Source organism: Curtobacterium sp. BRB10, assembly GCF_031844325.1.
Lineage (GTDB): Bacteria > Actinomycetota > Actinomycetes > Actinomycetales > Microbacteriaceae > Curtobacterium > Curtobacterium poinsettiae_A.
In genome coordinates, this window is the sequence record NZ_JAUZVA010000008.1 from 1 (window position 1) to 55470 (window position 55470).

Consider the following 55470-nt stretch of genomic DNA (forward strand, 5'->3'; position numbering starts at 1 on the left):
AACCGTGCCGTTCGCGGGGTCCGGCGCCCGGACCCACGCCGCGATCGCGGGTTCCGAGCTGCACGTCGTCGCCGGCGGCCCGCACGGCGTCAACGTCAGCCACCCGGACGAGTGGAACCGCGTCGTCCTGCAGTTCCTGGCGAAGTAGCCACGCGACGACGGTGCCGCCGACCCCGGAGTCGGCGGCACCGCCGCGCCGCTACGACGTCGCCTGCCCCTCCGGCACGAACGCCTGCACGGACAGCAGCGAGGCATCGGCCGACGCGCACGCCTGGTAGTCCGTGTCCTTCACGAACAGGGACTCCTTCGAACCGGGCGGGTACACGCGGAAGCCGTCCGGGGTCTGCGGCGAGCAGTCGCCCGCGGAGTAGTTCTCGGCCCGGACGATCTTGAGCGGGGCGACGGCGGTCTTGCCGGGAGCGAGTGTGACGGTCGGGTGCGGGGAACTCTTCTCCGCCACGGCCGCCGCTCCGATCTGCTTGCCGGTGCCACCCCCGACGAACGAGACCCCCGGCCACCCCTGCACCGTGCAGGTCGTCGACCCGGTGTTCTCGAGCACCAGGTGCACGATGACGCTGCCGGCGGCACCACCGCTGCCGGCCTCGATGCGTCCGGCGAGCGACGACGCCGCGCACCGGTCACCAGCAGACGAACCGGTGGCACCGGAACCGGTGGACGAGCCGGACCCGGAGGACGGTGCCGCCGAGGCGGACTCCTCGGACGACTGCGGCGTGGACGCCGACGCGGACGGCGACGGCGCGGGCGCCGTGACGGTCTCGGTGGCGGCGGGCTGCCCGTCCGAGGCGCACCCCGCCAGGGTCCCGACGGCGACGAGCCCGGTCACGACGAGCAGGAACTTCGATCGGCTGCTGCGTTGCATGGTGCACAGGCAACCACCGAACGCCGCATCCGGTTCGGTCGGCGTCCAGGGACCACGGGCACACTCCGAGGCAAGCAACCCGAGCAGCGGAGGTCGGACATGACGGGCAAGCACGAACAGGCACGAGGCGACGAGGGTCGCGCGGACGGGGTCGAACCCCGCGCCGGAGCCTTCACGGACAGCGAGATCCCGGGCGAGGAGCACGTCGAGTCGACGGAGCCCGTCGGCGAGTTCGTCTCGAGCGACATCCCCGGCGAGACGCGACCGACCGGAACCGGACCCGACGGCGAGTACGTCGACTCGGACATCCCCGGCGAGGCCGAGCCGGCCCAGAACGGCGAGGTCGGGGAGTACACCGACACCGACAAGGCCTGACGGTCAGTCGATCAGCTCCGCCGCCACCAGGCGGCGGAGCGTCTCCACGCCCGCGGGCGGACAACGACCCGCGTCGGCGGAGGTGACCCACTCGACCTCGTCCACCTCGGCCGAGGCGACGGGCGTGGCGGAGTCCAGCGGGCCTCCCGGCCGGACCAGGAACAGCGTCATCGCGACCATGGTCCCAGGAGCCTGCCCGTGGGCGGGCTCGAGCACGACGCCGAACTCGTCGACGTCGGCGGCGGTGAGCCGCAGGCCGGTCTCCTCGTACGCCTCGCGCACGGCGGCCTCGACGTCGGTCTCGTGCGGCTCCGCCTTGCCACCGGGCAGGTAGAGCACGTCGCGCGCCCTGGCGCGCACCATCAGGACGCGTCGGTCACCCACCAGCAGCAGCGCACTCACGCGCAGCGTGGGTGGTTGGGCCGTGTCTGCCGGGGGGCCCACGCGCCCCGGTTCCGCCGCGCCGCGGAGCTTGCGGAGCGGCGTGGCGGCCGTGGGCGTGGGGCGGCTCAGCTCGCGTCCGCCTGGTCGTCGCGATCCGACGCGGTCGGATCCAGTGCCGTGCGGTCGGCCAGCGGGACGACGGGCGACGGCAGCTCCGGCTCGGCCTCCGGCCGGACGCCGTACAGGGAGTCGATCGCCCCGACGAACTCCTCACCGCGACCGGCGCGACCGAGCTCGCGAGCGCGGACCGAGGGACGGTGCAGCAGGACGCCGACCAGGTGCCGGAGCGCCCGCTCGGTGTGCTCGACGGACTCGCCGTCGGCGTCCGCGCGGCGCTTGGCCCGCTCGATCTCGTCGTCGAGGATGTCGAACACGTGCTTGCGGAACGCCACGAGCGCCGGGGTCGTCGACTGCTCCATCGCCTGGGCTCGGAACCGGGACACGGCGTCGTCGACCATCGCGCGGGCCTCGGACTCGGCGTTCAGCTCGGAGATCGGGGCGTGGATGCTGATCGTCTCGAGGTCGAGCAGTTCGACGCCGTCGACGCCGGCGGCTGCGGGGTCGACGTTGCGGGGGAGCCCGAGGTCGATGACGATGCGGCGCACCCCGTCGTCGAGGTCGGCCGGTGCGACGACCGGGACCTCGCTCGAGGTGCAGGTGATCAGGACGTCGCTCTCGCCGATGGCCTGGCGCAGGTCACGGGCGGCGACGAGGTCGTGCTTGGCGGCGAACCAGGGAGCGCGGCCCGAGGGTGAGAACACCTGGATGTTCGTGGCGCCACGGTCACGCAGGGCGGCGATGGTGGTGGCCGCGTAGCTGCCGGTACCGACGAGCAGCACGCGGGTGCGGGCCCAGTCGGTGACCCGCGACGAGGCGAGCTCGAGGCCCAGGCGCACGAGCGACCGGCCGGCGGCGCCGATGCGGGTGCGGGTCTTGACGCCGCGCGAGGTGTGCGCAGCCTCTTGGAAGAGGCGCTCGAGGTCCGAGGTGGTGGTGCCGTTCGACCGGGCGTCCTCGAGCGAGCGCCGGACCTGGCCGGAGATCTCGGTCTCGCCGACGACGACGGACTCGAGTCCGCTCGACACGGCGAACAGGTGCTGCACGACGTCCTTGCCGCCCAGCACGTTGACGGAGTCCAGGACCTCGGTGGCGTCCAGGTCGCTCGCGGCAGCCACGGCCTGCACGGTGGCGGAGACGGCGGAGTCGCTCTCGTCGCCCGCGATGTCGAGGTACGCCTCGAAGCGGTTGCAGGTCGCGAGGACCACTGCACCGTCCAGGACGCCGGCATCCGTGACGAGTCGGCTGGCTGCCGCGGGTGCACCGATGCTCAGTCGCTCCAGGAGATCGAAGCTGGCGTTGCGATGCGACGCCGTGAGACAGATGAGCACGTAGTCAATGGTAACGCGCTCGATGGGAGAATCATCCGGTGACCGAAGCGACGACCACATCCCTCCCCGACTCCCACCCCCTGGCATCAGGGCGGACGAGTGGTTCCCGCCTGGTGCGGGCCCTGCGGGGTGACCGTCCGGAGACGCTCCCGGTCTGGTTCATGCGGCAGGCCGGACGGTCCCTGCCGGAGTACCGGGAGCTCCGGGTCGGCACAGCCATGCTCGACGCCTGTCTCGACCCGGAGATGGCGTCGGAGATCACCCTGCAGCCGGTCCGCCGGCACGGGGTCGACGCGGGCATCTTCTTCAGCGACATCGTCGTGCCGATCAAGCTCGCCGGTGTGGACGTCGAGATCGTCCCCGGTCGTGGCCCGGTGCTCTCGTCGCCGATCCGCACCCCCGCCGACGTCGACGCCCTCGAGCAGCTCGACCCCGCGGCCCTCGCCCCGATCGAGCAGGCCGTCCGGCGCACGGTCGAGCAGCTCGGCGACACCCCGCTGATCGGTTTCGCGGGGGCGCCGTTCACCCTCGCCGCCTACCTGGTCGAGGGCGGCCCGTCCAAGGACCACATCCGCGCCCGCACGCTCATGCACGCCGACCCCGAGACGTGGGCGCGGCTGCTCGCCTGGGCCGCCGAGGTGTCCGGGATGTTCCTCCGGGCACAGGTGCTCGCCGGGGCCTCGGCCGCGCAGCTCTTCGACTCGTGGGTCGGGTCGCTCTCCCGCGCCGACTACGTCCGCTCCGTCGCACCGCACTCCGCGCAGGCGATGTCGCACGTCGCCGAGCTCGGGGTGCCGCGCATCCACTTCGGTGTCGGCAGTGGCGAGGTCCTGGCCGACATGACGACCTTCGGCACGGACACCGTCGGCGTCGACGCGGTCGGGGTCGACTGGCGCCTGCCGCTCGACCAGGCGGTCCAGCGCGTCGGCACCGGTGTCAGCGTGCAGGGCAACATCGACCCGGCGATGCTCTCGGCGCCGTGGGGCGTCCTCGAAGCGCACGTCCGCGACGTCGTCCGTCGGGGCGGTGCCGCACGGGCCCACGTCGTGAACCTCGGCCATGGGGTCCCGCCCGAGACCGACCCGGACGTCCTGACCCGCGTGGTCGAGCTGGTCCACTCGCTCGGCGACGGCCGCGCGGACGACGGTGCAGCGCAGGACGGAGCCGGCGCGTGACCGACGTCGTCGTGGTCGGCGGCGGGATCGCCGGGCTCGTCACCGCCCGTGACCTCGCCAAGGGCGGCGCCCACGTGGTGCTCGTCGAGTCCTCGGGCGAGCTCGGGGGCATGATCCGGCGGCACACCGTCGGCGGGATCGACCTGGACATGGCGGCGGACTCGTTCGCCACCCGCACGGACGCCGTCGGCCGCCTGGCGATCGAGCTCGGGCTCGGCAACGACGTCGTCGCCCCCGACCCGCGCGGCGCCTGGCTCATGACCCGCGACGGCCGGACCTCCCCGATCCCCGCGACCGGGCTCCTCGGCATCCCGAGCACCCCGATGGCCGCCGACGTGCTGGCCGTGGTCGGGCAGAAGGGCGGCCTGCGCGCCCAGATGGACTCGCTGCTGCCGGCACCGGTGGGTGCCAAGGCCTCCTCGCTCGGCGAACTCGTCCGCCGGCGCATGGGGGAGCGGGTGCTCGACGACCTCGTGGTGCCGATCGCCGGTGGCGTGCACTCCACCCACCCCGACCAGCTCGACCCCGACCGGGTGGCTCCGGGCCTGCGTGCCGCGCTGCTCCGCGAGGGGTCGCTCGCCCGGGCGGTCCTGTCACTCCGCGCACGCGCGGCCGCCGGCACCCCGGTGCAGGGGATCCGCGGTGGGACGGTGCGTCTGGTGGACGAGCTCGTCGCCGACATGGAGACCTACGGGGTGGACGTCCGGCTGCGCACCCGGGCGACCCGCATCGAGGCGCACGCGGTCGAGATCGTCTGCGCCGACGGCACGACCGAACGGCTGCCGGCCCAGCACACCCTGTCCTCCGTCGCCGATCCGGAGCGCACCGCCGCCCCCGACCGGACGGGCATCCAGCTCGTCACGCTCGTCGTCGACCAGCCGGACCTCGACGCCGCCCCGCGTGGCACCGGGATGCTCGTGCACCCGGACGCGCAGGCGGTGTCGGCGAAGGCCCTCACACACGCGACGGTGAAGTGGCCGTGGCTGGCCGACGTTGCGGACGGACGCCACGTCCTGCGGCTGAGCTACGCGACCGCCGCGACGGACCCTGCGGGCGTCGCCACGAGCCTCCCGGTCGACCCGGCCGACCCCGTCGGCAACCGCGCCCTGCAGGACGCGTCCACGCTGCTCGGCGTGCCGATCACGGCGGACCGCGTCAGCGGCGCCGCCCGTGTCGGCTGGTACGGACCGGACCTCGCCGCGGCCGGTCTGGCCGAGGGTGTCGTCGGCATCGGCGAGGCCTCGACCGGACGCGGCCTGGCGGGCATCATCGCCGCCGCTCGGAAGGCGGCCGACGAGATCCTCGCTTCCTGAGCGGACCCCGCAGCCCCTGAGGGCTACTGTTGGTGAGACCGCCGGACGTATTCCGTTCGGTGCATGACCACCGCACAACCAATGCACGGAGGAATCGCACATGCGCGGAAAGCTCCTGTTCGTCGCCGGCGCCGCACTCGGGTACGTCCTGGGATCGCGAGCCGGACGGGCGCGGTACGAGCAGATCAAGACCGTCAGCGGCAAGGTCTGGAACAGCAACGGCGTCCAGAAGGGCGTGCACGTCGCCGAGGACTTCATCGCCGACAAGACCCCGGACGTCGCCGAGTTCATCGGTGAGACGACCAAGAAGGCCGTTCGCAAGGTCGGCCAGAAGAAGGACACCACCACCTCATGACCGACACCCGCGATCGCAAGTCGCGTTCGCTGTTCGGCCTGGTCGGTGACGTCCCGAATCTCGTCAAGGGCCTGGTCAAGGGCGAGATCGACCTGCTCAAGGCCGAGATGCTCGCGAAGGCGAAGATCTTCGGCCTCGCAGCCGGTCTGCTGGTCGGCGCGCTCGTCGTCGTGCTCTACGCGATCGGCGTCCTGCTGACAGCAGCCGTGATGGGCCTCGCGACCGTGATGCCGGCGTGGCTGGCCGCGCTGGTGGTGGCCGTGGTGATGCTGATCATCGCCGCGATCCTCGGTCTCGTCGGCTGGAAGCGGCTGAAGAAGGGCCTGCCGATCACGCCGAAGCGCACCATCGCCAGCGTCAAGGACGACATCAACGCGGTCAAGGGCCTCGGCAAGAAGCCGACCCCGCCGACGCAGTACGGCAGCCGCAAGCCGGACGTCGACGGCCGCTCCTGAGCGCCGACAGCCCTGACAGCCGCACCACCGACGGAGGAACCGTGACCGACCCGCACGACGATCTCGCTGCTCGCGTCGCCGCGACCCGCGCCCAGTTGTTCGACACCCTCGACGCGATCGAGGACAAGCTCAACGTCCCGAAGCAGATCGGGATCGCGGCGTCGAAGTTCAAGCGCGGCCTCGACGAGAAGCCGGTGCCCTACCTGGCCGGTCTCGCAGCCGGCGTGGCGGTGGTCGGGGGTATCGTCGTGATGGTGCTCCGACGGCGGTAGACCGCCCGAGCGCGGTCCACCGGGTGCGGGGCGGCCAACACCCTGGCAACCGATAGGACAATGGATCCATGAGCTCCGACGCGCCCGCGCACGCGAACGACCACCCCCACACCGAACCCGCTGAGACCGTTCACCCGGACTCCGGGATCGACCCGAACCTGCTGACGGCCTACGCCCTCTGGGCAGTGTTCCGCCGGCCCCTCGGTCCGGTCCACCGCGTCGGCGACGACGCCGTGGCCGAACTCGACACCGTGATCGCCGGCGCCGCCGAGCGCGGGGTCACGATCCGCGGCTTCTACGACGTCTCGGCCTTCCGTGCCGATGCCGACGTCATGGTCTGGCTGCACGGCGACGACGCGCGGGCCATCCAGGCCGTGCTGCGCGAGATCCGTCGCACCGGCCTGTTCCAGGACGCCGAGCCGGTCTGGCACGTGATGGCGATGCACCGCGAGGCCGAGTTCAACAAGCGGCACACCCCCGCGTTCCTGCGCGGCAAGGACCCCGAGGCGTGGATCACGGTGTACCCGTTCGTCCGCTCCTACGAGTGGTACCTGCTGCCCGAGGAAGAGCGCTCGAAGATGCTCCGCGACCACGGCATCGCCGGCGCGAAGTACCGCCGCGTGCTCACGAACACCATCGCGACCTTCGCCCTGAGCGACTACGAGTGGATCCTGCCGCTCGAGAGCCCGGACCTCGTCGACCTCGTCGACCTGATGCGCGATCTCCGCTACACCGAAGCGCGCATGCACGTGCGCGAAGAGGTCCCCTTCTTCACGGGTCGTCGCGTGACGACCGCCGAACTCCCGGAGGTGCTGTCATGACCGACACCAGCATGATCACGAACGGCCAGGTCCTCGCCGCCACCCCCGCGGCGGCGTCCGGTCCCGAGCACGTCGAGACCCCGACCGCGTACGACGCGATCCTGCTCGCCGGCTTCGGTGGCCCCGAGGGCCAGGACGACGTCATCCCCTTCCTGCGCAACGTCACCCGCGGCCGCGGGATCCCGGACGAGCGTCTGGAAGAGGTGGCGCACCACTACCGCCACTTCGGCGGCGTGAGCCCGATCAACGCGCAGAACCGTGCGCTCAAGGCCGCACTCGAGGCCGAGTTGGCGTCGCGCGGCATCGACATGCCGGTCCTCTGGGGCAACCGCAACTGGGAGCCCTACCTGGAAGAAGCCTTCACCGAGGCGGCGGACAAGGGCTACACGAAGCTCGTCGCCATCGCCACGAGCGCGTACTCGTCGTTCTCGAGCTGCCGGCAGTACCGCGAGGACTACGCCCGCGTGCTCACCGAGACCGGTCTGATCGACACGATCCAGATCGACAAGGTCCGCCAGTTCTTCGACCACCCGGGCTTCGTCCGCCCGTTCATCGACGGCGTCCGCGACGGCATGGCCCGCGCGATCGCCGAGAACGAGGGCCTCGACGTCGCGACCGAGCTGCAGGTGCTCTTCTCGACGCACTCGATCCCGTCGTCCGACGCCGCCCGCTCCGGCCCCGACTACCGCGGGTTCGACGAGCACGGCGCGTACGAGGCGCAGCACCTGGCCGTCGGCGAGGTCGTCCTCGACCAGGCCTGGGCCGAGCTCCTCGAGCAGCCCGAGCACGCCCACCTGCAGGGCACGTCGAAGCCCGCCTGGAAGCTCGTCTACCAGTCGCGCTCCGGCCCCCCGACGCAGCCGTGGCTCGAGCCCGACATCAACGACTACATGAACGAGGACCTCAAGGGCGGCCCGACGCGTGCCGTGCTGATCGTCCCGCTCGGCTTCGTCAGCGACCACATGGAGGTCATGTGGGACCTCGACGAGGAAGCCACCGAGACCGCCGGTGAGCTCGGCTTCTGGTCGCTCCGCACGCAGACCCCCGGCATCGACCCGGCCTACGTGTCCGGTCTCGTCGACCTGGTGCTCGAGCGCGTCAACGGCACGCCCAAGGCCGAGCGCCCGCACATGACCGACATCGGCCCCTGGTACGACGTGTGCCGTCCGGGCTGCTGCGAGAACGTGCGAGCGGGGTTCAAGCCCGCCGCCGCGGGCGTCGCTCCGTGACCGACACGACCGCGGACGACCCCAGCACCACCGGGCCCGACGGGCCGACCCCGATCCGGCTCGGCACCCGTGCCAGCCGGCTCGCGGTCGCGCAGTCGCAGGACGTCGCCGACCGCCTGGCGAAGGCGGCCGGTCGCCCCGTCGAACTCGTCACCGTCACGAGCGAGGGCGACACGAACCGTGCCTCGCTGGCGTCGCTCGGCGGCACCGGCGTCTTCGCCAGCGCGCTGCGTGAAGCCCTGGTCGCGGGCGAGGTCGACGTCCTCGTGCACTCGCTCAAGGACCTGCCGACCGCGCCGTACCCGGGCCTGACGATCGGTGCCGTGCCGAAGCGCGCCGACGCCCGTGACGTCCTCGTCGCCCGGAACGGCGCCACCGTCGACACCCTGCCCGAGGGCGCGAAGGTCGGCACCGGTTCGCCGCGCCGTGCCGCGCAGCTCCGTGCGCAGCGCCCGGACCTCGACGTCGTCGACATCCGCGGCAACATCGACACCCGCCTCGGTCGGGTGGACGACGACCTCGACGCCGTGGTGCTCGCCGCCGCGGGCCTCGGCCGCATCGACCGCCTGTCGGCCGCCACGGAACTGCTCGACCTCGGCTTCTGGCCGAGTGCTCCCGGGCAGGGCGCGCTCGCGGTGGAGATCCGCTCGGACGAGACCGACCGGGGGCTGCTCGCCGCACTCCGCAAGATCGAGCACGCCCCCACCCGCTTGACGGTGACGGCCGAGCGCGAGGTCCTCGCCAAGCTCGAGGCCGGCTGCTCCGCCCCGATCGGTGCGACGGCCGTCGTGGACGCCGAGCTGCTGCTCGTGTCCGCGACCGTCTACCGTCCCGACGGCACCGAGTACCGCACCGCGTCGCACGCGGCCGTGCTCGACGGGTCGGCGCAGGACCGCCTCGACGAGGCGCTCGCGGTGGGCGGTCGCGTGGCGACCGAGCTGCTCGAGAACGGCGCTGCAGACCTCGCCGACCTGGCGACCACCGTCGCCGAGGACACCACGGACGGGCCGTACACCGCGGGTCCCGGACTCGCGACGCCGGCCGAGTAGGCGGTCACCACGGAACCCTCCACCACCGCGACGGACGAGGCGCGACCCCCGGTCGTCCTCGTCCCGCGTGGCGGTGCGTGGGGGGACCGGGTCGCCACGGCGGCGCGGGCCCGTGGGCTCGCCCCCGTCGTCGTCCCGCTCATCACGGACGCTCCGCCGTCCGACCCCGCCGCGCTCGACGCTGCGGTCCGTCGACTGGTCGCCCAGGACACGGCCGGGAGGAATGGATCACCGACGCACGTCGGTGACCGAACCCCTGTGGCTGGTTACGCCTGGGTGGTGGTGACCAGTGCGACGGCCGTGACGGTCTTGTCGGAACGCCTGGCGGGCCTCCCGGCCGGGGTCCGCGTCGCCGCGGTCGGCGAGCCGACCGCCCGTGCCGCGCGCGCTGCGGGCTGGATCGTCGACCTCGTGCCGGACGAGACGTCCGCCGCCGGCCTGGTGCAGGAGCTGCCGGACACCGACGGCACCGTGCTGTTCCCCCGCTCCGAGATCGCGGCACCCACGCTCGTCGACGGCCTGCGTGCCCGCGGCATCGACGTGGACGACGTGGTCGCGTACCGTACCGTGGGGACCGGCGACGAGCCGATCACCCTCGAGACGGCGCCGGCTGCGGTGCTCGTGACGAGCGGCAGCGTCGCCCGTGAGATCGCCCGCCGGATGACCCCGCTCGACCCCCGCACCATGGTGGCCTGCATCGGCCCCGGGACCGCGACCGACGCCCGTGCGGCCGGACTCCCCGTGCACGCGGTCGGACGAACCCGGTCCGCAGAAGCCCTGCTCGACGCCGTCGTCGAGGCACTGAACCCAACCACCCCCCACCAGGAAGGTCACCCGTGACTGGACGCTTCCCCCAGGTCCGACCCCGTCGGCTCCGCGCCACCCCCGCGATGCGACGACTCGTGGCCGAGACCCGGCTCCACCCCGCCGAGCTCGTGCTGCCGATGTTCATCCGCGAAGGTGCGACCGACGCCGTGGACATCTCGAGCATGCCGGGCGTGCAGCAGCACTCCCTCGACTCGTTCCGCCGCGCGCTGGTCGACGCCGCGTCGGTCGGTGTGGGTGGCGTGAACCTGTTCGGCGTCCCGACCACGAAGGACGCCACCGGCTCCGGCGCGACCGACCCGGACGGCATCCTCAACGTGGCGATCCGCGTCGCTCGGCAGGAGGTGGGGGATGCCCTCGTGGTGCAGTCCGACCTGTGCCTCGACGAGTTCACCGACCACGGACACTGCGGCGTGCTGGCGGCCGACGGCTCCGTCGACAACGACGCCACGCTGCTGCGCTACCGCGACATGGCGGTCGCCCAGGCCGAGGCCGGCGCCGAGCTCGTGTGCATGAGCGGGATGATGGACGGCCAGATCGCCGCCGCACGTGACGCCCTCGACGGTGCCGGGCACAGCGGCACCGCGCTGCTCGCCTACGCCGCCAAGTACGCCTCGGCGTTCTACGGTCCCTTCCGCGAGGCCGTGTCGTCCTCGCTCGTCGGTGACCGCCGGACGTACCAGATCGACGCCGCGAACGGTCGGCAGGGGCTCCGCGAGGTCGCGCTCGACGTCGACGAGGGCGCCGACATCGTGATGGTGAAGCCCGCGATGAGCTACCTCGACGTGCTCGCCGAGACCGCGGCGACCTCGCCGGTCCCGGTCTGGGCGTACCAGATCTCCGGCGAGTACGCGATGATCACCGCAGCAGCGCAGAACGGGTGGATCGACCGCGACGCCGCCGCGATGGAGTCGCTCGTCGGCATCAAGCGCGCCGGAGCCGACGCGATCCTGACCTACTTCGCCGTCGACATCGCACGGAAGCTCAACGAGGAAGCGGGCCTCCGCACCTCGGGCAGCACCGCGGACGTCGCCGGCATCGCCTCGACCGGGAAGGCCCCCGAATGACCACGAACGACCAGCTCTTCGGCCGTGCCAAGAACGCGATCCCCGGTGGCGTGAACTCCCCGGTCCGCGCCTACGGGTCGGTCGGCGGTACCCCGCGCTTCCTGGTGTCCGCGAAGGGCGCCTACGTCACCGACGCCGAGGGCCGCGAGTACGTCGACCTCGTCGCGTCGTGGGGCCCCGCGATCCTCGGGCACGCCCACCCGGGCACGGTCGAGGCCGTGCAGCAGGCCGCCGCACGTGGACTGTCGTTCGGGGCGTCGACCCCGGGCGAGACCGAGCTGGCCGAACTCGTGAAGCAGCGGGTGTCGGTGGACGGCGACGGCCCCATCGAGAAGCTCCGCATGGTGTCGACGGGCACCGAGGCCACGATGACCGCGATCCGGCTGGCCCGCGGCTACACCGGTCGCGACCTGCTCGTGAAGTTCGCCGGGCACTACCACGGGCACTCGGACTCCCTGCTGGCCGAGGCCGGCTCGGGTGTCGCGACGCTGGCCATGCCGGGCAGCGCGGGCATCACCGCCGAGACCGCCGCGCAGACCCTCGTGCTGCCGTACAACGACCTCGACGCCGTCCGACGCGCGTTCGACGAGCACTCCGAGCGCATCGCCGCCGTCATCGTCGAGTCCACCGCCGCGAACATGGGTGTCCTGGCACCCGAGCGCGGCTTCAACCGTGCCCTGGCGCAGATCACGCAGTCGCACGGCGCGCTCCTCATCGTCGACGAGGTCCTCACCGGGTTCCGTGTCGGTGCTGCCGGCTGGTGGGGCCTCGAGGCGTCCAAGGTCGTGCCGGACGGCGCCGGGTGGAAGCCCGACCTCACCACGTTCGGCAAGGTCATCGGCGGCGGCATGCCCCTCGCCGCGCTCGGCGGTCGGCGCGAGGTCATGGACTTCCTCGCCCCGCTCGGGCCGGTGTACCAGGCCGGCACCCTGTCCGGGAACCCGCTGGCCGTCGCCGCCGGCACCGCGACGCTCCGCGCCGCCACCGCTGAGGTGTACGAGCACCTCGACCGCACGGCCTCGACGATCGCCACCGCGACGAGCGATGCCCTGTCGGCCGAGGGCGTCGCCCACACCGTGCAGCACGCCGGCAACCTGTTCTCGTTCGCGTTCTCGGAGACCGCGCCGCGGAACTACGATGACGTGCGGGCGCAGGACGTGTTCCGCTACGCGCCGTTCTTCCACGCGATGCTCGACGCGGGGGTGACCCTGCCGCCGAGCGTCTTCGAGGCGTGGTTCGTCACCGCCGCGCACGACGACCGCGCGGTCGGGCGGATCCTCGACGCCCTGCCCGCGGCCGCGAAGGCTGCTGCCGCCGCGACCGCGTGACCGGCGCGGAGGCTGCTGCCGCCGCGACCGCGTGACGGGCAGCGGGCCTCAGGAGCAGTCGGACTTCGTGAAGGTCGTGTCGACGGTCTTCGACGAGCCCTCGAACGCGTAGGTGTACCGCATGTCGACGTCCTCGTCGAGGAGCTTCTTCGTCTCGCTGTTCGAGCAGAGGTTCGGCCCGACGGCGTCGCGGATGGCCCCCTCGGTGATCGAGGCCGGATCGACGTTCGCCGACACGGTGTAGTCGTAGTGGATCGCCGCGCCCTCGGCCTCGATCCCGGTCCACGTCGTGACGGAGTCGACCTGCTTGGGCAGGTCGCTCTGCTCGCGGATCTGCTCGACGGCCTTCGAGACCTTCTCCTCCGTGGAGTCGCTGAAGGCCGCATTGAGTCCCTGGCGGACGAGGAACGCCACCACCACGGCGACGACGACGCCGAGCACCGAGATCAGGACGCGCTTGCCTCGGGAGGACGACGACTTGGGCGGGGGTGCGTACGGTGCGGCTCCGGCGGGGGCGGCCTGGGCGTAGGGCTGGCCTGCGAGCGGTTGCTGCGCGTAGGGCTGGCCTGCTGGCTGCTGCTGCGCGTAGGGCTGGCCTGCGGGCTGCTGCTGGGGCTGGCCGACGGGCTGCTGCGGGTACTGCTGGCCGTTGGGCTGGCCGGCGTCGGGCTGGCCGGCGTTGGGCTGCGGCTCGGACCCCGGGTAGAGCGGCGGCGTGTTCGTCATGGTTCCCCCTGGTGACGGTCCGCGGCGTGACACCATCGTGCGGTGCCGGGTCCCTCCCCGACACGGGCCGCGGACACTGAACAGCCATTCAAGCACGCGTCAGGCGGATCGGCGCGCGGCCCAGCGCCCCTCTGCCCGCAGGATCGCGAGCGGGAAGTCGAACGCGTGTGACACCGCCGACGACGTGATGACCTCGTCCGAGGTGCCCTGAGCCACGACGGCGCCGTCGCGGAGCAGCATCGCGTGCGACGTCGAGGCCGGCAGGTCCTCCAGGTGGTGGGTCACCATCACGCTGCCCAGCTCGGGGTGCCGGTGCCGCAGCGCGTCGACGGTCTCGAGCAGGTGCTCCCGCGCGGCGACGTCGAGGCCGGTCGCCGGCTCGTCGAGCAGCAGCAGCTGGGGTTCGGACATCAAGGCTCGGGCGATGAGGGCGCGTCCCCGCTCACCCTGCGACAGCACCGGCCAGCGGGCGTCGCGTCGTGCGGTGAGCCCGACGTCGGCGATGTGCTGCTCTGCCAGGGCGACCTGCTCGGCCGAGGGGTCCCACCGCATCATGAGGTCCGTCGTGCCGGTCAGCCCGGTGAGCACCGTCTCGAGCACGGTGAGCGGTGCGAGCATCCGGTGCCGGGGGTCGACGTGGCCGATGTGCTCGCGGAGTTCACGGACGTCGACGCGTCCGAGCCGCCGGCCCAGGACCTCGACCGTGCCCGCGGTGGGGTGCCCGGTGGCACCGAGGACGGCCAGCAACGTGGACTTGCCGGCACCGTTCGGTCCGAGCAGGGCCCAGTGCTCCCCGCGTCGGACGGTCAGGTCGACGTCGTGCAGCAGGTCGCGGCCGGAGCGCGTGACGCGGACCCCGGTGGCGTTGATCAGGACGTCATCGTGCGCGTCGGTCATGACCCCATCGTGCCCCACCGCGCCGTGACGTCGTCCACGTGGGCCCGCGCGATGTCGACGAAGAGCTCGGCGGCCGCCCGGGCGGCCACCGGTTCGCCGCTGCCCGCAGCCGCGTCGAGGGCGGACCAGAGCGTTCCGGCGTCCCACTGCCGGAACGCAGGGGCCTCGGGCAGCGCGTAGACGAGCCGGCCGATCGCGAGACGCAGTGCTCCTCGTTCCCACCGGTTGCCCGAGTGCTCGGCGAAGAACCGGCTCACGGCGAAGGCACTGTCCGTGTACCGGTGGTCGCGGACCTCGCCGTCGGTGCGGGCGCGCTCGACGAGGTCGTGGAACTCCTCGAGCGCGTCACCCTCGAGCGCCGGGAGCAGGCGCCGAGCAGCTGCCGTGAACAGTCCCGCGAGCAGCTCCATCGCGTCCCGCCACGCGGTGAGGGACGGTTCGGCGATCCGCACCATCCCGTGGTCGTCCTCGATCAGGGCGAGGTCGGCCAGGCTCCTCAGGGCTTCGGCCACCCTGGCCGGAGGCGAGCCGGTCCGCGCGACCAGGCTCTGGAACGCGTGCGTCGAACCGACGGGGAGCGCGCCGGTGCGGATGTCCCGCAGGAGCGACCGCTCCGTCGCCGACCGACGGCGTTCGGAGGCGGGCACGGCGAGGCCGGAGGGGTGTGGGATCCCGGCGTTCCGGCGTTGCACGTCGAAGAGCGCGGAGAGCTCGTGGACGGCCGTGTCCACGTCGTCGGCTGCACGGCCTGCGGCGACACGCTCGACCGCGGCGAGCCACGGGCCGAGTTGCGGGACCGTCCAGGGTTGGTTCGGGAACCTCGCCCATCGGAGTCGCTCGAACGCCTGCACGCCCAACGACCGGACCAGGCGGTTCGGGCAGTGCTCGAACCAGAACTGGGCCGTGGTCGCGAACGCCGCGCGGTACTCCGGCTGCCGGAGCGCCGCGAGTGACCGTGTGCTGGCGGCAGCGGTGCCCAGGCGTTGCACGAGGTCGTCCGACAGCACCGGCACCGTCGCCCGCATCGCCGGGCCCATCAGGGCGACCCAGAAGTCGTACCCGTCCGAGATGTCCTCGTCGGAGAGCCCGTCGTACTCCCACGACCCGTCGCTCCGGAGCGTGAACAGCCCGAGGTCCTGCAGGCGGGCGGCTGCCGCGCGCAGCCGTGCTGGGGGTGCCCCCTGCGTGACAGCGAGGTGGTCGACGTCGACCACGACAGCGTCCCCTGGACCGGAACGGACGTGGGCGAGCAGGGCGGTGTACGCGTCGTCGTTCACCGACGCCCACGGATCACCCCACTCGCCGGTGACCACGGGTCAGCCGCGGTCGGCGCGGACCGCTTCGATGTGCTGCTCGAAGTTGCGCGTGAGGGCTCGTCCGGCCTCGGCGGCACCTTCGCCGTCGCGCTCGGTGAGCGCTTCGCGCAGGATCGAGAAGAACGCCTCGGACCCCCACTGCTCGAACGCCGGCGTGGGGTTGAGCGTGAAGCGGACCCGCTCCATGGCCCCGACGGCCGCGTTCTGCACCAGGGGGTTGCCGGAGTGCTGGACGCCGAACTCGATGATCTCGGTGAGCGCGCCACTGAAGCCGTAGTCCCGCACCTTGCGCATGCGGTCGGCCTTGTCGAGCAGCGCGGTGAGGGCTTCGACGTCCTCGTCGCTGTACTCGGGGACGCCCCAGCGCAGGCTGAGCTCGAAGAACCCGGCGGTCGCGCGGGTCGCGATGACCCAGTCCTCGAAGGTCGGGGTGGCGACGCGGGTGTACCGGTTCGCCTCCATCTCGACCAGGCCGATGTCGACGAGCTTCGCGATCGCCTCGCGGATCGGGGTGCGACTCACACCCAGCCACTGCACCAGCTCGTCGTCGTTCAGGCGCTCGCCGTGCTGCAGCGTGCCGTCGCGCAGGGCCGCGAGCATCTTGTCGTAGACGACGTCACGCAGGAGCTTCCGGGGAGAGCTCTCCACGGTGGACTTGGGGACCGGCATGTCATCTCCTCGAGGACGAAATCGACACTCGAAATCCTAGCGTGTCAATACGCAAACGCTTGCTAAATCAACCGCTCGAGAAGCTTGCCCGATCAGCCCGCGACGGCGACGACCGTCCGGCCGTGCACCCGTCCCGCGACGACCTCGGCCCCCACCGCGATGGCCTGCTCGGGCGTGACCGTGCGGGTGACGTCGGCCAGGAGCGCTGCGTCGAGATCGGTCGCGAGCCGGTCCCACGCCCGACGTCGGAGCTCCAGCGGCGCGTCGACGGAGTTGATCCCGAGCAGCGACACCGACCGCAGGATGAACGGCAGCACGGTCGTCGGCAGCGCGGAGTCCTGCGCCAGCCCGCACGCCGTGACGGCACCACCCCACCGGGTCGATGCCAGCACGTTCGCCAGCGTGGCCCCACCGACGCTGTCCACCGCTCCGGCCCAGGTGGCACGCTGCATCGGCTTGCCCGGCTCGGACAGGGTGGCGCGGTCGACCACCTCGGTCGCACCGAGTCTGCGGAGCGAGTCCGTGTTGGCCGCGCGACCGGTCGACGCCGTCACCCGGTACCCGCGGGCCGCGAGGAGCGCGATCGCCACCGTGCCGACCCCGCCGGACGCCCCGGTCACGAGCACCGGTCCGTCGTCCGGTGCGACGAAGCGCTCGAGGGCGAGGACACTGAGCATCGCGGTGAACCCCGCCGTACCGATGGCCGCGGCGAACGAGTCGTCGATCGCCTCGGGCAGCACGACGAGCGACCCGGACGGCACCACGGCCTGCGTCGCCCAGCCCCCGTGCCGGGTCTCACCCAGGCCGGCGCCGTTCAGCACCACCCGGTCACCGATCGCGACCTCGTGCACACCCGGTCCGAGCCCCGACACCGTGCCGACCACGTCGATCCCCGGCACGAGCGGATCGAGCCGGGCGACGCCGGGGTTCCGCGCGAGGGCCAGGCCGTCCTTGTAGTTGACGCTCGAGTACGTGACGTCGACGAGGGCCTCGCCCTCGGCCGGATCCGGCAGGTCGACGTCGGTGACGGTTGGCGGGGCTGCACTGGACACGAGGACGGCGCGGGTCATGCGCCGGACGCTACCCCGGGCCTCCCGGCGGCCTGCCCGTTCTTTCCCAGAACGCGCGCGATGCCTGGTGGTTTCGGGCTTACTGGGTCGGAAGAACCGACCAGGTACGCCCGATTCGACCCGGTACGCCCGAAACCGCCCAGTCCAGCCCAGCCGCCCCAGCCTCCCCAGCCCAGCCGCCCCAGCCAGCCCACTCAGCCGAACATGATGGCGGCCTCGTCGAACCGCGCCTGCGGCACCGTCTTGAGCTCGCCGAGCGCCTCCTCGAACGAGACGTGCTCGATCTCGGTGCCCCGGAGCGCCACCATCCGGCCCCAGCGCTCCTCGACGACGGAGTCGATCGCCGCCAGCCCGAGCCGGGTCGACAGCACCCGGTCGTAGGCGGTCGGCGTACCACCGCGCTGGATGTGCCCGAGGGTCGTGGCCCGCGTCTCGATGCCCGTCATCTCCTCGATGAGCGGCGCGAGGCGCTCGCCGATGCCGCCGAGCCGCGGCCGCCCGAAGGCGTCGAGTCCGCGCTCGGTGTGCGCGGTGTCCTCGTGGTCGGGGACGAAGCCCTCGGCCACCACCACGAGCGGTGCGCGACCGCGGTCGTACGCGGCCCGCACCCACTTCGCGATCTGTTCCATGCTCGTCTTCTGCTCGGGGATGAGGATCGCGTGCGCGCCCGCGGCCATGCCGGAGTGCAGCGCGATCCAGCCCACGTGCCGACCCATCACCTCGGCGACCATGCAGCGCGAGTGCGACTCACCGGTGGTGCGCAGGCGGTCCATCGCCTCGGTCGCGATGGCGACGGCGGTGTCGAAGCCGAACGTGTAGTCGGTCGCGCCCAGGTCGTTGTCGACCGTCTTCGGCACACCCACGATCTTCAGGCCGGCGTCGGTCAGGCGCTTCGCGGCGGCCAGGGTGCCCTCGCCACCGATCGCGACGATGGCGTCGATGCCGTGCCGCTGCAGGGTCGCGGAGATGTTCTCGACCCCGCCGTTGGGCCCTTCGAACGGATTCGTGCGGCTCGTCCCGAGGATCGTGCCGCCCTGCTTCGCGATGCCCTGGATGTCCTTGCGGCCGAGCGGGACGATGTCGCCGTCGACCACCCCGCGCCACCCGTCACGGAAGCCGACGAAGTCGTGTCCGTAGATGGCGATGCCCTTCAGGACGATCGCGCGGATGACCGCGTTCAGGCCGGGGCAGTCGCCTCCGGAGGTGAGGATGCCGATGCGCATGGGAACTCCGTCGTCGGGTGGTGGGGATCAGTGCCCATCATGACTGACGGTGGTTCCGCATTACCATCCCCGTGTGTGCCTGCTCGCTTCCGCTTCGCCGCCTGCGGCCGCTGGTGCGTCCGGCGATGCGTCTCGCGTCGACACGGTGTACCGGCCTGGAGGCGCGGTGGACGTCGCGTCGACCCTGCGGCCCCTGCAGCGCGGCTCCGGCGACCCGGCCTTCCAGGTGGTCGGCGGCGTCGTGTGGCTCGCGCTGCGCACGCCCTCCGGTCCCGCTTCCGTGGCGATCCGGCGGGCCGGCGACACGATCGCGGTGTCGGCGTGGGGCGACGGTGCTGCGTGGGCCGTTTCCCACGCTCCGGAGATGCTCGGTCGCGGCGACGACTGGGACGGGTTCGACGTCACGCGCCACGAGTTCCTCGCCGCCGCCCGCCACAAGCAGCCCGGGCTCCGGCTGCTCCGCACGAACACCGTGGTCGCGATGCTCGTGCCGGCGATCATGGAGCAGAAGGTGACCTCGCGCCAGGCGTGGGGGGCGTGGCGGTACCTGCTCCGTCGGCACGGCACCCCGGCGCCCGGTCCGGCACCCGCGGGCATGATGGTGCCGCCGGACGCTCCGACGTGGGCGCGGATCCCGAGCTGGGAGTGGCACCGTGCCGGCATCGAACCGGGGCGCTCGGCCACCGTGATGCGTGCCGTGAAGCTCGCGCCGGCACTCGAGCGGACCCTGGCCCACGGCCGCGGTGGCGAGGTCGTGTCCACGAAGCTGCAGACGATCCCCGGGGTCGGCCGGTGGACCGCCGCCGAGACCGCGCAGCGCTCCCACGGTGATCCGGATTCGCCGAGCGTCGGGGACTTCCACGTGCCGGCGCTCGTCGGGTGGGCACTCACGGGCGCCCCCGTGGACGACGACGGGATGCTCGAGCTGCTCGAACCCTGGCGCGGGCACCGGGAGCGTGTCGTGCGGTTGATCGGCGGCTCCGGGTTCCGGAAGCCGTCGTTCGGGCCGCGGATCACCATCCAGGACCACCGGGGCCACTGAGCGGCGGTCCGTGGAACACCGGTGTTCGCACCTTGAACACCCGCACGCGGGTGTTCGGCGCGTGGACACCGGTGTCTTGCGGGGTGTCAGGGGTGGCGGGTGCCCTCACCGGCCAGCACGGCGCGGTAGCCCTCGCGGAACGTCGGGTACTGGGGCGTCCATCCCGTCGACCGGAGCAACGCGTTCGACAGGCGCTTGTCGCCGCCGGCCTGCCGCGCGTCACCGTCGCCCGTCGACGGCTCGGCGACGTGGAGTTCGTCGGCCAGGAACCGCAGCACGTCGTCCAACCGGCTCGGCTCGTCGTCCGTCCCCAGGTAGAGCGGTGCCGGGTCGGGCAGGGCCGCCAGGTGCACGAGCGCGGCGGCGGCGTCGTCGCGGTGGATGCGGTTCGTGTGCGGTGAAGTGCCCGGCGCCAGCCGTGCGGACCCGGACCGGACCTGGTCGATGAGCCGCTCGCGGCCCGGACCGTAGACGCCCGACAGCCGGACCAGCACGGCGCCGGGGGCGCGCTCGCGCAGCAGGACCTCGGCCTCGACCAGGACCTCGGCGGTCGGGGTCGCCCCACGCGCGAGTGTCTCCTCGGTGACCTCGCTGCCGTCCGAGACGTCGTACACGGCGGTCGAGGACACGACGAGCACCCGGGGGTCGGCCTCCGAGGTGTCGATGCCGTCGAGCACGTTGCGCAGGCCGTCGACGTAGGTGGCGCGGTACTCGTCGACGTCGCGGCTGCCGGCGGCCAAGGCCACGACGACGACGCTCGTGTCGGCGGGGATCTCGGGGACCTCGTGGCGCAGGTCGACGCTCCGGCCGGTGATCGGTGCGGGGATCAGCTCGGCGCGGCGGCGGAGTCCGATCACGTGGTGGCCCTGGTCGGCGAAGCGCAGGCCGGCTTCGGTCCCGAGGTCGCCGCATCCGGCGATGACGACTGTCGTGGAGTTCTGCACGGCTCGACCTTGGCACGGTCTCATGGTGGAAGGCGGAGAGCTTTGTGATAATCGTTCTCAACTGGGCGACCACCGTCCAGTCTTCCCGACAGGAGCTCCATGTCCGCTCGATCCCTGCGTCTCCTCCCCGCACTCGTCCTGGCCGGGCTCGTCCCGCTCGTCGGCGCCGCGATCGCCGTCCCCGCCTCGGCTGCACCCACCGTGACCCGGACCGCCCACCACAGCTGGCTCGTCACGGCCGATCCGACGGCGAAGCGCGTGTACGTCAACGACGCCGTGACGGGCCGGCGGACCGCCACCCTGAGCGGGATCGAGTTCGGCACCCACGCGGGCTCCGTGCAGCTCGGCCACGGGCAGATCGCGTTCATGGACGAGTCGAAGCCGCAGCTCGACGTCCTCGCCATCGGCCCCCGCGGCACGGCTCGCATCGCGCAGCACTACGCGATCCCGAACGGCGACGGCAGATGGGAGCGCGCCGGCTGGCTGTCCACCGACACCGCGCGGCGTCACCTGGCGGTCGGTTCCGACTTCGACGGCTCCGAGCGCCAGCGGGTCACGGTGATCGACCTGCGGCGGAAGACGGAGCGCACTGCTCGGATCGACACCTCGGCCGTGCAGCTCGCCACGACGGGCAAGCGTGGCACGGAAGAGGTGGAGACGTTCCTGGTCGGCAGCCCCCTGCGCCTGGTGGTCACCGCGGGCGGACGACTCGACGCCTACTCCGTCTCGGCGATCATGCAGGGCGCAACGCATCCGCGCCCGGTCGCGACCACGCCACTCGGCGCCTACCCGCACGGCCCGATCGTCAACGCCACCGGGACGGTGATCGGCTCCGACCTCGCCGCCGGCGTGCAGACCGTCCGGGTGACGCGGGCCGGCTTCACGAGCTCCCGGTCCGTCGCCTACCCGAAGCCGAGCGTGCAGAGCTACCGACCCCGCATGGCACCGGACGGCACGACCGCGGTGGGCACGCAGGCCGGGATCACGGCCGCGGGCACCCCGTGGAACGCCGTCCCCGTCTACCTGACCACCTCGTCGACGTCGTCCAGCAGGATCAGCAGTGTCGACCTCGGCACCGGGTCCTTCACCCGGGTCGCCGTCACCGCCCGGTTCGCCGCCGTCGCGCTGACGTCGGGTACCGGGGACTCGCTCGTCCTCGTGCGGAAGCAGGCCGACGGTGTCTACTCCGGCCGCACGGCCTCGGTCCCGCTCACGCCGCTGCGCAAGGGGCCCGTCGCCGGACAGTCGGCCGCCGGCGCGTCGGTGCGGTTCACCGCGGCGACCGACGACGGCCGCAGCGTGTTCGTGACGCGGGGCGACGAGGGGAAGATCACCCAGATCGACACGACCAGTGCGAAGCCATCCGTGCTCCGCACCATCACGCTGCCCACGGCGCTCGCCGGGGGTGGGTACCTGACCACGGTCGACTCGACGGTGGCCCCGTACGACCTCAGCGGTCGCTGACCGTTCGACCGGTCGGCCGAACCGCTGACTGCCCGGCCGACCAGCCGCCGACCGCCCCTCGGGGTGGTCGGCGGCTAGGGTCCTGGTGTGATCGTCTGGTTGAACGGAACGCACGGGGCGGGCAAGACCACGACGAGCCGACTGCTCCAGCCGCTGCTGCCCGGCTCGCGGATCCTCGATGCCGAGAAGGTCGGCGAGGTGCTGATGGACGTCACGCCGGGGCTGCCGGAGAGCGACAACTTCCAGCACTGGGACCCGTGGCGGCCGCTCGTGGTCGAGACCGCTCGCCGGGTGCACGACTACGTGGGCGGGCCGCTCATCATGCCGATGACGGTCCTGGTCGAGGCGTACTGGCGTGAGATCGCCGCGGGGCTCGATGCTCACGGGATCCCGGTCCGGCACTTCCTGCTGCACGTCGACGAGTCGACGCTCCGCGACCGGATCCAGAACGACCCGATCGTGGGGCCGTCCACGTTCCGGTTCGCGTACGTCGACGCCTACGCCGAGGCGGCGCGCGGCTGGCTGCACGCCGAGGCCGAGGTCATCGACGCGACCGACGTCCCTGCCACCGAGGTGGCCCGGGCCGTCGCGGACGCGGTGACGTCAGCGCGCTGACAGCACGACCGCGCGGAGACCAGGGGTCTCCGGCTGCGCCTGGTCGACCAGCACCGCGCGCATCCCGGCTGCTCGGGCTCCGGCCACGTCGCGCTCGGGGTCGTCACCGACGAACAGGCAGTCCGTCGGGTCGAGCCCGAGCTGTGCTGCCAGGGTGTGGAACGCGCGGACGTCCGGCTTCTGGAAGCCGATGCGTTCCGAGATGCAGACGACGTCGAACGCGTCGGCCAGGCCGGTCCGAGCGAGCTTGTCGAGCTGCTGACTCTCCGTGCCGTTCGTCAAGAGACCGAGGCGGTGGCCGTGCTCGCGCAACTCGTGCAGCAGCGGCAGGCTCTCGGGGAAGAGCCGCCAGGCCTCCCGGTACGAACGCAGGTAGTCGTCGAACACCGCGTCCAGGGCGGCGTCGTCCCCGGGCACCTCGACTCCCAGGTGCGGCAGGACCGTGCGGAGCCGTCCGCGTCGCTGTTCCCGGAAGCTGATCGCCCCGGACCGCCAGCGCTCGAACTGCTCGTCCTCGGCCGTGAACCAGGCCCGGATCGCCGCCTCCGTCGGCTCCACGCCGAAGCCCTGCAGGAACCGGGTCACACCCACCCGAGCAGACCCCTGGTGGTCGAACAGCGTCCCGTCCAGGTCGAAGCAGATCGCTCGCGGAGTCGCCACGCGCCCAGGCTACGGCGCGTCCGAACGGTGCGACGGCCGGCGAGCGGGACGAGCCTGTCCGCCGCACGCAGCCCCCGGGTTCGCCACCGCCCGGATCATGCCGGAGACTGGTGCGGGTCGCTCACGAAGCTGCCCGCCCCACCACCAGCAAGGAAGGCTCCGCATGCCCGAGCTCCCCGTCGTGTTCGAAGTCGGCTCGATGATCGCCCTGGTCGCGATCCTGCTCGCCGACCTGCTCATCGTCGCGCGTCGCCCGCACGTGCCGACGCTGCGCGAATCCGGCGTCTGGGTGGGCATCTACGTCGGGCTCGCACTGGTCTTCGCGGTGCTCATGCTGGTCTTCGCCGGTGGCGACTCCGCGGGGCAGTTCCTGGCGGGCTGGCTGACCGAGTACAGCCTGAGCATCGACAACCTGTTCGTGTTCGTCATCATCATGGCGCGCTTCTCGGTGCCGAAGAAGATCCAGCAGGAGGTGCTGCTGCTCGGCATCATCATCGCGCTCGTGCTCCGCGGCATCTTCATCCTGGTCGGCGCGCAGCTCATCGAGAACTTCTCGTGGATCTTCTACATCTTCGGCGCCTGGCTGATCTGGACGGCGATCCAGCAGCTCCGCGGCGAGGACGAGGACGACCAGAAGGACACCTTCATCGTCCGGCTGCTCCGCCGCCGGGTCCGTCTCACCGACACGTACGACGGCATGAAGTTCCGCACCAACCACGACGGTGTCCGGCACTTCACGCCGCTGCTCATCGTGCTCATCGCGATCGGCACCACCGACCTGCTGTTCGCGCTCGACTCGATCCCGGCGATCTTCGGCATCACCGAGAGCCCCTTCATCGTGTTCACCGCGAACGTCTTCGCGCTGATGGGTCTGCGCCAGCTCTACTTCCTGCTGGGCGGACTGCTCGAGCGTCTCGTCTACCTGAAGTACGGCATCGCCGTGATCCTGGCCTTCATCGGTGTGAAGCTCGTCCTGCACGCGCTGCACGACAACGAGCTGCCGTTCCTGAACGGCGGCCACCACATCGAGTGGGCGCCGGAGATCAACACGTGGGTGTCCCTGCTGGTGATCGTCGCCGCGATGGCCGTGTCGACGCTGGCGAGCCTCGTCCGCATGCGCGGGGAGACCCCCGCGACCGACGACGGCGCCGTGACGAACACCGCGACCGACGGCGAAGCGGCGACCGACGACGACCGGGCCGACCAGGACCGATCCGACCAGGACCGCGCCCGCACCGCCGACTGAAACCCGTCTGAACGATCCGCCCGGCTACCTCGTCGTTCAGGGTATGGCACTCCGCAAACGAACCAAGGTCATCATCGGGATCTCCGCCGGCGTCGTCGTCGTGGCGGCAGCAGCCGTCATCGCCGGCCCGGTCATCTACGCGAACACCGTCAACGGCCAGGCCGCCGCAGCACCCTCGCTGTCGGCGTCCTCGTCCGGCACCCTCGACGCGAAGGACGCCGACGGCACCTGGACGAGCAAGAGCAGCTCGTACGCCGGGTACCGGGTGCACGAGGTCCTGCAGGGGAATGATGTGAACGTGGTCGGTCGCACGAAGGACGTCAAGGGCACCGCCGTCGTCGACGGTGGGTCCCTCACCAAGGCGTCCGTCACCGTGCAGGTCGGCAAGATCAGCACCCCCGAAGCCGCCCGCGACGAGTACTTCCGCTCCACCGCACTGCAGACCGACAAGTACCCGACCGCGACGTTCGAGCTCACGAAGCCCGTCGACGTCACGAAGGCGCTCGACGGCTCCACGCAGGACGTCACCCTGACCGGCACGATGGACCTGCACGGCGTCGAGAAGCCGGTCACCGCCGATGCGCAGGTCGCGGTCGGCGAGGGCGGCACCGTCCAGGTCGCCGGCACCGTGCCGATCACCTTCGCCGACTACGGCGTGAAGGCGCCGTCGCTCGGCTTCGTCACCGTGGACGGGAAGGGCTCCGTCGAGTTCTCCCTCGACCTCGGGAAGTGACCGTGACGAGTCGTTCCGCGGACGAGCTGCTCGCGACGCTGTACCGCGAGCACGGTGACGCGCTCACGCGGTACGTCCGGCACCTCACGCGGGACGGCTCGACGGTCGAGGACGTCGTGCAGGAGACGATGGTCCGCGCCTGGCAGCGTCCGGCCGTGCTCGAACGGGCACCTGACAGCGCGCGGGCGTGGCTCTTCACGGTGGCGCGCAACCTGGTGGTCGACGACGCACGGTCGGCCCGCAACCGCCGTGAGCACGGCACCGAGCACCAGGTCGAACGGATCGAGTCGGACAGCACGGACGCCGTGCTGGACCGGATCGTGGTCGCCGACGCACTCGCGTCGCTGACCCCGGACCACCGCCGCGTGGTGGTGGACGCGTACTGGCTCGGGCACACGGTGCCGGAGATCGCACGACGACACGACATCCCGGAGGGCACCGCCAAGTCGCGGCTGCACTACGGGCTGCGAGCCCTGCGGCTCGCACTGCAGGAACGAGGAGTGACCCGATGAGCGACGACAGGTACGCGGAGTGGGATGCGGCGTACGTCCTGGGGTCGCTCCCGGCCACTGAGCGGCTGGAGTACGAACGGCACCTCGAGACGTGCGACCGCTGCGCGGCCGCCGTCGCGGAGTTGGTCGGTCTGCCGGGGCTGCTCGGCAAGCTGCCGGCCGACCAGGCGATCGAGATCGCAGAACCGGACGGGAGGCCCGACACCCGTTCCGAGAGCGACCTCGCCTCCGTCGCGCACCGCGTCCGACACCGTCGCCGCCGTCGCCGGGTCTGGGTCGCCGCCACCGCGGGGCTCGCGGTGGTCGCCGCCGTCCTGGGCGGGCTCGCGGTCGGCGCCGCCGGCGAGCGCACCACGGTGCAGGCCGGTGCCACTCCGACGGCAGCTGCCACCGCCGACCGCTACGACATGACCGGCGTGCAGGGACTCGACGTCCAGCTCGCCATCAGCGGCGAGCAGTGGGGCACCCGCTTCGACTGGGGGTGCTCGTACGGCGGCAAGGAGTGGTCGCCGGACGGGTCGATCCTCTACGACCTGGTGGTCGTCCGGACCGACGGCACGACGCAGACCGTGGGCTCGTGGACGGCTGCCGGCGCGGACGCCCGAGGACTGTCGGCGTCGACGGACATCCCGCGGGACGACATCGAGAGCGTGCAGGTCCGGCTGCGCGGTGAGCGCGGCGCGCTCGCCGTCGTCACGCTCTAACCGGCCTCGGCCTCGTCCGACGCATCGTCGGGGCCGATGGCGTCCTGGACGCGCGCGCTGACGGACCGCAGCGTCTCGGCGTCGGTCCCCACGGGCCTCCAGAACAGGTCCTCGAGCGCACCGGTGTGCGCGCGGATGCCGGCGAGCACCGCGCGACGGCCGTCCGCGGTCATCACCACCCAGCTGCCACGGGCGTCGCTCGGGCAGTCCGCCCGCTCGACCAGGCCGCGGGAGACCATCCGCGTGACCTGGTGGCTGACGCGCGACTTCTCCCAGCCGATCCCCGCGGCGATGTCCCGGACACGCAGACGGTGGTCGGGGTCACGGTGCAGGCCGATCAGGATCTCGAACTCGGGGACGGAGATGCCGGCGCCCGCCTGGACGGCCCGGTCGAGCGCCCGGTCGAGTCGTCGCCAGACGTCGTGGTACGCGTCCCAGGTGGCCCAGTCGTGGCCACCGTTGCCCTCCGTCGACATGCCGACCAGCGTATCCACCGGGCGGACGGTCGGACCGCGCAGCGACCCCTTTCATCCGCTCGGATGACTCCTGGCCGACGTACGGCGTGCTCCGAGGTCGCGTCGGACGTGCGGCATACGATCGGAGGATGCCGAGTGCTCGCCTCCAGGACACCACCGATGACGCCGTCGCGCTCGTGCGCCGGTGGCTGGCGGCGTCCGCCGGGGTGAAGCCCGACCCGGGTGCTGCGCGTCTGGCCGAGGTCCTGCGCGACGAGCAGGGCCTCGACTTCACCCGTGGGTTCGTGGACAAGGTCATCCGCCCCGAAGACCCCCGGGTGGCGGCACGCAACCTCGAGCAGCTGAGCCGTGACGTCCCCGACTTCCTCGCCTGGTACCTGCGCGGGGCGGTGACGCTCGGCGGTGGGTTCGCCACCATGGCGCCCTGGGCCGTGATCCCGACCGCGCGCCGGATCCTGCGCCGGATGACCGGGCACCTGGTCATCGACGCGAGCACGAGCAAGCTCGGCCCCGCCCTCGCCAAGGTCCGCGGTCCGGGGACGCGACTGAACGTCAACCTGCTCGGCGAAGCCGTCCTCGGCAGCGCCGAGAGCGACCGACGCCTGCAGGGCACCATGGACCTGCTCGCCCGCGACGACGTCGACCACGTGTCGATCAAGGTGAGCGCCGTCGTGCCGCAGACCTCGCCGTGGGCCTTCGACCAGACGGTCGAGCGCGTCGTCGACCGGCTCGTCCCGCTCTACCGCCTGGCCACCGCACCGACGGCCGCCGGACGCCCCGCCAAGTTCATCAACCTCGACATCGAGGAGTACCGCGACCTCGACGTCACCATCGCCGTGTTCCGGGGGCTGCTCGACCGTGACGAGTTCGCCGACCTGCCGGCCGGCATCGTGCTGCAGGCCTACCTGCCCGACGCGGCGGGAGCACTCGACGCGCTGACCGAGTGGGCGCAGGAACGCCGGGCGCGCGGCGGTGCCCCGATCACGGTGCGGCTCGTCAAGGGCGCGAACCTCGCCATGGAGCACGTCGACGCGATCCTGCACGGGTGGCCCCTCGCCACGTGGGGCAGCAAGCGCGAGACCGACACGGCCTACCTCCGGATGCTCGACGCCGCACTGACGCCGGAGCGCACCGACGCCGTGCGGATCGGGGTCGCCGGACACAACCTGTTCGACCTCGCCACCGCGTGGGTGCTCGCGCAGCGCCGCGGGGTCACCGACGCGGTCGACGTCGAGATGCTGCTCGGCATGGCGTCCACCCACGCCCAGGCCGTCCGGGCCGACGTCGGGCAGATCCTGCTCTACACGCCCGTCGTGCAGCCGGACGAGTTCGACTCGGCCATCGCGTACCTGGCCCGTCGCCTGCAGGAGAGCGCGAGCCCCGAGAACTTCATCGCCGCCGCGTCCGACATCGACCACGACGCCAGCGTCTTCGAGCGGGAGCACAGCCGGTTCCTGGCGTCCGTCACCGCACTCGACGAGCCCGTCTCCGCCACCCACCGCACGCAGGACCGCCGTCGTGCGCTCGGCGAACCCGTCCTGCGCGACGCGTTCCGCAACGCCCCCGACACCGACCCGTCCATCGCCGCGAACCGGGCCTGGGCACTCGACGTCCTGCGCCGGGTGCCGCGCTCGCAGCTCGGCGCGCAGACGATCCGCGGTGCGAAGGTCGCCGACCGCTCCAAGCTCGAGCGGATCATGGCACGGACCGCCCAGGCCGGCGTGAACTGGGGGCGGCAGGACCCGTCCGACCGTGCCGAGCTCCTCGACCTCATCGGGCACGAACTCGAGACCCGCCGCGCCGACCTGATCGAGGTGATGGCCGCCGAGACGGGCACGACCTTCGCCGAGGCCGACGCCGAGGTGACCGAGGCCGTCGACGCCGCCCACTACTACGCCGAGAGCGCCCGGCGCCTCGGTGACGTCGAGGGCGCGCAGTACGTGCCGCCGCGGCTGACCGTCGTCGTGCCGCCGTGGAGCTCCCCGGTCGCGGTCCCCGCCGGTGGCGTGCTGGCGGCGCTCGCTGCGGGCAGCGGTGTCGTGCTCAAGCCCGCGCCCGAGGCGAAGCGCTCCGGTGCCGTGCTCGCCGACGTGCTCTGGGACGCCGGGGTGCCGCACTCGCTGCTGCAGCTCGTCGACCTGGCCGAGGACGAACTCGGCCGCGACCTCATCGGCCACCCCACGGTCGACCGCATCATCCTGACCGGCTCGTCCGACACCGCCCGTTCGTTCCGATGGTGGCGTGCCGGACTGCCGCTCACCGCCGGGACGAGCGGCAAGAACGCCATCGTCGTCACACCGAGCGCCGACCTCGACCTGGCGGTGCAGGACATCGTGCAGTCCGCCTTCGGGCACGCCGGACAGCAGTGCTCGGCGGCGTCCCTCCTGATCCTGGTCGGATCGGTGGGTGAGAGCGAGCGCTTCCAGCGGCAGCTCGTCGACGCGACCCGCACGCTCCGCGTCGCGTGGCCCGACGACCCCACGTCGCAGGTCGGCCCGCTCATCGCAGAACCGCAGGGCGGGCTCCGCCGCGGTCTGACCGAGCTCGGGCCGGGGGAGTCCTGGCTCGTGCAGCCCGAGGCGGTCGACGACTCCGGCCGGCTCTGGTCGCCGGGCATCCGCGACGGTGTCCGACCCGGCAGCGACTTCCACCAGACCGTGTACTCCGGCCCGGTGCTCGGCATCATGCGAGCCGAGACCCTCGAGCAGGCCATCGCCATCCAGAACGGCACCGACTTCGGGCTGACGGCGGGCATCCACTCGCTCGACGTCGACGAGGTGTCCGAGTGGCTCGCCCGCGTCCGCGCCGGCAACCTGTCCGTCAACCGCGGGATCACCGGTGCCGTCGTGGGACGTCAGCCGTTCGGCGGCTGGAAGGGTTCCTCGGTCGGCACCGGCACCAAGGCCGGCGGCCCCATGTACGTCGCGACCCTCGGCCGCTGGCTGCCCACGCCCCGGACCGTGCACAAGAGCATCCAGCTGCACGGCCTGCCCCCACGCGTCACCGCGGTGATCGAGGCCGCACGCAGCGGGCTGTCGTTCGAGGAGTTCGACCGCGTCCGCGCCGGGGCCCTGAGCGACGTGCGTGCACGAGAGACCCTCTTCCGGTCGCGGGACCTGTCCGGGCTCGTGGTGCAGCGGAACGTGCTGCGCCACCGATCCCAGTCCGTCATCGTGCGCCAGGCCGAGGACGCCTCGACCGTGGACCTCGTCCGCACGCTCGTCGCCGCGACCTCGGCACGTGCGCACATCCTGCTCAGCACGGCTCGGCCACTGCCCGGCCCGCTCACGCAGCTGCTGGCGGGGAACCGGTCGCCGCTCGACGTCGTCGACCACCTGGTGGAGTCCGACCAGGAGTTCCACGCCCGTGCGTCCTCGGGGGCCGTGTTCCAGGCGGACTGGTCCACCGATCAGGACGACCAGCCCATCGACGCGCTCGAGGCCGTGTTGTCACAGGGGCAGGACCGGCCGGCGCACACGGCGTTCGGTGGTCCCGGAGCCCGGATCCGGTTGCTCGGCGGGGACCCCCTGGCCCTCGAAGAAGCCCTGGGTGCGAGCATCGACGTCGCGATCCATGACGCCCCCGTGGTCGAGGCCGGCGTGATCGAGATGCTGCCGTACCTGCGCGAGCAGTCGGTGTCGATCACAGCGCACCGGTTCGGCGACGTCGACAGCGACTTCTCCGAGTTGCGCGTCTAGGCGTTCGCGCGTTCCGCTTCGTGCGTTCCGCTTCGTGAGCAGCAGAGGTCGGGTTCCCAGACGGGACCCGACCTCTTCTGCTCACGAAGCGATCCGAGGATCAGTCCTCGGCGTCACCCGCGTCTTCGGCCTCGACGCCGGTCTCGTCCATGCGGTCCCGCAGGTGGTCGGCCATCGCGCCGGCACCTTCACCGGCGTGGTCGTGGTCGACCTGCTCGATCAGGCCCTGCAGCTTCTCGTGGTTCGTGGCATCGGTGGCGCCGTCCATGACGGGCTCGGTCTGCTCGTTGTCGCTCATGCTCCGGACGCTACGCCGCGGTTGCTGCGGAACGGTAGTGGAGCTCGACCGCCCCGCCGTCGAACTGCGTGGTGCCGACGAGCGCGAACACCGGGGTCGGGGCCGCCACCGGCAACAGCGGTGCGCCGGCGCCGAGCGCGACCGGCATCACGGTGACCCGCAGCTCGTCGAGGAGCCCCGCCTGCTGGTACTGCGCCGCGAGCAGTCCGCCGCCGACGACCCAGACGTCACGGTCACCGGCCGCGCGCTCGAGGTCGGGCTGGTGGTCGCCGACCTCGCCGGAGACGAACCGCACGTCGACGCCGTCCGGCACCGGCAGCGTCCTCGAGGTGAACACCCACGTCGGCACGTCCGGGTAGGCCCAGGTGTCGTCGTGGGTCAGCAACCACTCGTACGTGGTCGACCCCATCGCGATCGCACCGACGCCCGCGAAGAACCGGTCGTGGTGCTCCTGGAACGGCTCGAAGCCGAACTGCAGCAGCCAGCCGAGGTCGTCGTCGGGTGCGGCCACGAACCCGTCGAGCGACGAGGCGACCGAGTAGATCGTGCTCATGTCGGGGGACGCTACCGAGCACCCCCGACAGGATCAGCGTCGGCGCTGCCCGCGACCGACCGCGGCGGCCTCGGCGACCGCCAGGACCGTCGCGATCCACAGCTGGCCGACGGCGAACCGACGGCGGTGGGGGTCGGCGACCGCGAGCGGCACCATGGTCACACCGTGCAGCGCGTCGACGACGGCGCTCAGGGTGTGCGCGTTCCCGGTGCCGGAGCGCGTGACGAGCAGCGCCTGCGCCAGCTGCCGGACACCGAGCACGCCGTGCAGGACCGCCTGCTCCCGGCCGCGCAGGGCGCGACTCAGGTGCCACAGCCCGAGTCCGGCCCGACCGATCTCGACCAGCGAGGGCGCTGCCAGCCCGGATCCCCGGCGGCTCATCGTCGTCGCCCGGCCACGAGCGCGACGGCCCCGGCGGCACCGAGCACCGCACCGATGATCCCGTTGCCGACCCGGCGGTGCTCCACCCACCAGGTCTGCGGCGACCAGGCGTGCGCGGACTCGTCGAAGACCCCGTGCGCACCGTGGTCGCCCGGCACCGGCTCGTAGAGGTTGTCCCGCATCTCGAGGCCGTCCTTGTCCGGCGCCTGCTGCCCGTCGACCAGGGTCTTGGCGGCGTACCAGTCGGCGAAGCGTCCGCTGATCCGGTTGCCGAGGATCGTGTAGACCGTCGACTCGCCCACCCAGGTGCGGCTGCGCGGTCGTTCGGCCACGGCGGCGATGGCGCGGGCGCCGACCTCGGGCTGGTAGATCGGGGCGACCGGCTGCGGGTGGTGCGGCAGCTTCGACTTCACCCACTGGAACTGGGGCGTGTTGAGCGCCGGCATGTCCACGCGGGAGACCCGGACCTTGCTGCCCTGCTCGCGGAGCTCGGAGACGACGGACTCGGTGAACCCGACGATCGCGTGCTTCGCACCGCAGTACGCGGCCTGCAGGGGGATGCCGCGGAACCCGAGCGCCGACCCGACCTGGATGACGTGGCCACGGCCACGCGGGACCATCCGCGACAGTGCGGCCCGGGTCCCGTTCACGAACCCCAGGTACGTGACGTGCAGCGCCCGTTCGAAGTCCTCCGGCGCGGTGTCGAGGAACTTGCCGAACACCCCGACCATCACGCCGTTCACCCACAGGTCGATCGGTCCGAGCTCCCGCTCGACCCGGTCGGCCGCGGCCTCGACGGCGTCGCGGTCGGAGACGTCGGCGACCAGGGCCAGCCCGCGGCGCCCGGCGGCCTCGACCTCGGCGGCCGCGGCGTCGACGCCCTCCTGACCGCGGGCCAGGACGGCCACGTCCCACCCCCGTGCGGCGAGCTCCCGGACGGTCGCCCGTCCCAGTCCTGCGGATCCACCGGTCACCACTGCCACTCGAGTCATGGCTCCCTTGTACCTGCGGTCGACCGTGCACCACTCAGCCGCTGTCCCCCGACGACCCGTGCCGCAGGGCGGTGGCCGAGCATGATGGTGGTGTGGACACGCGAGACGACCCCGTGGAACCCGAGCCGGACGCGGAGCCGCAGCCGCGCTGGATCCGCCGGACGCCGGTCGTCCCCGAGCAGTGGTGGGGGCCGCCGACGGCTCTGGCCGCCGGGGCGATGGCGATCCTGGCGATCGGTATCTGGCTGCAGCGTTCCGCCCTGCCCGTCGTTACCCCGGCCTGTGCCGTCGGGCTGGTCGGTGCGTTCGTGCTCGCGGTCGCCGGACGGCGCGCGTACTGGTACCCGAGTCGCGCGGCGTCTTGGCGCTTGCACCGCACTCGGGTCCTCGTGTGGAACGCGGTCGGCGTCGCGTTGGCGGTGTTCGCCTTCGCGGTGGGCGCACGGACGATCCTGACCGCGTACGTGGTCGGCGCGACGGGCTTGTACACGATGCGGCGCGACGACCCGACGCGGTTCGAGCGGCGCGGTCGTGCGGTGGCGTCGGCGGCCGTCGCGGTGGTGGCGGCGGTGTACGCCGTCGTGGCGTTGACGGTCCCGGTCGTCGACGAAGCGCACGCATCGCTGTGGATCGGGTGGAGCATCCTGGTCGTCCCAGTTGCCGTCGTCGTCGCGGTGCTGAACTGGCGAGCCGCGTCGAGGACGCCTGGACCCGACGTCGACGGGGCAGGGGACGCCGGCGGTCTGCGACCGGCACCGGAGCCGCCGGGCAACGACCCGCTCAGCGCCCCCGACCGAACCGCGTCGTGACCCCCGGGGAGTAGAGCACCGAGTCCGGCTCGAGCTCCGTCAGCCCGAAGGGCAGCCCGGCCGCCCCGACCAGGTCGTCCCGCAGCGACACCACCGAGGCCCGGTGCAACGGCCACGACTCGTGCTCGTTCGGCCAGAACCGCGTCCGCCCGGCCCGGTGCACGTGCATGCCCCACCGCGCCGTCAGGAAGGTCTCGAGCGGCCCCGGCTCGTCGAGCGCCTCGCCCACACGGACGTCGAGCATCGACCGCAGGTGGGTACCGTGGCGACGCATCGCGTACCCGACGCGGCCGTCACCGCTACGCGACTGGGCGACCGCCCACCGGTACGGCAGTCCGGTCGCGACGCGTGCGCCGATGGTCGGCAGGAGCTTGCCGGCGTCGAGCGACAGGAACACCACCCCGCGCTGCCCCTGTTCGTCGACCGTGTAGACGCGGACGTTCAGCTCGACGAAGTCGCCGATGCTCCCGGTCGAGAACGGCGGGAACCGCGTGTCCTCGAACCGGAACGCGATGAGGCCCACCCAGGTGGTCACCCCGTCGTCGGTGCCGTCGAGCGCCATCGTGTCGGGCCGCGTTCCGGCCGGCAGCAGCGGGGCCACCGCGGACACGTCGACGCGCCAGTGCACGAAGACGACGTCGAGCCAGTCCTGCGAGATCCAGGGGCGGCCCGGCAGGCCGGGGGCGACGGCCGGGAGGCCCGGGGTGCTCTGAGTTGGTCGGGTGTCGGTCACGATGTGGTCGCCTCCGGTTCGATGTGGGCTGCGACGGGTGCGTCGTCCCACCCCTGCTGCGGGGTGTCGCAGGTGCCGCGGAACACGTACTGCGAGGGTCGCTTGCGTTCGCTCGACGTCCAGTCGATGGCCGGCCGTCGTCGTTCCGGCGGCAGGTACCCGATCCGGTAGACGGCCATCAGCTCGAGCGACTCGGGCACACGGAGCAGTCCCTCGATCTCCTCCCACGCGCCAGGGGTCTCCATCGGGAAGGACACGAACTGGATCCCCAGGCCGAGCTCGGTCGTCGCGAGCCAGATGTTCTCCATCGCCGCGCCCATGCTGAACACCGAGTAGAAGCCGGACAGCTCCTCCTTCCGGTACTCGTGACGGTCGAGCATCACGCCGAGCAGCAGCGGCGACCCGGCGACGAGCTTCCGGTTCTCCTCACCCAGGGTCTGCGGCACCCGGAGCGTGTTCATGAGCAGTTGCCCGCGCTTCGTGAACACCTGCTTCGTGAACGGCCGCAGCGGCCCGGGGAGCTTGTCGAAGAGCATGCCGTCGCGTCGGGAGTCCATCTCGGCCTTCGAGAACCGGAAGTACGGCTTGTACCGCTCGAAGAACGTGCCCTCGGCCATGGTGCGGGTCATCGAGCTGCCGCTGATCTCGGCGACGCGGTCGATCGTCTCGCGCTCCTCGATCAGCACGAAGCGCCACGGCTGGCTGTTGAGCTGCGACGGCGCCCGGCCGGCGAGCTCCATGAGCAGCCGCTGGTGCTCGTCCGACACCGGATCGGGCAGGAACGGCCCGTTCGTCGTGCGTCGTCGTCGGATGGCCTCGAACAGCTCCACTGCTCACCTCTCTGATCGCCTGCGGGCGAGCACGGCCCCCAGGTAGGACGGTGCGGCGGCGACCGCGACCTTCCAGTGTGCTCCGGAGCGCGGGTCGGTGCGTGGAGCGACCGCCAGGGGCACGAGTGCCGGCAGCAGGAACAGCGCGGTCCGGTCGCGCGTCCACGCGGGGGTCGTCGCGGCGACGCCGGTCAGGGTCGCGGTCACGACGAACAGGCCGTGGTGCACGACGCGGAGCTTCTTCGTGCGGATCAGCCGCACGGCGACCGCGGTGCCCCACAGGCAGTTCGCGACGTAGGCGACGCTCGCAGCGGTGACCAGCTGCCGGGCCGGGCGCGATCTCGTGGGTGCCGAGCCGCGCCTCCAGACCGTCTTCCGTCCCATGCGTGGGACGTTACGCGGTCTCTCGACTGACGAGCTTGGAGAGCACGATCGCGGAGCGGGTGTGGTCGACCTGGGGTGCGAGGCGCACCTTGTCGAGCGCCTCCTCGAGCGCGGACAGGTCCTTCGAGCGCATGTGCACGACGGCGTCGGCGCTGCCGGTGACCGTGCCGGCGTCGATGACCTCGGGGACGGTGTCGAGCAGGGCACGCAGCTCGTCCGGCGAGACGGTGCCGCGGCAGTAGAGCTCGACCCAGGCCTCGGTGCCGCGGTCCTCGACGGCGGGGTCGACCTTGATCGTGAAGCCCTGGATGACGCCGTCACCGACCAGCCGGTCGACACGGCGCTTGACGGCCGAGGCCGAGAGTCCGACCACCGACCCGATGTCGCCGTAGCCGGCGCGGGCGTTGTCCCGGAGCTGATCCAGGATGCGGTGGTCGAGCGTATCCATTTGTCCCCATCGTACGCGGACTTGTTGCGAGGTCGGTGGGTCTCGCGCACGAAACGTGCGTCACCCGAACGGGTGTCACGGTCCCGCAGGCGGGGGACTGCACTCGTCGGACGGTTCATGCCAGACTTCTGAGTGGCGTCGACCTGGTCCGCTACGGCGAGTGAGCCTGCATCTCGCCGGAGCATCTCTTCAGTGGTGGTTCCTGGCAGGCTCGGACCCCGGTCCTCGGAGGACTGATGTCGAACACCGCACCCGCCACTCCCGCCGCTCCGGCCCGTGTCGCCACGAAGCGCACGATCCTGATGTGCAAGCCGGACTTCTACACCGTGAGCTACCGGATCAACCCGTGGATGCACCCGGAGGAGCCGACCGACACGTCGAAGGCCGTCGAGCAGTGGGAGTCGCTCGTCACCGTCTACGAGCAGCTCGGCTTCGACATCTCGTACATCGACCCCATCGACGGCCTGCCGGACATGGTCTACGCGGCCAACGGCGGGTTCGTCCTCGACGGCATCGCGTACGGCGCGAAGTTCCAGTACCCCGAGCGCCAGCCCGAGGGCCCGGCGTACATGGACTGGTTCCGCCAGGCCGGCCTGACCGTCGCCGAGCCGGAGCAGACCAACGAGGGCGAGGGTGACTTCCTGCTCATCGGGGACACCATCTTCGCCGGCACCGGCTTCCGGTCGGACAGCACCTCCCACGACGAGCTCGCGACGATCTACGGCCGCGAGGTCGTCACGCTCAAGCTCATCAACCCGAGCTTCTACCACCTCGACACCGCCATCGCCGTGCTCGACCCGGAGCCCGCGGCTGACGGCACCAGCAACATCGCGTACCTCGAGAGCGCCTTCGACGAGCCGTCGCTGGCGATCCTGCGCGAGCGCTTCCCCGACGCGATCATCGCGACCGAGGAGGACGCCGCGATCCTCGGTCTGAACTCGTACTCGGACGGGTACAACGTCGTGATCGCGTCGCGCGCGACCACGTTCGCGTCGCAGCTGCGTGAGAAGGGCTACAACCCGATCGGCGTCGACCTGTCCGAGCTGCTGCTCGGCGGTGGCGGTGTGAAGTGCTGCACGCTCGACCTGCACCCGGTCGGCACCGGCACCTCGGTCGCGCGTTCGCTCGGGGTCAGCTGATGTCGGCGGCAGCGTCGCTCGGGGTCAACACCGCGGCGGCGCTCGCCGTCGAGGACCGCGCCCTCGCGCACAACTACAGCCCGCTGCCCGTCGTCATCGCGTCGGGCGCCGGAGCGACCGTCACCGACGTCGACGGGAAGCAGTACCTGGACGGCCTCGCCGCGTACTCGGCGGTGAACTTCGGCCACGGCAACCCGCGGCTGCTCGACGCCGCACGGGCGCAACTCGACCGGGTGACGCTCACGAGCCGCGCGTTCGTGAACGACCAGCTCGGGCCGTTCGCCGCAGCACTGGCAGCGCTGACGGAGACCGAGATGGTCCTGCCGATGAACACCGGCGCCGAGGCCGTCGAGTCCGCGATCAAGGTGTCCCGCGCCTGGGGCTACCGCGTCAAGGGCGTGCCGTCCGAGCGGGCGACGATCATCGTCGCGTCCGGGAACTTCCACGGCCGCACCACGACGATCATCTCGTTCTCCGACGACCCCTCGGCCCATGACGACTTCGGGCCGTTCACGCCGGGCTTCCGCACGGTGCCGTACGGCGATGCCGCTGCCCTGCGCGAGGCGATGGACGAGACCGTCGTCGCCGTGCTGCTCGAGCCGATCCAGGGCGAGGGCGGCGTGGTGATCCCGCCGGAGTCCTACCTACCTGACGTCCGCGCGGTCTGCGACGAGTTCGGTGCGCTGTTCATCGCCGACGAGATCCAGTCCGGCCTCGGGCGGACGGGCCACACCCTGGCCGTGCAACGCGTCGGCGTCCAGCCCGACCTCATCACGCTCGGCAAGGCACTCGGCGGTGGGATCGTGCCGGTGTCCGCGGTGGTGGGCTCGCGCGAGGTCCTCGGTGTCCTGCGCCCCGGCGAGCACGGATCGACCTTCGGCGGGAACCCGCTCGCCGCAGCCGTCGGCGCCGAGGTCGTGGCGATGCTCGGTGAGGGCACGTTCCAGCAGCGGGCCCTCGAGGGCGAACCGCTGCTGCGCGGCCTGCTCGACGACCTCCTCGGGCACGGCGTCGTGTCGCACCGCGTGGCCGGACTCTGGGCCGGCATCGACATCGACCCCGCGCTCGGCACCGGCAAGGCGATCGCGAAGGACCTCGCCGACCGCGGGCTCCTGGTGAAGGACACCCACGGGTCGACGATCCGCTTCGCGCCGCCGCTCGTCGTCACCGACGACGAGGTGGGGCAGGCGGTCGGGACGCTCGGTGAGGTACTCGCTGCGCGGGCCTAATGGTAGGCCGCGATGTTCAAGGTCTACAACGGCCCGCTGTGGCTACCTGATGCCGTCAACTCGCTGTGTTAACCGGGGTCGGCGGTGTACATGACGACCATCAAATGATCAGCGCCCGCCGCGAAGTCAATGTTCCTTGGACTAGGTTAGTTGACTTCCGACCCGCCGATATCGACCCACAGGAACCGTCGCAGGATGCTGAGGTCGGTGAACCAGCTTTCCGTACAGTCGGGCTCCACCCAATTTCGACTAAACGAGAGCAAAGAGCACCTAGCGTGATGTGCTTAGCACCAGTCCCGCGGTAGGCCGACGCGAAAGAGTCGGCGTTCTCCTCGAGTGCCCTCGCTAGGATTGGCAACGCCGAGCCGTCCGGGGTTCGGAGAGCGTATAGGCAATCACTGAGGACGTATTCGCCACCATCGACTTCTACTGGCGCCGACCATCGTCCGACCCGGGAAAGCAGAAGGAACGGTGCAACGTCAGCGAGTGACTTCGGCGCGTACCGGGATTCGTTGCTCAGCGGGGCGCGCAGACTAGTGGTATGTAGGAAGGGAACTGCGTTCGATTCGAACTTCAAGTTGGGGACGCGGAAAACAGGAACACGACCACGTATGATCTCCACACATCGACAATCAGTCATTGATGGTTCGTGCAGAGCCCATTCTGCGATAGCGTCTCGTTCTCTCGGGAACGGGTTGGACACTCTTCGCTCCATATGTACCAGAACCACTGAGACGCGGGCGCCTGGGAAATACGAACTGTCGTCCACTTTGCAAACACGGACATCAAACGACCGGCGGAGAGCACTCCAGAGCGCGCCGTAACGATCAGATGTCAGGGCCCCTTCTGGAAGGATGGCCAAGAAGCCGTGAGTCGGATGCAACTCACGAATTGTGGTCAACAAAAATTCGAGCGAGGGTGCGACCTTGAAAGTAAACCCGTCGAGTTCAAAGACCCGACCCGCTTGACCGCGTGTTGAAAACGGAGGGTTCATCACCACTGCCCCGACACTGAGCCTAGCGCGGCGCCATGCCCGAGTCGCTCGCCTTGAGGGCTCCGAGAGCGTGTCGCCAACGCTCAACGACCAGGAGGGTTCGGCGCGGCGGAGCTCTTCGATCGCGCGGCGATTTATATCGATGCCGACTAGCTCTACTCGGTCTCCGAAGCGGTCCGACGCCGCACGGAGAAGCGACCCAGCTCCCGCCGCTGGGTCGAGAAGTGTCCCAGAGAAGGTATCAGGAAGGAACTCAATCAGGCGACGCGCGAGCTTTGCGGGCGTGTAAAAGGCGTCAATTCCTGCCATGCGGTCAGAGGTCACGGTATCGCAGATAATTCGAGATCTCATAGGCGTAGAAACTCCCCGCACCTGTTGTTCTGCCTTTGGATCTCTTCGGGTTATCATAGATCAATTCGGTGGTTGTGGGATTCTTGAGAGCGTAAAGGATCGCGCCGAGGGAATGCGGCTTCGTGCCAATTGGCGCCACGCGCAGATTTCCGCCGAGCTGCGCATGGATACGCTCCAGCGCCTCGAACGCTTCAAAAGGACAGCTCGCGCGCGCAAGTTCAACTCTCCTCTCCATGTGATCGAGGGAAAGCATTGAATGATTCGCCAGGTAGGTATACATCGGGTATTCGATGCGAAAGCCCGGCGAGCCGATCACGGGAGTCGTTTGCGGGATATCGACATCTTCTTGGTCGAGGATGTGCTCGAGGCGCGCACCTTCAAATCCTAGCAGGGGTACGAAATGCCCGCGGGCACCTCTTCGGCTCAGCCGGGCGAAACCGGGCAGGGGAGCGATACCTTTCGTGGTACTAAGGTCATAAACGTTGCCCGGCAACTCGTCACTACGATTATAGTCCTGCGGCTCGGCATAAAGCACCAGCAGATTCGTGTCGGTCCGGACGAAGGCTGCGACCATCGGAGCCCAGACTCTATGCTCCAGTCCCGTGATGTCGATAGCAATGCTCCCGCTAAGCGACTGAACCAAGTGGTCAAGGTCGTCTGATTCGTAAAGGGACGCATTCTCGGTAATCCCTTCGACAGCCAGTGTATCGTCGTCGAGAACGTTGACTAGGTGCAAACCGAAGGTTGTTGCGTCCGCGAGGGCGGCCAAAGCTGCTGAGACTCGATCCTCCGTGATACTTGACCCATGGAGCACATGATCTACGTCGAGGAGCGCCACATCTTCGATGCCCAATTTTCTAGTGAAGGACGGAGTTATGGAACTCACTCCTGTACCTCAAAGAGCGAGAGTTGATCTGGTATGCCCTGTAACTGAGTTCCCCGGGTAGCGAGAATTCTCTGTATTGTGCTTGCAGCATACTCGCGAGATGTCATAGATAGCAGATCATCCGCGCCAATCGTCATGCGACGCTTTCGCCGAGGGCTGTATTGGAAGTAGGCGGCGAACAACGGGTGCAGTTGGTAGTCCCTCTCCTTGATACTCGGGGTGGCGGTCCCGTTCTTGTCTGCCTCAAAGGCAAGCACGAGACCCTGACCGATTGCATCGTTGAGTAGAGACTCGACCTCGGTCGCCGGCGCGTGGCTGGCGTTGAATTGAACGCGGAATTGAGCGACTTCGGGTGTGGCCAATGTCCTCTCTTTGGCGAGCGTCCCGAAGATGCTCCCGAGCCCCAGAGAAAGGCGAGTGAGCGCCGCTCCATTCCTCGACCAGCCCTGAAGATCTTGAATGGTGGTCTCGCCAACCTTCGCTGCTGCCCGAGTTTGTTCCTTAATCCCAATGGGCCTAATCAACGGTGCCGCTCCGGGCACATTTGCACGCAAAGCTTCGTATACTAGTCGTATCAGGTAACGGATGTTTCCGTCCGCGAGCTGGCAGAAGGTCTTCCATCCAGCGTAGAACTTGCGGTCGCCCACCTTTCCTTGTCGGATAGCGAACAGCACGGCATATCCGTAATTCGTAACGCGATCCTTCCATGCTGCGGGATCGTTGAATGCGAAGTTTACGAGAGTGGTAATGCTCTCGTCGTGAGATTCAGCCCATCGCACGACCAAGGCGGCTTCAACTGCAGTCATGGCTTCAGCGCAAGTAACCAATCCTTCGGCGGCCCGGTTCTGTTCAAGGTGCTTCAACATCTCCGCCTTGAGGCGACCAGCTCCCAGCGTTCTCGCCTCCTCTTCAAGCGTCAGATGCGGTAGGAGAGCAGTCAGCGCAGGCAGTTCCTGGTTTAGGGAACTGAAACGATGCCTGACGACCGTCTCGGCAAAGGTCTCGAATGAATCGTCCTTGAGGTGGTCTACTATGTCGACGACGCCGTAGTCAGCTGGATACTGAAGTGGCTGGCCGGGGATCGCAGTGCTTCGCTCCATAGCCACAGAGCTTCGAACGCCGATCTTGAACGTGAACGGCGCAGCACCAACCTGTTTGATCAATGTATTTAGCGAGGCTTGCTGATCGGAGCTAAGATTCTCATACTCGTCAAGGCAGAACATGAATGGCGAGGTGCGTGCGATGGCATCCCCTCGAATCGCGTCGAACAGATATTCAAGCGGCTTCCCGGCCACCGAGTAGTTCCGCTCCTTCAGGCTCGCAACACTGCTATTGAGAGCGCCTTCAAGGGCGGCTATCTCATAGTCGATGTTGTCGAGTAAACCACCCACCGTGTCCGCTTCACGAACATGAGCGGATAGTGAATATCTCCGGATGAGACGCTTATCGATTGATAGTGTCCGGTCTTGTGACTCTATTGCGGATAAATATTCGACGTAAATGGTTGAAAGTTTGAGGTTCAGGTAGTGGTCGAATGCTCGTTGCCATGTCTCAGCGTCGAGTCCTCGCCCCTTGAAGGCCGCGACAACGCTGGGTTCAAGCTTCCAATAGCCTCCGATGACGTCCCACTGCTCCGGATCATTCGAACGCGTGAGCCGTGCCTGGCCTGGATGTGCCATTAAGCGCAGGGTAGTGGTCTTCCCGGTGCCGCGGCCGCCCACCAAGAAGCTCGGCGTGATCCCCGTCAATTCATCGAAGTAGAGGGGCTTTGTGTATGCACGATGTATAGTCTCGTCATCTTCATACTCCGCGCGAACATGACCTAGGGCTCGGTCGAGCAGTTCCAGCTTAGATCCGGTGACGCTCATTCGACTATAGCCGTCCATTCTGGCTTTGTTTCTGGTCCGTTCCACTGGAGGACCGGCACCGTGTTGTTTGGAGTCTTTCGTATCAAGGAAATTGCGAGAGCAGAACCGCCATAGCCGCCGATACCTGACTTTGCGTGCCCAGTACGAGTGGCATATTTGACGAGCCAATCCGCGATTTCCGAGCGCATCTCAGTTGGAACAATCCGGGAAAATGGGTCGAGTAAGCTGTATTGCGACTCGAGAAGGTGCGCAGGGCGCACGAGAACGGGCGTGTCCTGCTCGATCTTCTGCTTGGCTTTCTCAGTGGCTACAACAGGGCAAAAGAAGCATGTCGCGATCTGTGCGGCGGCATGTAGCTCTGCTAGTGAGTGTTTGCCCGCGGGGGCGTGGTACTTCCGTTGCCAGTGGCGAGTGAACTGAGTGCCTGTGGCGGCGAGGTCGTCCAAAAATATGATCGACCGCCCCGGATTCTTGATTATTTGTGTTACAAGCTGTTCCCCGGTATGAATGTTGTTGCTATCGATACCGATCTCCTCAGCAATAGTGGCAAAGGTATAGCCGGATGCGGTTGGGTCTCCTGATTGGCCGAGCGGGAATGAAACAATGCTCTCTGTAATGAACGATTGCCATGCCAGAAGTCGATCGGGGCTGTCGTAGAACTGCGGTTCGGTGGATAGTGCAGTGACAGCGGCGCGAGTGGCCTGGGTCATCTCCTCTGCGTTCACGTGGACGTAGCCCTCGGCGACTGTCAGCGCTATTTCCCTGTCCCGGCCCTCGTCGAAGTTCAGCAGCCACTTGGATAGGCGGACCCGCGCGGGCGGTGGCCATACGCCGATGTCGGACAGGTACCGCCGTGACTCAATCAGGCGTGCTTCGTCCATTATTCCTCCGGCGGTCAGATCGACTTGTGATTTGTCAACTGTACGAGGTCCGACGGGCAGGCAACGGACGCCACGTGGAACGGCTCCGTCGGCGCGGCGCGTAGGCGAGGTATGCGGACGGGGCGCCGCGCCACGGGTGGTTGGAGCCGTCGATACAGCTCCAAAGCGAGTGGTCTGGGCATGACGGACGACTTGGCACGAGCGGTGGGATATGCCCGCAGGGCGGTCGAAAGGCTCTGGTCGTGTGGCGCCGGCCTCCTAACAGGAGCTCGAGGTCGCCGAATGTACCGCGCCGCCACTGCGGTTAGGCGCCGGGCTCGCGGCGAGGCGGTGTCGTCGGCTGCTGGAAGGCGCCGCGGTGCTGGCCGCGAGGTAGCCGCGACCACGCGCTGGAGGCACGGACCGGGGACGACTAGCGCCGCGCCTCCGGTCCGTGGATCAGACCGCCCAGCGCTCCGCCAGCTCGTCCATCAGCCCGTCGAGCCGCTCGTCGACGACCTGCTCCTCGGGGTGCGCCTCGTACCAGGCGATGACCTCGCGCACCCCCTGCCGGTACGGCGTGCGGGGCCGGTACCAGGGCACGAGCGACCGCACCTTGCTGTTGTCGAACACCGAGCTGTTCGCCTTGTCGCCGAGCAATGCCGCGCCCCACTCCGGGTCCACCGCGTTGATGGCGTCCGCCGGCACGTGCACGATCCGCAGGTCGTCGACCCCGGCCGCCGCCGCGATCTCCTGCGCGATGGCGTTCCACGTCGGCGCCTCGTCGCTCGTGATCGTGAACGGCTCGCCGATGGCCTCGGCCCGGTCGAGCAGCCCCGTGAACCCGACCGCGAAGTCGCGGCTGTGCGTGAGCGTCCACAGCGAGCTGCCGTCGCCCGTGATGATGATCGGCTTGCCGGCGCGCATCCGCGCGACCGCGGTCCACCCGCCGGTCAGCGGCAGCTTCGTCTCGTCGTAGGTGTGCGACGGCCGCACGATCGTCACCGGGAAGTCCTGCTCCCGGTACGCCTGCACCAGCAGCTCCTCGCACGCGATCTTGTCGCGCGAGTACTGCCAGTACGGGTTCTTCAGCGGTGTCGACTCCGTGATCGGCAGGTGCGTCGCGGGCGTCTGGTACGCCGAGGCCGAGCTGATGAACACGTACTGCCGCGTCCGCCCGGCGAAGAAGTCGACGTCGGCCTGCACCTGGTCCGGTGTGAAGGCGATCCAGTTCACGACCACGTCGAAGCGCTGGTCGCCGAGTGCGTCCGCCAGTGCGCTGCGGTCCGACACGTCGGCCTGGAGGCGCGTCACACCCTCCGGGATCGGCCTGCCCCCGGTGGTCCCCCGGTTGAGCACGGTGACGTCGAACCCCTGCTCGACGGCTTCCCGGACGCAGGCGGCGCTGATGACGCCGCTCCCGCCGATGAACAACACGCTCGCTCCGGTCATGGATGCTCCCTCGCTTCCGGCGGCACCGCTCTGTGCCGCAACCCTTTCGATCCTGCCCCTCAGATGCTGGGTCGGGCATGGAGCACCGTGCGCAGCGACGTAACGGTAACCGGTACGGTGGTTGTGAAGACCCCGGAACGATCACTGGCCCAGGCCACATCGCCGGGGCTTCGTCTTTCCCCACCACTCCTGAAACATCAGCGTACAGTGCTGTGTCGCATTGCCGAGTACGCGGCGACGACGTCGGACTACCGTCACGGTTCGGGTCGCACCGACGCGCCCCACGACAGGAGTGACACGCACATGGAGTACCGCTACCTCGGCAACTCGGGCCTCAAGGTCTCCGAGATCACCTACGGCAACTGGCTCACCCACGCCTCCCAGGTCGAGAACGACGCGGCCATCGCCTGCGTCAAGGCGGCGTTGGAGGTCGGCATCTCGACGTTCGACACCGCCGACGTCTACGCCAACACCGGCGCGGAGACGGTCCTCGGTGAAGCGCTCAAGGGGGAGCGGCGCCAGTCCCTCGAGATCGCCACGAAGGTGTTCGGGCCGACCGGTCCGAAGGGCCACAACGACACCGGGCTGTCCCGCAAGCACATCCTCGAGTCGATCGACGGGTCGCTGCAGCGGCTGCAGACGGACTACGTCGACCTGTACCAGGCGCACCGCTACGACCACGAGACCCCGCTCGAAGAGACGATGCAGGCCTTCGCCGACATCGTGCGCCAGGGCAAGGTCCTGTACGTCGGCGTCAGCGAGTGGACCGCGGACCAGCTGCGGGCCGGTGCTGCGCTCGCGAAGGACCTCGGGTTCCAGCTCATCTCGAACCAGCCGCAGTACTCGGCACTGTGGCGGGTCATCGAGGACGAGGTCGTCCCCACCTCGAAGGAACTCGGCATCTCGCAGATCGTCTGGTCCCCGATCGCCCAGGGTGTGCTCACCGGCAAGTACAAGCCGGGGCAGCCGCTGCCCGAGGGCTCCCGCGCGACCGACGACAAGGGCGGCGCGGACATGATCAAGCGGTTCATGCGTGATGAGGTGCTGTCCTCGGTGCAGGAGCTCGAGCCGATCGCGAAGGAGCTCGACCTGTCGATGGCGCAGCTCGCCGTCGCGTGGGTCCTGCAGAACGACAACGTCGCGAGCGCCATCATCGGGGCATCGCGCCCGGAGCAGGTCCACGACAACGCGGGGGCCGCCGGCGTCACGATCCCGGCGGAACTCATGTCGCGGATCGACGATGCCCTGGGTGCCGTGGTCGAGCGCGACCCCGCGAAGACGAACGACAGCAGCCCGAAGACCCGCGAGGCCTAGCCCCTCCGCAGAACACCGGTGTTCGCCCGTTGCACACGCGCCTGCCGCGGTTCGATGCGCGAACACCGGTGTCTTGCGAACGACGTCACACCGGCCGGACAACGGAAAAGGCCCCCTGCCGAAGCAGGGGGCCTTCACCGGTGGCTGGACACGGCATCGATCCGTGGACCTTTCGATTTTCAGTCGAACGCTCTACCAACTGAGCTATCCAGCCGTGGCGACCCTGACGGGACTTGAACCCGCGACCTCCGCCGTGACAGGGCGGCACGCTAACCAGCTGCGCTACAGGGCCATGTTGTGTTGTGGGTACTGCGTGTTGTGTCTTGCTGTGGTGTTGTTCAGTACTACTTGCTCGCTCACTCAAGGAGTGACCCCAACGGGATTCGAACCCGTGCTGCCGCCGTGAAAGGGCGGTGTCCTAGGCCACTAAACGATAGGGCCGCAAGCAGTGCATCGCGCTACCGATGGACAAGCATACGGACGCCCCCCGGGTTTCACAAATCCGACCCCGCCAACCGTGCATCCCCGGCGTGTCGCGGCGTCCGCGCACGGGTCTCCGATGCTGCCGGTGCGAGCATCGTCGGCGGTCGCACCCCTCGTCCGAGGGGCTGTCGAGCCTGCGACCCGTGTTGTTACTGTTGCACCTGTTAACAGTGTTACGTGCGTGAGCCTTGCCGCGCTGTTACGAAATCGAGATACATGTCGACCTCCACTCCCTTCTCCCTCCGCTCCCGCAGCCGCCTGATCGCCGCCGCGGTCGCCGTCGCGCTCACGGCCGGCACGCTCGCGGCCATCGCCCCGACGTCGTCCGCCAGCGCCGCGAGCTACCCCAGCTGGGACGAGGTGCAGCAGGCGAAGTCCTCGACCAGCGCCCAGCAGGCCAAGGTCAGCGAGATCAAGTCGCTCATCTCGTCGCTGAAGAGCGAGGCGGCCGCCAAGCAGAAGGCCGCACAGGCCGCGGGCGAGGCGTACCAGGCCGCGCAGAACAAGTACGACGAGGCGACGCTCAAGCAGAAGAAGTTCCAGTCGCAGGCCGACGACGCCGAGCAGACCGCCGCGCGGTCCGAGGAGCAGGCCGGTCAGCTCGCCGCCCAGCTCGGTCGTACCAGCGGTGACGACGTGACGACGGACATCCTCACGCACCCGTCCGACTCCGGCGACCTGCTCTACGAGCTCGGTGCCATGTCGAAGCTCAGCGAGCAGTCCGAGGGCATCTACGCGCAGGCCTCGCAGGACCGCGGTGTGGCCCAGGGCCTCGCCGACAAGGCCGACCGCGCCAAGCAGGCCCTCGGGGACCTCGCCGACGCCGCACAGTCGAAGATGCAGCAGGCGCAGGGTGCCGCCGACGCCGCACAGACCGCGGTGGACGCCCAGAACGACAACGAGGCCCGGCTCGAGGCGCAGCTCACCGCGCTCACCTCGAAGCAGCGCGGCGTCGAGGCCGACTACCGCAAGGGCGTCGCAGCCGAGAAGGCACGCCAGGCCCGCCTTGCCGCAGCCGCCGCGAAGGCAGCAGCCAAGGCCGCGGCGACCAGCCAGGGCGGCACCGGTGGCGGCAGTGCCAACCCGGCGGGCTGGGTCCGACCCGCGGGCGGGTTCCAGACGAGCCCCTACGGCTACCGCGTCGACCCCTACACGCACGTCAGCGCCCTGCACGCCGGCGTCGACCTGGCCCCGGCCTGCTACGCCCCGATCTACGCGGCACACGACGGCACCGTCACCTTCGCCGGCAACGGCGGCGGCTACGGCAACGAGGTCATCCTCGACAACGGCGGCGGCATCTCCACCGCGTACGGCCACGTCGTCGACGGCGGGATCATGGTCACCGCCGGCCAGCACGTCACCGCGGGTCAGCAGATCGCCAAGATCGGCTCGACCGGCTGGTCGACCGGGTGCCACCTCCACTTCGAGACCCGGATCAACGGCGCCGCCGTCGACCCGGTCCCCTTCATGGCAGCGCGGGGGATCTCGGTATGAGCATCAGCGCCACCAGAAGGCGTCGACCCACGTCATGACCACCACCGCTCGCTCGTTCTCCTGCGGGATCGCGACCATCGCCGTGCTCGGCATCGGCCTGTCGGTCGTCATCGCCGGACCGGCCCAGGCCGCACCCTCTGGTCCGTCCTGGGACGACGTCAAGGCCGCCAAGTCCGACGCGGCCGACGCCCAGCAGACGGTCGACGAGCTGAGCGACCGGCTCGGCGCGCTGCAGGACGCCGCCGACCGGGCCGGTGTCGCCGAGCAGCAGGCCGGGCAGGCGTACGCCCTCGCGGCGTCGCAGCAGCAGGAGGCGAAGGACACCCTCACCGACCTGTCCGCGCAGTCGAAGCGCGCGAAGGACCGGGCGGACGACTCGGCGGGCCAGGTCGCCGGGCTCGTGGTCGAGCTGTCCCGAACGGGCGGCGGTGACCTGTCGACGACGATGCTCATGGACTCGTCGGACTCGAAGGACCTGCTCTACCGCGTGGGCACGATGTCGCACCTGTCCGAGCGCTCCGCGACGGTCCTGGCCGAGGCACGCGCTGACCAGAAGACCGTCGAGTCCCTCGCAGCGCAGCAGTCCGCGGCCGAGAAGGCCCTGCGCAAGGCGACCGAGACGACGAAGACCGCCTTCGCCACCGCGAACGACGTGTCCGCCGATGCCCAGGCTCGGGTGCAGGAGGAACAGGACCAGCAGGACGAGGTCCTGCGCCAGCTCGCGTACCTGAAGGGCACGAGCGTCGCGACGGAGACCGCGTACTGGAGTGCGCAGCAGGCGAAGGCAGCCGCGGCGGCCATCGCGAAGCAGACGCGCGATGCCGGCACCGGGAACGCCACCGGCGGCAGCAACGCGGGCAACACGGGCAGCACCGGCTCTGGTAGCGACGGCGGTACCTCTGGCGGAAGCACCACCGGGAACACCGGCGGCAGCGCCTCCGGCGGGACCTCCACCCCGGCCGTGCCGAGCACGCCGTCCAAGCCCAGCACCCCGTCGAACCCCGGCACCCCCGCAAAGCCGAGCACCCCGAGCAAGCCGAGCACGCCGAGCAAGCCGGCTCCCGCCCCAGCTCCCGCCCCTGCCCCCGCTCCGGCCCCGAGCAGCCCGTCGAAGGCCGCCGGCGCGATCTCCTACGCCCGTGGGCAGCTCGGCAAGGCGTACGTCCTCGGCGGTGCCGGCCCGAACACCTGGGACTGCTCCGGCCTCGTGATGATGGCCTACAGCTCGCAGGGCATCGCGACCGGTGGGCACAACGTCGTCTGGCAGTACAACTACTTCAAGTCGATCGGCCGCCTCGTCCCGCTGTCCCAGCGCCAGCCGGGCGACATCCTGTTCTACTCGTCGAACGGCACGGCCTCGGGGGCGTACCACGACTCGATCGTGACGAGCTACGGCACCATGGTCGAGGCCGCTCGCCCCGGCGTCGGCGTCGTCGAGCGCGCGATCTGGCTGCCGAACCAGCTCATGCCGTACGTCGCCCGCCCGAGCGGTTCCCTGTAGCCCGCTCCCGGTGTGCCCGTTCTTTCCCAGAGCGGCTGCGGTAGCAAGCGGGATCGGGCGTACCTGCACGGATCAGCGCACCCGGTACGCCCGTCTCCACCCGGTACGCCCGTTTCCACCAGGCGCGCTCCCGCACGCCCCGCGTGCCCCCGCACGCCCTGCCCCCGCACGCGCCGCGCCGCGCAACAGCACCACCACAGAACGGCGCCCGCCCTCCGGATGGAGAGCGGGCGCCGTTCGTCGTCAGGGGATCGTCAGTGCGAGCCGGGCACGTACGCGGCCTGACCGGCCTGCACGATGCGCTCGGCCTCGGCGGCGTCGCCCCAGCCCTCGGCCTTGACCCACTTGTTCGGCTCGAGGTCCTTGTAGCGCTCGAAGAAGTGCGCGATCTCGGCCTTCGTCTGCTCCGGCACGTCCGAGATGTCCTGGATGTGCGCCCAGCGCGGGTCCTTGGCGGGGACGACGAGGACCTTCTCGTCGTTGCCGGCCTCGTCGCTCATCTTGAAGACGCCGACGGGGCGGACCTTGACGCCGACGCCGGGGAACGTCGGGAACTCGAGCAGCAGCAGCGCGTCCACGGGGTCACCGTCGTCGGCCAGGGTCTTCTCGAAGAACCCGTAGTCGGTGGGGTAGACGAACGAGGTGAACAGCACGCGGTCGAGGTAGACGCGACCGGTCTCGTGGTCCACCTCGTACTTGTTGCGGCTGCCCTTGGGGATCTCGACGACGACGTCGTACGCGGCCATGTTGCGCTCCTGTGTCTGCTTCGGGGACTGTCGTGTGTTGCGAAAGCGCGGCTAACGTTACCGGGTGAACTCTCCGCGTCCCCGGCTCGACCCCGCCGTCGCCGAGACCCGCCTGGCCGTCCGCGACCTGCTCGCCGCAGCCGTCGACGACGGTGTGGTCGCCGCAGGCGACCTGGTCCTCGTCGCCCTGAGCGGTGGGCCGGACTCCCTCGCGCTGGCGTCGGCCACCGCGTTCGAAGCGGGCAAGCAGGGTCTGCGAGCCGGGGCAGTGGTCGTCGACCACGCGCTCCAGGCGGGCTCCGAGGCGGTCGCGAGCCGCGCCTCCCGGCAGGCATCCGAACTGGGACTCGAGCCGGTGACGGTCCGCAGGGTCACGGTCGGCTCCGACGGTGGCCCGGAAGGCGCCGCCCGGGAGGCCCGCCACGCGTCGATCGCCGAGGTCGCGGCCGCCACCGGGTCGCCCCTGGTGCTGCTGGGCCACACCCTGGACGACCAGGCCGAGACGGTGCTGCTCGGCCTGCTGCGCGGCAGCGGGCCGGACAGCCTGTCCGGCATGCAGCCGCTCGCTCGACGCGACGGCGGTCCGGCGTACGGCCGGCCGCTCCTGTCGGTCCGGCGCCACGCGACACGGCAGGCGTGCGCCGCAGCGGGGCTCGCGCCGTGGCACGACCCGCAGAACGACGACCCCGCGTACGCACGGGTGCGGGTGCGGAACACCCTGCTCCCGGTGCTCGAACGGGAGCTCGGTGCCGGGGTGCCCGAGGCCCTGGCCCGCACGGCCGACCAGCTGCGCGAGGACTCCGCGGCCCTCGACCACTTCGCCGAGGAGATCGCGGAGGACATCGCCGAGCACTCCGAGGCGGGCATCTCGCTGTCGGTCCGGGCGCTCGGGGCGAACCCGCCGGCGCTCCGGCAGCGACTCGTGCGCCTGGCGGTGGAGAGTGAGTTCGGGGTGACGCTGTCGCGCGTGCAGACGCTCGAGGTCTGCCGGCTCGTCACGGACTGGAGCGGACAGGGCCCGATCGACCTGCCGGGCGTCCGTGCGGCGCGGACCGGCGACCGCATCGAGTTCAGCGCCGGTTAGGCTGGCGTGGTGGAACTCTCCGACGTCCAGGCAGACCTGTCCGAAGTGCTCTTCACCCCCGAGCAGATCGACGAGAAGCTCGCCGAGCTCGCGGCGGTCGTCGACGCCGACTACGCGGGCCGCGACCCGCTGCTCGTCGGGGTGCTCAAGGGTGCCGTCATGGTGATGGCGGACTTCTCGCGCCACCTGAAGATGCAGGCGCGGATGGACTGGATGGCGGTGTCGTCCTACGGCTCCGGCACGAAGTCGTCCGGCGTGGTGCGGATCCTGAAGGACCTCGACACCGACCTGCACGGCCGCGACGTCCTGATCGTCGAGGACATCATCGACTCCGGTCTCACGCTGTCGTGGCTCAAGCAGAACCTGCAGTCCCGCGGTGCCGCGAGCGTCGAGATCGTCGCCCTGCTGCGCAAGCCCGAGGCCGCCAAGGTCGAGGTCGACGTGAAGTACGTCGGCTTCGACATCCCCGACGCGTTCGTGGTCGGGTACGGCCTGGACTACGACGAGCGCTACCGCAACCTGCGCGGCGTCGGCGTCCTCGCTCCGCACGTCTACTCCTGACGCAGGGACCGCTGCGCTCGGGTCGCACTCGGCCGACTCTGGCCCGGGGGTGAGTTCGCCCGCAGAGGACACCCATTCTCGCCACAGAATCGCGGCCGTATGCTGATCAGCACGCAACTTCGGCAGAGAAAGGTGTCGGGCACTCGCGCCCGGATCACATGAACTTGAAGCGCATCTTCCGCGGCCCGTACCTCTACGTGCTGATCGCGCTGGCGGGCATCTTCATCGGCTGGAGCGTCATCAGCCAGGGCAGCACGCAAGAGATCGACACCCAGAAGGGTCTCGAACAGCTGTCGGATGACAAGGTCTCGTCCGCGACCATCAACTCCACCGAGCAGCGGGTCGACCTCGTCCTGAAGGACGGCGACAAGCAGGAGCAGTTCTACTACTCCACGCCCCGTGGCGAAGAGGTCGTGCAGGCCGTCAACGACGCCAACCTGCCCGACGGCTACAACGACCGCGTCGCCCAGGGCAACTGGTTCCTGTCGCTGCTCGGCATCCTCCTGCCGTTCCTGATCATCGGTGCCCTCTTCTGGTTCTTGCTCTCGAGCGCCCAGGGCGGCGGCTCGAAGGTCATGCAGTTCGGCAAGTCGAAGGCCAAGATCAACAACAAGGAGAACCCGCAGGTGTCGTTCGCCGACGTCGCGGGTGCCGACGAGGCGATCGAGGAACTGCACGAGATCAAGGAGTTCCTCAAGGAGCCCGCGAAGTTCCAGGCCGTCGGGGCGAAGATCCCGAAGGGCGTGCTGCTCTACGGCCCTCCCGGAACCGGCAAGACCCTGCTCGCCCGCGCCGTCGCGGGTGAAGCCGGCGTGCCGTTCTACTCGATCTCCGGTTCGGACTTCGTCGAGATGTTCGTCGGTGTCGGTGCGAGCCGTGTCCGCGACCTCTTCGAGCAGGCCAAGGCGAACTCGCCGGCCATCGTCTTCATCGACGAGATCGACGCCGTCGGTCGGCACCGTGGTGCCGGCATCGGCGGTGGCAACGACGAGCGCGAGCAGACGCTGAACCAGCTCCTCGTCGAGATGGACGGCTTCGACGGCAAGACGAACGTCATCCTCATCGCCGCGACGAACCGTCCCGACGTGCTCGACCCCGCGCTCCTGCGTCCGGGCCGCTTCGACCGCCAGATCGGCGTCGACGCCCCGGGGCTCGCCGGTCGCAAGCAGATCCTCGAGGTGCACGCGAAGGGCAAGCCGCTCGCCGCGAGCGTCGACCTCGAGCTGCTCGCCCGCAAGACGCCGGGCTTCACCGGCGCCGACCTGGCGAACGTCCTGAACGAGGCGGCCCTGCTGACCGCCCGCTCGAACGCGCAGCTCATCGACAACCGTGCCCTCGACGAGGCCGTCGACCGCGTGATGGCCGGCCCGCAGCGCCGGACCCGGATCATGTCCGACCAGGAACGCCTGATCACCGCGTACCACGAGGGCGGCCACGCCCTGGCGGCAGCGGCGATGCGGCACACCGATCCGGTCACCAAGATCACGATCCTGCCCCGCGGCCGTGCCCTCGGCTACACGATGGTGCTGCCGCTCGAGGACAAGTACTCGGTCACCCGCAACGAGCTCCTCGACCAGCTCACCTACGCCATGGGTGGTCGCGTCGCGGAGGAGATCGTGTTCCACGACCCGACCACGGGCGCCTCGAACGACATCGAGAAGGCCACCGGCACCGCCCGCAAGATGGTGACCGAGTACGGCATGAGCCAGGCCGTCGGGTCCGTCAAGCTCGGGTCCGGCTCGAGCGAGCCGTTCGTCGGCCGTGACATGAGCGGTGGCACCGGTCGCGACTACTCGGAGACCATCGCCCAGACGGTCGACGCCGAGACCCGCGCCCTGCTCGAGGCCGCGCACGACGAGGCCTACCAGGTGCTCAACGACAACCGCGACATCCTCGACCGCCTGGCCGGCGAGCTCCTCGAGAAGGAGACGCTCGACGCCCCGGAGCTCGTGGAGATCTTCAAGGACGTCCGCAAGCTGCCGGAGCGCCCGCAGTGGCTCTCCAGCGACAAGCGCCCGGTCAGCAACCTGCCCGCGATCGACGTGCCCGGCAAGGCCGCCTCGACCGCTGCGGACCCGTCGGACTCCGAGTCGACCTCGAAGACCCGTCGTCGCCCGTTCGGCAACCCGGGTATCGCCCCCGCGTAGGCCGGCATGACCGAGCTGCCGACGCGACGAGAGCGTCGACTCGCCGAGGTGAGTCGTGCCCGCGCCGCCGCCGCCGAACCGGCGACGGTCGCGATCGACCTCCGTGCACCCCAGCCGGTGCCGGAGGTCGTGACCGGCCGTCGCCGCGACCGCGGTGGCCCGGCCGGGGAACGCACCCGGGTGCTCGGCATCCTCAACGTCACCCCCGACTCGTTCAGCGACGGCGGGCTGCACCAGGCCTACGACGCCGCCGTGCAGCACGCACGTGACCTCGTCGCGGCCGGAGCGGACGTCATCGACGTCGGCGGGGAGTCCACCCGCCCTGGTTCCGAGCGCGTGCCCGTGCCGGTCGAGCAGGAACGGGTGCTGCCGGTCGTGCAGCAGCTCGTCGCCGAGGGCATCCCGGTCAGCGTCGACACCATGAACGCCGTGACGGCCGAACGTGCCGTCGACCTCGGCGCCGCCATCGTCAACGACGTCTCCGGCGGCCTCGCCGACCCGGACATGGCCCGGGTCGTGGCGTCGACGGGGGTCGGCTTCGTCGTCATGCACTGGCGCGGCCACAGCGACCGGATGTACCGCAACGCCGAGTACACGCACGCGGTCGAGGAGGTCCGGCGCGAGGTCGAACTCCGGGTCGCCGAACTCATCGTGCTCGGCGTCCGGCAGGAGCAGGTCGTCGTCGACCCGGGCCTCGGCTTCGCCAAGCACGGCGTGCAGAACTGGGAGATCCTGGCCGGCTACGAGCGCTTCGCCTCGATCGGTCTGCCGGTGCTCGTCGCCGCCTCGCGCAAGCGGTTCCTCGACGGTGTCGGGAGCCCCGAGGGCGCCCCGCCCAGGGAGCGCGACCTCGCCACCGCCGCCATCAGCCTGCTCGCCGCCGAACGCGGCGCGTGGGGCGTGCGCGTGCACGACCCGGCACCGACCCGTGCCGTGCTCGACGTCTGGGACGCCTGGAGGGC

The 55470-nt window shown here is 70.3% G+C and carries 56 protein-coding genes and 3 tRNA genes (1 of these 59 only partly in view); 30 read left to right on the forward strand and 29 right to left on the reverse strand.

The genetic code is table 11. The features are described from left to right. Nucleotides 1-199: 199 nt before the first annotated feature. Nucleotides 200-880: a DUF4232 domain-containing protein gene (locus Q9R26_RS15995; RefSeq protein ID WP_311227874.1), complete on the reverse strand. Its 681-nt coding sequence runs from the start codon at nucleotides 878-880 to the stop codon at nucleotides 200-202. 99 nt (nucleotides 881-979) lie between these two features. Between Q9R26_RS15995 and Q9R26_RS16000 the strand changes: the two genes are divergently transcribed. After that, on the forward strand, nucleotides 980-1255 hold the full coding sequence (locus Q9R26_RS16000; protein WP_071404469.1) for a hypothetical protein: 276 nt from the start codon (nucleotides 980-982) through the stop codon (nucleotides 1253-1255). Between the two features lie 3 nt (nucleotides 1256-1258). On the opposite strand, the gene Q9R26_RS16005 is transcribed toward Q9R26_RS16000, so the two are convergent. Further along, nucleotides 1259-1657 carry an NUDIX domain-containing protein gene (locus tag Q9R26_RS16005; RefSeq protein WP_311227875.1) on the reverse strand — a complete coding sequence of 133 codons (399 nt, stop codon included), beginning with the start codon at nucleotides 1655-1657 and terminating at the stop codon, nucleotides 1259-1261. Nucleotides 1658-1764: 107 nt separating this feature from the next. Continuing rightward, complete coding sequence (locus tag Q9R26_RS16010) at nucleotides 1765-3087, reverse strand: glutamyl-tRNA reductase (RefSeq protein WP_311227876.1); 1323 nt, start codon at nucleotides 3085-3087, stop codon at nucleotides 1765-1767. 38 nt (nucleotides 3088-3125) lie between these two features. On the opposite strand from Q9R26_RS16010, the gene hemE reads away from it, so the two are divergent. From hemE to hemL, 11 genes are all read left to right on the forward strand, one after another. Continuing rightward, the gene (gene hemE, locus Q9R26_RS16015) at nucleotides 3126-4262 is read left to right on the forward strand and encodes a uroporphyrinogen decarboxylase (RefSeq protein ID WP_182064231.1); all 1137 of its coding nucleotides are present in this window, start codon (nucleotides 3126-3128) and stop codon (nucleotides 4260-4262) included. Further along, complete coding sequence (locus Q9R26_RS16020) at nucleotides 4259-5575, forward strand: FAD-dependent oxidoreductase (protein ID WP_311227877.1); 1317 nt, start codon at nucleotides 4259-4261, stop codon at nucleotides 5573-5575. The genes hemE and Q9R26_RS16020 overlap by 4 nt, the downstream gene beginning before the upstream one ends. A gap of 100 nt (nucleotides 5576-5675) precedes the next feature. Further along, nucleotides 5676-5930 (forward strand): hypothetical protein, encoded by a 255-nt coding sequence (locus Q9R26_RS16025; protein WP_017887727.1) that lies wholly within the window; start codon nucleotides 5676-5678, stop codon nucleotides 5928-5930. Continuing rightward, nucleotides 5927-6385: a phage holin family protein gene (locus Q9R26_RS16030; protein WP_311227878.1), complete on the forward strand. Its 459-nt coding sequence runs from the start codon at nucleotides 5927-5929 to the stop codon at nucleotides 6383-6385. Before Q9R26_RS16025 ends, Q9R26_RS16030 begins: the two co-directional genes overlap by 4 nt. A 41-nt stretch (nucleotides 6386-6426) precedes the next feature. Then, a complete protein-coding gene (locus Q9R26_RS16035; protein ID WP_027467026.1) occupies nucleotides 6427-6657 on the forward strand; it encodes a DUF3618 domain-containing protein in 231 nt (76 codons plus the stop codon). 68 nt (nucleotides 6658-6725) lie between these two features. After that, nucleotides 6726-7478, forward strand: coding sequence for a hydrogen peroxide-dependent heme synthase (gene hemQ / locus Q9R26_RS16040; RefSeq protein ID WP_311227879.1), 753 nt, complete (start codon nucleotides 6726-6728; stop codon nucleotides 7476-7478). Then, nucleotides 7475-8707, forward strand: coding sequence for a ferrochelatase (locus Q9R26_RS16045; protein ID WP_209132655.1), 1233 nt, complete (start codon nucleotides 7475-7477; stop codon nucleotides 8705-8707). Before hemQ ends, Q9R26_RS16045 begins: the two co-directional genes overlap by 4 nt. After that, nucleotides 8704-9756: a hydroxymethylbilane synthase gene (gene hemC / locus Q9R26_RS16050; RefSeq protein ID WP_259578544.1), complete on the forward strand. Its 1053-nt coding sequence runs from the start codon at nucleotides 8704-8706 to the stop codon at nucleotides 9754-9756. The genes Q9R26_RS16045 and hemC overlap by 4 nt, the downstream gene beginning before the upstream one ends. A gap of 258 nt (nucleotides 9757-10014) precedes the next feature. Next, nucleotides 10015-10596, forward strand: coding sequence for a uroporphyrinogen-III synthase (locus Q9R26_RS16055; RefSeq protein ID WP_262139732.1), 582 nt, complete (start codon nucleotides 10015-10017; stop codon nucleotides 10594-10596). Beyond that, on the forward strand, nucleotides 10593-11648 hold the full coding sequence (gene hemB / locus Q9R26_RS16060) for a porphobilinogen synthase (RefSeq protein WP_259362639.1): 1056 nt from the start codon (nucleotides 10593-10595) through the stop codon (nucleotides 11646-11648). Before Q9R26_RS16055 ends, hemB begins: the two co-directional genes overlap by 4 nt. Beyond that, complete coding sequence (gene hemL / locus Q9R26_RS16065) at nucleotides 11645-12976, forward strand: glutamate-1-semialdehyde 2,1-aminomutase (RefSeq protein ID WP_311227880.1); 1332 nt, start codon at nucleotides 11645-11647, stop codon at nucleotides 12974-12976. Before hemB ends, hemL begins: the two co-directional genes overlap by 4 nt. A gap of 48 nt (nucleotides 12977-13024) precedes the next feature. Here the strand turns inward: hemL and Q9R26_RS16070 are convergent, their stop codons facing one another. The 6 genes from Q9R26_RS16070 to Q9R26_RS16095 form a co-directional block, all read right to left on the reverse strand. Then, a complete protein-coding gene (locus tag Q9R26_RS16070) occupies nucleotides 13025-13702 on the reverse strand; it encodes a hypothetical protein (RefSeq protein WP_311227881.1) in 678 nt (225 codons plus the stop codon). Between the two features lie 99 nt (nucleotides 13703-13801). Then, on the reverse strand, nucleotides 13802-14599 hold the full coding sequence (locus tag Q9R26_RS16075; RefSeq protein WP_209132659.1) for an ABC transporter ATP-binding protein: 798 nt from the start codon (nucleotides 14597-14599) through the stop codon (nucleotides 13802-13804). Then, nucleotides 14596-15912 (reverse strand): hypothetical protein, encoded by a 1317-nt coding sequence (locus Q9R26_RS16080; RefSeq protein WP_311227882.1) that lies wholly within the window; start codon nucleotides 15910-15912, stop codon nucleotides 14596-14598. The genes Q9R26_RS16075 and Q9R26_RS16080 overlap by 4 nt, the downstream gene beginning before the upstream one ends. 3 nt (nucleotides 15913-15915) lie before the next feature. Beyond that, the gene (locus Q9R26_RS16085) at nucleotides 15916-16584 is read right to left on the reverse strand and encodes a GntR family transcriptional regulator (protein ID WP_209132663.1); all 669 of its coding nucleotides are present in this window, start codon (nucleotides 16582-16584) and stop codon (nucleotides 15916-15918) included. Nucleotides 16585-16676: 92 nt separating this feature from the next. Continuing rightward, nucleotides 16677-17654 (reverse strand): MDR family oxidoreductase, encoded by a 978-nt coding sequence (locus Q9R26_RS16090; protein ID WP_209132665.1) that lies wholly within the window; start codon nucleotides 17652-17654, stop codon nucleotides 16677-16679. 194 nt (nucleotides 17655-17848) lie between these two features. Beyond that, the gene (locus tag Q9R26_RS16095) at nucleotides 17849-18877 is read right to left on the reverse strand and encodes a 6-phosphofructokinase (RefSeq protein ID WP_027467034.1); all 1029 of its coding nucleotides are present in this window, start codon (nucleotides 18875-18877) and stop codon (nucleotides 17849-17851) included. Nucleotides 18878-18950: 73 nt separating this feature from the next. Here Q9R26_RS16095 and Q9R26_RS16100 point away from each other — a divergent pair, with 73 nt between their 5' ends. Then, a complete protein-coding gene (locus tag Q9R26_RS16100) occupies nucleotides 18951-19919 on the forward strand; it encodes a DNA-3-methyladenine glycosylase family protein (protein WP_396136837.1) in 969 nt (322 codons plus the stop codon). Nucleotides 19920-20005: 86 nt separating this feature from the next. On the opposite strand, the gene Q9R26_RS16105 is transcribed toward Q9R26_RS16100, so the two are convergent. Then, nucleotides 20006-20863 carry an NAD-dependent epimerase/dehydratase family protein gene (locus tag Q9R26_RS16105; RefSeq protein ID WP_311227884.1) on the reverse strand — a complete coding sequence of 286 codons (858 nt, stop codon included), beginning with the start codon at nucleotides 20861-20863 and terminating at the stop codon, nucleotides 20006-20008. Between the two features lie 99 nt (nucleotides 20864-20962). Between Q9R26_RS16105 and Q9R26_RS16110 the strand changes: the two genes are divergently transcribed. Both Q9R26_RS16110 and Q9R26_RS16115 read left to right on the forward strand, forming a co-directional pair. Next, nucleotides 20963-22327 carry a hypothetical protein gene (locus tag Q9R26_RS16110; RefSeq protein ID WP_311227885.1) on the forward strand — a complete coding sequence of 455 codons (1365 nt, stop codon included), beginning with the start codon at nucleotides 20963-20965 and terminating at the stop codon, nucleotides 22325-22327. Nucleotides 22328-22414: 87 nt separating this feature from the next. Beyond that, nucleotides 22415-22942, forward strand: a complete 528-nt coding sequence (locus tag Q9R26_RS16115; protein WP_262139743.1) for an AAA family ATPase — start codon at nucleotides 22415-22417, stop codon at nucleotides 22940-22942. On the opposite strand, the gene Q9R26_RS16120 is transcribed toward Q9R26_RS16115, so the two are convergent. Then, nucleotides 22931-23602, reverse strand: a complete 672-nt coding sequence (locus Q9R26_RS16120; RefSeq protein ID WP_311227886.1) for an HAD family hydrolase — start codon at nucleotides 23600-23602, stop codon at nucleotides 22931-22933. The two genes, Q9R26_RS16115 and Q9R26_RS16120, sit on opposite strands and share 12 nt — an antisense overlap. Nucleotides 23603-23765: 163 nt before the next feature. Between Q9R26_RS16120 and Q9R26_RS16125 the strand changes: the two genes are divergently transcribed. Genes Q9R26_RS16125 through Q9R26_RS16140 form a run of 4 tightly spaced genes read left to right on the forward strand, consistent with a single transcriptional unit; the run spans nucleotide 23766 to nucleotide 26797 of the window. Continuing rightward, nucleotides 23766-24848, forward strand: a complete 1083-nt coding sequence (locus tag Q9R26_RS16125) for a TerC family protein (RefSeq protein ID WP_311227887.1) — start codon at nucleotides 23766-23768, stop codon at nucleotides 24846-24848. Between the two features lie 43 nt (nucleotides 24849-24891). Continuing rightward, nucleotides 24892-25581, forward strand: a complete 690-nt coding sequence (locus Q9R26_RS16130) for a YceI family protein (RefSeq protein ID WP_182064245.1) — start codon at nucleotides 24892-24894, stop codon at nucleotides 25579-25581. After that, nucleotides 25578-26093 carry a sigma-70 family RNA polymerase sigma factor gene (locus tag Q9R26_RS16135; protein WP_071245305.1) on the forward strand — a complete coding sequence of 172 codons (516 nt, stop codon included), beginning with the start codon at nucleotides 25578-25580 and terminating at the stop codon, nucleotides 26091-26093. Before Q9R26_RS16130 ends, Q9R26_RS16135 begins: the two co-directional genes overlap by 4 nt. Next, on the forward strand, nucleotides 26090-26797 hold the full coding sequence (locus Q9R26_RS16140; protein ID WP_209132680.1) for a zf-HC2 domain-containing protein: 708 nt from the start codon (nucleotides 26090-26092) through the stop codon (nucleotides 26795-26797). The genes Q9R26_RS16135 and Q9R26_RS16140 overlap by 4 nt, the downstream gene beginning before the upstream one ends. On the opposite strand, the gene Q9R26_RS16145 is transcribed toward Q9R26_RS16140, so the two are convergent. After that, complete coding sequence (locus tag Q9R26_RS16145) at nucleotides 26794-27273, reverse strand: MarR family winged helix-turn-helix transcriptional regulator (protein WP_182064247.1); 480 nt, start codon at nucleotides 27271-27273, stop codon at nucleotides 26794-26796. The genes Q9R26_RS16140 and Q9R26_RS16145 overlap by 4 nt on opposite strands. A gap of 128 nt (nucleotides 27274-27401) precedes the next feature. Between Q9R26_RS16145 and Q9R26_RS16150 the strand changes: the two genes are divergently transcribed. Next, nucleotides 27402-30971: a bifunctional proline dehydrogenase/L-glutamate gamma-semialdehyde dehydrogenase gene (locus Q9R26_RS16150; protein WP_311227888.1), complete on the forward strand. Its 3570-nt coding sequence runs from the start codon at nucleotides 27402-27404 to the stop codon at nucleotides 30969-30971. A gap of 100 nt (nucleotides 30972-31071) precedes the next feature. Here Q9R26_RS16150 and Q9R26_RS16155 read toward each other — a convergent pair whose 3' ends face one another. The 4 genes from Q9R26_RS16155 to Q9R26_RS16170 are packed head-to-tail and all read right to left on the reverse strand — an operon-like array spanning nucleotide 31072 to nucleotide 33195. Next, nucleotides 31072-31269, reverse strand: a complete 198-nt coding sequence (locus tag Q9R26_RS16155) for a hypothetical protein (protein WP_209132683.1) — start codon at nucleotides 31267-31269, stop codon at nucleotides 31072-31074. A 10-nt stretch (nucleotides 31270-31279) separates the two neighbouring features. Further along, nucleotides 31280-31822 carry a dihydrofolate reductase family protein gene (locus Q9R26_RS16160; RefSeq protein ID WP_311227889.1) on the reverse strand — a complete coding sequence of 181 codons (543 nt, stop codon included), beginning with the start codon at nucleotides 31820-31822 and terminating at the stop codon, nucleotides 31280-31282. Between the two features lie 33 nt (nucleotides 31823-31855). After that, complete coding sequence (locus Q9R26_RS16165) at nucleotides 31856-32203, reverse strand: hypothetical protein (RefSeq protein WP_311227890.1); 348 nt, start codon at nucleotides 32201-32203, stop codon at nucleotides 31856-31858. Then, entirely contained in the window at nucleotides 32200-33195 is a 996-nt protein-coding gene (locus tag Q9R26_RS16170) for an SDR family oxidoreductase (RefSeq protein ID WP_209132685.1), read from the reverse strand. The genes Q9R26_RS16165 and Q9R26_RS16170 overlap by 4 nt, the downstream gene beginning before the upstream one ends. A gap of 92 nt (nucleotides 33196-33287) precedes the next feature. On the opposite strand from Q9R26_RS16170, the gene Q9R26_RS16175 reads away from it, so the two are divergent. Further along, nucleotides 33288-34004, forward strand: coding sequence for a hypothetical protein (locus Q9R26_RS16175; protein ID WP_311227891.1), 717 nt, complete (start codon nucleotides 33288-33290; stop codon nucleotides 34002-34004). Here Q9R26_RS16175 and Q9R26_RS16180 read toward each other — a convergent pair. The 4 genes from Q9R26_RS16180 to Q9R26_RS16195 are packed head-to-tail and all read right to left on the reverse strand — an operon-like array spanning nucleotide 33976 to nucleotide 36399. Further along, nucleotides 33976-34737, reverse strand: a complete 762-nt coding sequence (locus Q9R26_RS16180) for a YqjF family protein (RefSeq protein WP_209132687.1) — start codon at nucleotides 34735-34737, stop codon at nucleotides 33976-33978. The two genes, Q9R26_RS16175 and Q9R26_RS16180, sit on opposite strands and share 29 nt — an antisense overlap. Beyond that, complete coding sequence (locus Q9R26_RS16185; protein ID WP_311227892.1) at nucleotides 34734-35567, reverse strand: nitroreductase family protein; 834 nt, start codon at nucleotides 35565-35567, stop codon at nucleotides 34734-34736. Before Q9R26_RS16185 ends, Q9R26_RS16180 begins: the two co-directional genes overlap by 4 nt. Nucleotides 35568-35570: 3 nt before the next feature. Next, complete coding sequence (locus Q9R26_RS16190; RefSeq protein WP_311227893.1) at nucleotides 35571-35951, reverse strand: hypothetical protein; 381 nt, start codon at nucleotides 35949-35951, stop codon at nucleotides 35571-35573. A 10-nt stretch (nucleotides 35952-35961) separates the two neighbouring features. Beyond that, nucleotides 35962-36399, reverse strand: a complete 438-nt coding sequence (locus Q9R26_RS16195; RefSeq protein WP_017887694.1) for an Lrp/AsnC family transcriptional regulator — start codon at nucleotides 36397-36399, stop codon at nucleotides 35962-35964. Between the two features lie 236 nt (nucleotides 36400-36635). On the opposite strand from Q9R26_RS16195, the gene ddaH reads away from it, so the two are divergent. Continuing rightward, on the forward strand, nucleotides 36636-37538 hold the full coding sequence (gene ddaH, locus Q9R26_RS16200) for a dimethylargininase (RefSeq protein WP_262139756.1): 903 nt from the start codon (nucleotides 36636-36638) through the stop codon (nucleotides 37536-37538). Then, on the forward strand, nucleotides 37538-38767 hold the full coding sequence (gene rocD / locus Q9R26_RS16205; RefSeq protein ID WP_311227894.1) for an ornithine--oxo-acid transaminase: 1230 nt from the start codon (nucleotides 37538-37540) through the stop codon (nucleotides 38765-38767). The genes ddaH and rocD overlap by 1 nt, the downstream gene beginning before the upstream one ends. 100 nt (nucleotides 38768-38867) lie before the next feature. Here rocD and Q9R26_RS18650 read toward each other — a convergent pair whose 3' ends face one another. The 5 genes from Q9R26_RS18650 to Q9R26_RS16225 form a co-directional block, all read right to left on the reverse strand. Then, a complete protein-coding gene (locus Q9R26_RS18650) occupies nucleotides 38868-40169 on the reverse strand; it encodes an N-6 DNA methylase (protein ID WP_396136838.1) in 1302 nt (433 codons plus the stop codon). Continuing rightward, nucleotides 40075-40965 carry a hypothetical protein gene (locus tag Q9R26_RS16210; protein WP_311227895.1) on the reverse strand — a complete coding sequence of 297 codons (891 nt, stop codon included), beginning with the start codon at nucleotides 40963-40965 and terminating at the stop codon, nucleotides 40075-40077. Before Q9R26_RS16210 ends, Q9R26_RS18650 begins: the two co-directional genes overlap by 95 nt. A gap of 29 nt (nucleotides 40966-40994) precedes the next feature. Further along, entirely contained in the window at nucleotides 40995-42866 is a 1872-nt protein-coding gene (locus Q9R26_RS16215) for a hypothetical protein (RefSeq protein WP_311227896.1), read from the reverse strand. Further along, nucleotides 42863-43747: a hypothetical protein gene (locus tag Q9R26_RS16220; protein ID WP_311227897.1), complete on the reverse strand. Its 885-nt coding sequence runs from the start codon at nucleotides 43745-43747 to the stop codon at nucleotides 42863-42865. Before Q9R26_RS16220 ends, Q9R26_RS16215 begins: the two co-directional genes overlap by 4 nt. A 438-nt stretch (nucleotides 43748-44185) precedes the next feature. Continuing rightward, nucleotides 44186-45178, reverse strand: coding sequence for an NAD-dependent epimerase/dehydratase family protein (locus tag Q9R26_RS16225; protein ID WP_311227898.1), 993 nt, complete (start codon nucleotides 45176-45178; stop codon nucleotides 44186-44188). A 303-nt stretch (nucleotides 45179-45481) separates the two neighbouring features. On the opposite strand from Q9R26_RS16225, the gene Q9R26_RS16230 reads away from it, so the two are divergent. Continuing rightward, the gene (locus tag Q9R26_RS16230; protein ID WP_214562662.1) at nucleotides 45482-46492 is read left to right on the forward strand and encodes an aldo/keto reductase family protein; all 1011 of its coding nucleotides are present in this window, start codon (nucleotides 45482-45484) and stop codon (nucleotides 46490-46492) included. Nucleotides 46493-46633: 141 nt separating this feature from the next. On the opposite strand, the gene Q9R26_RS16235 is transcribed toward Q9R26_RS16230, so the two are convergent. The 3 genes from Q9R26_RS16235 to Q9R26_RS16245 form a co-directional block, all read right to left on the reverse strand. After that, a tRNA-Phe gene (locus Q9R26_RS16235) sits at nucleotides 46634-46706 on the reverse strand. A gap of 1 nt (nucleotide 46707) precedes the next feature. After that, nucleotides 46708-46784: transfer RNA gene (locus Q9R26_RS16240), tRNA-Asp, on the reverse strand. Nucleotides 46785-46860: 76 nt separating this feature from the next. Beyond that, nucleotides 46861-46933 (reverse strand) — tRNA-Glu (locus Q9R26_RS16245). Nucleotides 46934-47191: 258 nt separating this feature from the next. On the opposite strand from Q9R26_RS16245, the gene Q9R26_RS16250 reads away from it, so the two are divergent. Beyond that, the gene (locus Q9R26_RS16250) at nucleotides 47192-48469 is read left to right on the forward strand and encodes a M23 family metallopeptidase (protein ID WP_311227899.1); all 1278 of its coding nucleotides are present in this window, start codon (nucleotides 47192-47194) and stop codon (nucleotides 48467-48469) included. A 34-nt stretch (nucleotides 48470-48503) separates the two neighbouring features. Further along, nucleotides 48504-49970, forward strand: a complete 1467-nt coding sequence (locus tag Q9R26_RS16255; protein WP_311227900.1) for an NlpC/P60 family protein — start codon at nucleotides 48504-48506, stop codon at nucleotides 49968-49970. 254 nt (nucleotides 49971-50224) lie between these two features. On the opposite strand, the gene Q9R26_RS16260 is transcribed toward Q9R26_RS16255, so the two are convergent. Continuing rightward, nucleotides 50225-50716 carry an inorganic diphosphatase gene (locus Q9R26_RS16260; protein ID WP_027467055.1) on the reverse strand — a complete coding sequence of 164 codons (492 nt, stop codon included), beginning with the start codon at nucleotides 50714-50716 and terminating at the stop codon, nucleotides 50225-50227. 64 nt (nucleotides 50717-50780) lie between these two features. On the opposite strand from Q9R26_RS16260, the gene tilS reads away from it, so the two are divergent. The 4 genes from tilS to folP form a co-directional block, all read left to right on the forward strand. Continuing rightward, the gene (gene tilS, locus Q9R26_RS16265; protein WP_311227901.1) at nucleotides 50781-51800 is read left to right on the forward strand and encodes a tRNA lysidine(34) synthetase TilS; all 1020 of its coding nucleotides are present in this window, start codon (nucleotides 50781-50783) and stop codon (nucleotides 51798-51800) included. A gap of 9 nt (nucleotides 51801-51809) precedes the next feature. After that, complete coding sequence (hpt, locus tag Q9R26_RS16270) at nucleotides 51810-52361, forward strand: hypoxanthine phosphoribosyltransferase (protein ID WP_017887686.1); 552 nt, start codon at nucleotides 51810-51812, stop codon at nucleotides 52359-52361. A gap of 158 nt (nucleotides 52362-52519) precedes the next feature. Then, on the forward strand, nucleotides 52520-54508 hold the full coding sequence (gene ftsH / locus Q9R26_RS16275; protein ID WP_182064263.1) for an ATP-dependent zinc metalloprotease FtsH: 1989 nt from the start codon (nucleotides 52520-52522) through the stop codon (nucleotides 54506-54508). A gap of 6 nt (nucleotides 54509-54514) precedes the next feature. Beyond that, nucleotides 54515-55470: the 5' portion of a dihydropteroate synthase gene (gene folP, locus Q9R26_RS16280; RefSeq protein ID WP_311227902.1), read on the forward strand. Its footprint extends 13 nt past the window's final position; only the first 956 of its 969 coding nucleotides appear in the window; it begins with the start codon at nucleotides 54515-54517; its stop codon lies beyond the right edge, outside the window.

Excerpts from the sequence above, each read along its gene's own strand:
- Q9R26_RS16220 (WP_311227897.1), bottom strand. The coding sequence starts at position 43,747 with ATGGACGAAGCACGCCTGATTGAGTCACGGCGGTACCTGTCCGACATC.
- Q9R26_RS16165 (WP_311227890.1), bottom strand. The coding sequence starts at position 32,203 with ATGAGCCGCCGGGGATCCGGGCTGGCAGCGCCCTCGCTGGTCGAGATC.
- Q9R26_RS16155 (WP_209132683.1), bottom strand. The coding sequence starts at position 31,269 with ATGAGCGACAACGAGCAGACCGAGCCCGTCATGGACGGCGCCACCGAT.
- Q9R26_RS16025 (WP_017887727.1), top strand. The coding sequence starts at position 5,676 with ATGCGCGGAAAGCTCCTGTTCGTCGCCGGCGCCGCACTCGGGTACGTC.
- Q9R26_RS16215 (WP_311227896.1), bottom strand. The coding sequence starts at position 42,866 with ATGAGCGTCACCGGATCTAAGCTGGAACTGCTCGACCGAGCCCTAGGT.
- Q9R26_RS16255 (WP_311227900.1), top strand. The coding sequence starts at position 48,504 with ATGACCACCACCGCTCGCTCGTTCTCCTGCGGGATCGCGACCATCGCC.
- Q9R26_RS16000 (WP_071404469.1), top strand. The coding sequence starts at position 980 with ATGACGGGCAAGCACGAACAGGCACGAGGCGACGAGGGTCGCGCGGAC.
- Q9R26_RS16070 (WP_311227881.1), bottom strand. The coding sequence starts at position 13,702 with ATGACGAACACGCCGCCGCTCTACCCGGGGTCCGAGCCGCAGCCCAAC.
- Q9R26_RS16075 (WP_209132659.1), bottom strand. The coding sequence starts at position 14,599 with ATGACCGACGCGCACGATGACGTCCTGATCAACGCCACCGGGGTCCGC.
- hemQ (WP_311227879.1), top strand. The coding sequence starts at position 6,726 with ATGAGCTCCGACGCGCCCGCGCACGCGAACGACCACCCCCACACCGAA.
- Q9R26_RS16260 (WP_027467055.1), bottom strand. The coding sequence starts at position 50,716 with ATGGCCGCGTACGACGTCGTCGTCGAGATCCCCAAGGGCAGCCGCAAC.
- Q9R26_RS16225 (WP_311227898.1), bottom strand. The coding sequence starts at position 45,178 with ATGACCGGAGCGAGCGTGTTGTTCATCGGCGGGAGCGGCGTCATCAGC.
- Q9R26_RS16030 (WP_311227878.1), top strand. The coding sequence starts at position 5,927 with ATGACCGACACCCGCGATCGCAAGTCGCGTTCGCTGTTCGGCCTGGTC.
- ftsH (WP_182064263.1), top strand. The coding sequence starts at position 52,520 with ATGAACTTGAAGCGCATCTTCCGCGGCCCGTACCTCTACGTGCTGATC.
- Q9R26_RS16125 (WP_311227887.1), top strand. The coding sequence starts at position 23,766 with ATGCCCGAGCTCCCCGTCGTGTTCGAAGTCGGCTCGATGATCGCCCTG.
- Q9R26_RS16130 (WP_182064245.1), top strand. The coding sequence starts at position 24,892 with ATGGCACTCCGCAAACGAACCAAGGTCATCATCGGGATCTCCGCCGGC.
- Q9R26_RS16095 (WP_027467034.1), bottom strand. The coding sequence starts at position 18,877 with ATGCGCATCGGCATCCTCACCTCCGGAGGCGACTGCCCCGGCCTGAAC.
- Q9R26_RS16150 (WP_311227888.1), top strand. The coding sequence starts at position 27,402 with ATGCCGAGTGCTCGCCTCCAGGACACCACCGATGACGCCGTCGCGCTC.
- Q9R26_RS16230 (WP_214562662.1), top strand. The coding sequence starts at position 45,482 with ATGGAGTACCGCTACCTCGGCAACTCGGGCCTCAAGGTCTCCGAGATC.
- hemL (WP_311227880.1), top strand. The coding sequence starts at position 11,645 with ATGACCACGAACGACCAGCTCTTCGGCCGTGCCAAGAACGCGATCCCC.
- Q9R26_RS16045 (WP_209132655.1), top strand. The coding sequence starts at position 7,475 with ATGACCGACACCAGCATGATCACGAACGGCCAGGTCCTCGCCGCCACC.
- Q9R26_RS16145 (WP_182064247.1), bottom strand. The coding sequence starts at position 27,273 with ATGTCGACGGAGGGCAACGGTGGCCACGACTGGGCCACCTGGGACGCG.
- Q9R26_RS16195 (WP_017887694.1), bottom strand. The coding sequence starts at position 36,399 with ATGGATACGCTCGACCACCGCATCCTGGATCAGCTCCGGGACAACGCC.
- rocD (WP_311227894.1), top strand. The coding sequence starts at position 37,538 with ATGTCGGCGGCAGCGTCGCTCGGGGTCAACACCGCGGCGGCGCTCGCC.
- Q9R26_RS16110 (WP_311227885.1), top strand. The coding sequence starts at position 20,963 with ATGTCCGCTCGATCCCTGCGTCTCCTCCCCGCACTCGTCCTGGCCGGG.
- Q9R26_RS16160 (WP_311227889.1), bottom strand. The coding sequence starts at position 31,822 with ATGAGCACGATCTACTCGGTCGCCTCGTCGCTCGACGGGTTCGTGGCC.
- Q9R26_RS16090 (WP_209132665.1), bottom strand. The coding sequence starts at position 17,654 with ATGACCCGCGCCGTCCTCGTGTCCAGTGCAGCCCCGCCAACCGTCACC.
- Q9R26_RS16190 (WP_311227893.1), bottom strand. The coding sequence starts at position 35,951 with ATGGGACGGAAGACGGTCTGGAGGCGCGGCTCGGCACCCACGAGATCG.
- Q9R26_RS15995 (WP_311227874.1), bottom strand. The coding sequence starts at position 880 with ATGCAACGCAGCAGCCGATCGAAGTTCCTGCTCGTCGTGACCGGGCTC.
- Q9R26_RS16085 (WP_209132663.1), bottom strand. The coding sequence starts at position 16,584 with ATGCCGGTCCCCAAGTCCACCGTGGAGAGCTCTCCCCGGAAGCTCCTG.
- ddaH (WP_262139756.1), top strand. The coding sequence starts at position 36,636 with ATGTCGAACACCGCACCCGCCACTCCCGCCGCTCCGGCCCGTGTCGCC.
- Q9R26_RS16140 (WP_209132680.1), top strand. The coding sequence starts at position 26,090 with ATGAGCGACGACAGGTACGCGGAGTGGGATGCGGCGTACGTCCTGGGG.
- Q9R26_RS18650 (WP_396136838.1), bottom strand. The coding sequence starts at position 40,169 with ATGATAACCCGAAGAGATCCAAAGGCAGAACAACAGGTGCGGGGAGTT.
- Q9R26_RS16170 (WP_209132685.1), bottom strand. The coding sequence starts at position 33,195 with ATGACTCGAGTGGCAGTGGTGACCGGTGGATCCGCAGGACTGGGACGG.
- Q9R26_RS16250 (WP_311227899.1), top strand. The coding sequence starts at position 47,192 with ATGTCGACCTCCACTCCCTTCTCCCTCCGCTCCCGCAGCCGCCTGATC.